Source organism: Helicobacter sp. MIT 03-1614, assembly GCF_000762925.2.
Lineage (GTDB): Bacteria > Campylobacterota > Campylobacteria > Campylobacterales > Helicobacteraceae > Helicobacter_C > Helicobacter_C hepaticus.
In genome coordinates, this window is record NZ_JRMS02000001.1 from 115343 (window position 1) to 173013 (window position 57671).

Genomic DNA, 57671 nt, shown 5'->3' on the forward strand with positions numbered 1-57671 from the left:
GTCAGAGGTGGGAATACGCACTTATATCACGTAATGATGAAATTTTCCCACCAGAAGCAAATAAACAATATTGGCTCTCTCAATCTCCCCAAAATACACAGATTCTATGGAGTAATGAGCCACATTTTGTTTTCTTTAACTTTACCTCGTGGGAAGAATTATGCCACCTACAAAAATACTAAAATCTTCTTCGCACGATTTTAATCTTATCTCTTTTCATAAAACCCGAGACACTTATAATGACAATAGTCCTATACAACGCGCTATGAGATTTCATCTTTTAAACTTGGTTTTGGGCACAAATCGCAAAAGCTTTGATTCTATCTTTGAATTTGGTGCAGGAACAGGTGAGCTTACAGCTCTTATAAGCAAATCATTTGATTTTCAACACTATATAACAAATGATTTTTACCCTTATGATATGGCTGGAGCATTGCACGATGAGAGAATCTTGCACCTTGCCTTTGATATGGCACAACTTTGCACTCATTCTCTTGTAAAAAAACAATTTGAACTTATCATCTCTAATGCCTGTTTGCAATGGCTTGATTGCACCTCTACGCTCACTAATTTAAAATCTATGATTACTTGTGGTGGCATATTGGCATTAAGTAGTTTTGGACAAGATAATATGCACGAAATACGCGAAATTACAGGGGTTGGTTTGAAATATGAAAGCTTAGATACGATACGCGCATTACTAGAAAAAGACTTTGAAATCCTTGTCTTAGAATCTACGCATCATCGTCTGCATTTTGATAGCGCCCTTGAAGTCTTTAGGCATCTCAAACTAAGTGGTGTAAATGCCTTTGGTATAAACAAACCCTTTCATCTCACAAAGACTATGCTTAAAAACTACACTCAACGATTTAATAATACACTCACTTATGAACCTGTATATATCCTTGCGCTTAAGCATTAATATGTGATTGAAGCAAAAGCAATACTGCTCCTTGCTCAAGTATGAGTTGCTCAAGAGGCTCTTTTACCCCTGCTTTTTTGGTATGAATATGCCAAATGCCGCTTTGATATACGCCTATAATTTTTACATTCTCTCGCATTTGTAGCTCATATTGCTTTGTGCCTACACTTTTGCCTACATCAGATTCTATAATAGGCACTTTGCTTAAATCTAATTGTTCATTGATTTTAAAAATATGGTTGCGATTCCATAATAATTTATCAAGGAGCCGACTTGAAGCATCTTGCTCTGGACGCACGACCAAATCCACACCCAAACGATTTAAAATAATGCCGTGTGAGCGATTGACAGCTTTGGCAATGATAAATTTATTCTTCAATTCTTGGAGAGCAATCACGCTCAAAATGCTAGATTCTATATTTTCTCCTATGCTAATAATAACAACATCAAGCTCCTTAACACCAGCTTCACGCAATGCTTCTTTATTTGTCGCATCAAGGATATAAACCTCATCACTTAAATCCTTAAATTCTCTAATATGCTCCTCACTATCATCACATACAATAACATTTTCATTATTTCGTATAAGCCCTTTGGCAACATATTGCCCAAATTTCCCTAATCCAATAACTGCATAACTTGTTTTCATTCGTGCTCCTAAAATTGATATCTTCTAAATAATCACGCGCTCCTCTTGTAAAGTAATATAACTCTGCTTACGTTTGCCCACAAATGCCAGCCAAAAAGCTAAAATACCTACTTTTCCCATTAGCATAAGCCCAATAATCACTATTTGCGAGAGTGGGGAGAAATTCGCACTTAAGCTTAATGTGCCACCATTGCCCGCAGACACGCCTGTAGTTGCGAAAGCTGATGAAACCTCAAACATAATAAGCATAAAACGCGTATCCTCTTGCAAAGCAGCAATAATGAAATTTGCCAAAGTGATACAAATCATAGCAATAATACCTACACCAATGGCTTTTTTTACACTTTTTTCCATAATCCTACGTTTAAATAATCGTGGTTGTGTATCATAAAAAAGCGCGGCACAAAAAGCAAGAAGTGTTGCGAGAGTGGTTACTTTAATGCCTCCTGCTGTGCCACCGGGAGCCCCTCCTATAATCATAAGCAAAGAAGAGAAAAACATTGTAGAATCTTTCAATCCTCCCAAATCAATGCTATTAAATCCAGAGGTGCGATAATTTACCGACATAAAAAAACTTGAGAGTATTTTGTCAAAAAACTCAAAATTACCCATACTCTTTGGATTGTGATATTCAAGCACAAATATAAAGCCAAATCCCAAAGTTAAAAGCACAAATGTATAACTTACAACGATCTTACTATGCAAACTCAAGCGAATTGTGTGCAGATTTGATAATGGTTTATTGCGCATAAAAGCTAGACAAATATTCCAAAATACGTATAAACGCGACTTTATAAAGGTATGGAGTTCAATAAGCACAATATAACCCATTCCTCCAGCAATAATAAGCAAACATATCACACTATTAACAAACACGCTTTGGCGATAAGCCATAAGATTAGTGCTAAAAATAGAGAATCCTGCATTATTAAAAGCCGAAATAGCGTGAAATATACCTGCCCACAAAGCAGTGAAAACGCTAAAATCTTGCACAAAATAAAAATAAATAAAAAGCGCCAAAGCACCAAAGGATTCAATTAAAATTACAAAAAACAAGACTTTTTTTAAAAAACTCATCATACCATCATAGGAAGGATAATTAAGTGATTCTTTTATCATATTGCGTTCCCTATTTGAAAGTCGCTTTCGAAGGAATACATACACGATACCAAGCATACTCATATATCCCAATCCGCCAAGCCAAATAAGAGCTAAAATCACAGCTTGTCCAAAAGGTGTAAAATCAAGTGCCGTATCTTTTATAATAAGCCCTGTGCAAGTAAAAGCTGAAGTGCTCGTAAAAAGGGCTTCTATAAAACTAAGAGAAGAGGAGTGCATACAAGGTAAAAACAAAAGCAAAGCTCCAAGTATGATAATCCCCACATAGCCTATGATGAGAATTTGCATACTCTTTAGGTTTGTCATTCTTACTCCTTAGATTCTATGCCCTCCTTTTATAAAGTATTTTATACTATAAACAATTTTAATGTTGCAAGTTCATTGCAAGTGGGAGTTTTATTTAGTTTCTCTCCTTATCTACCAATTTATTTGCACCAATCCACGGCATCATTGCGCGGAGTCTGCCACCGACTTGCTCAATTTTATGATTTGCTAGATTTTTTCGCTCTGCATTCATTCTCGCATATCCTGCTTTACGCTCCAATATAAAATCTTTAGCAAATCGCCCTTCTTGAATATCTTTTAGAATCTGCTTCATTGCTTTTTTAGATTCTTCATTAATCACACGCGGACCACTTACCATATCGCCATATTCTGCGGTATTTGAGATAGAATAGCGCATATTTGCCAAGCCACCCTCATAAATCAAATCCACAATTAGCTTTAGTTCGTGCAAACACTCAAAATACGCCATTTCTTCAGGATAGCCTGCCTCAACCAAAGTTTCAAATCCAGCTTTAACAAGGCTCGTTACACCACCGCAAAGCACAGCTTGCTCACCAAATAAATCTGTCTCTGTCTCATCTTTAAAAGTCGTTTCAATAATGCCACTGCGCCCTCCTCCAATCGCACTTGCATAACTTAGTGCAATCGCTTTGGCATCTCCTCTGCTTGTATCTTGCTCTACAGCAATTAAATCAGGGATTCCGCCACCTTTTACAAATTCACTACGAACGGTATGACCTGGGGCTTTTGGTGCAACCATAATCACACCTACACCCTTTGGAGCTTTGATTTGCCCAAAATGGATATTGAATCCGTGCCCAAATGCAATAATTTTATCTTCACTTAAAGAGGGTAAAATATCTTTGGCAAACACATCAGCTTGCAATTCATCAGGGATTAATATCATAATCACATCAGCAACTTTTGTTGCCTCACTCACTTCAAGCACCTTAAAACCCTTTGCTTCAGCTTTTACCCAGCTAGAGCCACCGCGATACAATCCGATAATTACCTCAACGCCAGAATCTCGTAAGTTTTCTGCGTGAGCGTGCCCTTGTGAACCAAAGCCAATCACTGCAACTTTTTTCTTTTGAATAAGTCCTAAATCACAATCTTTGTCGTAATACACTTTTAATGCCATTATACATTTCCTTTCTAGCAGTTTAGCCGCTATTTTAAATTAAAGGCTCAATTATAGTTAAAACAAACTTAGTTATAATTAAGCCACCAAGTCAAAGGCTTAAAGGAAGTAAATATGCAACACTCTCACTCACCACAAGAAGGCATAAAAAAATCTCCAAAATCCACTTTGCTCCAACCAATACAAGTAGAATTTGTTTCTGATACAATTATTCACTTGCTCCAAAGTGTTGATGAGGAGCTAAAAAATGCTTTTTTAAATATTAAGCAAAGTCTTCAAAACCACGATTCAACTATGCTTAAACGCATACTTGCAGATATTTCAGCCCAAGATAAAACACTTTTTATTATTAAAGCTTTCACGCTTTATCATATGTTGCTTAATATTATTGAAGAACTTAATTTAAGCAATAATGCTATGCTTAATCACCTCCCTAAAACTCTAAAAGAGCTTAATCAGGAAGGTTATGACAAAAATGATACACTAGAGATTTTGCAACATTTACGCTTTTATCCCGTTTTCACTGCTCACCCTACAGAATCTCGCCGCCGCACATTCCTTGAAGCACATCACCAAATGAGTGAAAACATCAAAAATATATTTGCCCATAATGATGCAAATGCTAAATCTCAGCTTCTCTATAGGCTTCATTTATTATGGCACACACATTTAGTGCGAAGCGAAAAAATGGAGATTCTCTTTGAACTTGATAACTTACTCTATATTATTGAAAGCTCTATTCTTAAATCTGCAACGCAAGTGCTAGGCGATATAAAATCTACACTTGGCAAGGCATTAGAAAGCTCTCCCATCATACTAGGAAGTTGGATAGGTGGTGATAGAGATGGTAATCCATATGTGAGCAATGAAGTAATGACAAAAACAATGAAAATTGCACATAAAGCGATTATTGAAATCTATATTCGCACAAGTGAAAAGCTTATTCGTGAGCTTTCTATGTCAATGGATTTTATTCAGCCCAGCAAACGCCTTATACAATCACTCCAAAATGATAGTTCTGAACTTTTGAATAACGAAGCAAAACTTTTTGCTAAAGAACCTTTCCGCGCAAAACTCTACCTCATCAAAAAAAAGCTTCAAAATCGGCTTATTGCAATTAATACTACCGATAGTATTGATTTTACTTATAAAGATTCTAATGAGCTTTTAGAAGATATTGATATGATGATAGAATCCCTAGATGATATATCTGCACGTGGATTGGTAGAATTTAGACATTTAGTGTTACTTGGAGGTTTTCATCTTTTGCGCCTTGATTTTAGAGAACATAGAGATGTAGTTTTAGGCACTATAAGCGAAATTTTTTGTCTTATAGGGTTTTGTGATAGTGATTTTAAAGACTTAAATGAAAACAAAAAGATTGAGATTTTAAACTATGCGTTAAGTGCTAAAAAATATGATTTAAATACAATTATTGAGCAACTCTCTGAATCCTCTAAGCGACTTGTAGGAGCATTTTTAAGAATCCAATGGGCAAAAAAACATATTTCAAAACATATTTTACAAAGCTTTATTATCTCTATGAGCACTCAAGCGAGCGATTTACTCTGCGTATTGTGGTTCGCTAAACAAAGTGGTTTATGGAAACCGGGCAAGAAAAAAGAGGGCAAAAAAGGCAAAGCGAGTGTTTCTATTACACCACTTTTTGAAACCATTGATGATTTACAGCGTGCCCAAAGCATTATCCAAACCCTCTATGCCAATACTCATTATCAACAATATCTTTTTGACCATAATAGCACCCAAGAAATTATGGTAGGCTATTCAGATTCAAGCAAAGATGGCGGTATTTTTACGAGCAATTATAATCTCTACCGCGCTATTAGCAATCTTACCAAACTCCAAACGCAACTTGATATTCGCATTAGTTTCTTTCACGGACGAGGAGGGAGCGTTAGTCGTGGTGGAGGAAGCCTTGAAGAAGCGCTACTTTGTTCTGCGCCTCAAAGCGTGCATAGCTTTCTTAAAACTACAGAGCAAGGCGAAATGATAAGTGCTAAATACCTCAATAGCCATATTGCAACCAAAAACTTTTCAAGCACCTTGAGTGCTCTGCTCAAAAAAGGAGTATATGATTCTTATGGCACAGAAAAATATAAAAACAATCCACAGACAATGGCATTGCTTGAAAATGTTTCTAATGCCTCCTGTGCAACTTATCGCGCACTTGTATATGAAAACAAAGGCTTTTTAGAGTATTTTAAAAACGCTACACCTATAAAATTTATACAAAACCTTAATCTAGGCTCTCGCCCAAGCAAACGCAAAGATACACAAAAAATTGAAGATTTGCGGGCAATTCCTTGGGTATTTGCTTGGACACAAAATCGCGCTATTATTTCCGCTTGGTATGGATTAGGAAGTGGATTAGCAAATGTAGATAAAAATCAATTACGAGATTGTTATGAGCAATCACTCTTTTTCAAAACAACTATTGATAATATCTCTCAAGCCTTGCTTAAAGTGGATTTAGATATCGCTTCATTATACAACCAATTTGTCAAAGATAAAAAAGTGCTTGAGGATATTTGGGAGCATATTTATACACAATATCATCTCACAATGGAGTATTTGCTGCATTTGCGTGGGGAAAGTGTACTTTTGGATTCTGAAGGTGCTATTAGAGAATCTATCCTATTGCGTAAGCCTTACCTAAGTGTGCTTAACCTCACCCAAATTGAACTGATTAAAAAATATGAAAGCTGCAAATATCCTAAAGGACAAGAACGTATTCTTGAACAAATCCACGCGACTATTGTGGGTATCGCACAAGGTATTCGCAATACAGGGTGAAAATGTTTGGTAAATTAGAAACAAGTTGGAATCCGTGGCACGGCTGCTTTAGAGTAAGTGAGGGTTGCAAAAATTGCTTTATTTATAGTATGGATTCTATCCATAAACGAGATACAAAACATATTTGTCTTAATAAAAATTTTGAATATCCTCTCAAAAAGCGTAGAAATGGTGAGTATCATATACTTGATAATACATTAGTATATACTTGTTTTAGTAGCGATTTTTTACTTCCACAAGCTGATGAATGGAGAAAAAGAGCGTGGGAAATAATGCAGCAACGCAAAAATGTGCATTTTGTCTTTTTCACTAAAAGAATTGAACGTTTATATGAGAATCTCCCCAAAGATTGGGGGGAAGGATATGAAAATGTGAGTATTGGCGTGAGTGTAGAAAATCAAAAACGAGCTCATCAAAGAATCTCACTTTTGTGTGCTCTGCCTATTAAGCATCGTTGGGTGATTTGCGCACCATTATTAGAGGAGATTCATATAGAATCTTATTTACAAGATATAGATCTTATCTCTGTGGGAGGAGAAAGCGGATATAAAGCAAGAGTATGTGATTATAAATGGGTGTTGAGTTTGAGAAAACAAGCCTATGATGCGGGTATAAAATTTCATTTTCATCAAACAGGTGCAATGTTTTTAAAAGATAACAAACTTTATAAGATTCCAAAAAACTTACAGAGAATCCAAGCCAAGAAAGCAAATATTGATATAATGTAAGATTATGCAGGAAGCAAATGCTCTATTTGAGAAAGGTTTAAGCCAACAAAATAAGGGAGTTTATAGAATCTGTGTAGATTCTATAAACTCAAAAAGCAAGGGGGATTACATCATTCCACCCATACCGCCCATTCCACCCATATCTGGCATTGCTGGAGCTGGTTTATCTTCTTTGATTTCATTGATTGTTGCTTCAGTTGTTAAAAGCAGACTTGAAACTGATACTGCATTTTGTAACGCCACACGTGTAACTTTGAGTGGGTCAATAATGCCCTCTTTAAACATATCTACATATTCACCTGTAGTCGCATTGAACCCAAAGCCATCTTTAGAATTTTTCTCTACCTCATTTACAACCACACCTGCATCGTATCCTGCATTTGTCGCAATTTGTGCAAGAGGAGCTTTAATTGCGCGTTTGATAATATCATAACCAATTGCTTCATCACCTTCAAGCTTAAGTTTAACTTTTTGTGAAGCACGAATAAGGGCAGAACCACCGCCAATAACGATTCCCTCATCAACTGCTGCTTTTGTTGCAGAAAGCGCATCATCTACGCGGTCTTTTTTCTCTTTCATCTCTACTTCACTTGCTGCACCAACCTTAATAACTGCTACACCACCGCTTAATTTTGCCAATCTCTCTTGGAGCTTTTCTCTATCATAATCGCTTGTAGTGTTTTCAATTTCAGTTTTGATTTGCGCGATTCTATCTTTAACATCTTTTGTTTTGCCCTTACCATCAACGATTGTTGTATTATCTTTATCAATCACGATACGAGCTGCACTTCCTAAATCTGCAAGTGTTGCTGCTTCAAGTGTTTTGCCAAGCTCTTCGCTAATAACTTGTCCACCTGTGAGAATAGCGATATCTTGAAGCATTGCTTTGCGTCTATCGCCAAATCCAGGTGCCTTAACAGCAGAAACATTAAGCACTCCACGCAATTTATTCACAACCAATGTTGTCAAAGCCTCACCCTCAATATCTTCAGCAATGATTAAAAGCGGTTTGCCACTTTGCATAGTTGCCTCAAGCAATGGCAAAATCTCTTTCATATTTGAAATTTTCTTATCTGTCAAAAGCACATAAGCATTTTCAAGCTGTGCTGTCATTTTATCAGTATTTGTTACAAAATACGCAGAAAGATAGCCTCTATCAAATTGCATACCCTCAACTACACTTAGCTCATCATTAATACCTTTTGCTTCCTCAACGGTAATAACACCATCTTTACCAACTTTTTCCATTGCTTCAGCAATTAATGCTCCGATGTTTTCATCAGAGTTTGCCGAAATAGTTGCAACTTGTGCAATATCACTTTTGCCACCAATTTTTTTACTTGATTTTTTAAGCTCTTCAATAATTGCTGCACTTGCTTTATCCATACCACGTTTTACTTCAATAGGATTCGCACCTGCAGTAATATTTCTTAATCCTTCCTTATAAATGCTATAAGCAAGAACGGTTGCTGTTGTTGTCCCATCTCCTGCTGCATCAGCAGTTTTGCTTGCCACTTCTTTTACAAGCTGTGCACCCATATTTGCAATAGGGTCTGCAAGCTCAATTTCTTTTGCCACAGATACACCATCTTTTGTAATCGTAGGTGCTCCATAACTTTTTTGAATGAGCACATTTCGCCCTTTTGGTCCCATTGTAACTTTTACTGCATCACTTAATTGCTTAATGCCCTCATAGAGCTTATTCCTTGCCGAATCTGAAAAGTTAATTTCTTTGCTTGCCATTTTTTACTCCTTTAATGTTTAAGATTCTAAAATTTATTTTTCAATAACGCCCAAAATATCATCTAGCTCTAGGACAATAAACTCCTTTGAATCTAGCTTGATTTCTGCACCCTTATATTTACCAAATACGACTTTATCATTTTCTTTCAATATTTTGTCGTCTTTGATTTTAGCACTTACTGCCTTTACTATACCCATAAGAGGTTTTTCTTTAGCATTATCAGGAATAATAATACCCGAACTTGTTTTAGTATCTTCTTCCACGCGTTCTACGAGAACTCTCTCTCCCAAAGGTCTAAACTTCATAATCAACTCCTTTATAAATAATTAATCAAAAATTTTAGCACTTAATTTTTGAAGTGCGAAATTTTATATTTTTTTGTTAAACAAGTCAATACTTTATATTTAAATATTGAATAAAATTTAGTGTAAATGACTAAAGTTATATATAATAGATTATATAAAGTTTGTCAAAATTCACTCATTCACATTCACTAAAAAGCAAAATAAATATCAGATTCAAAGGTTTATTTTTATACAATCTACACTTCAAAACACAATCTTACATATTCAAGGCATACACAAATATTATGATTAGCAAGCACTCGCTTGAAACACTCAAGCAAAATATTGATATTGTTGATGTTATTGGCTCATATATAGAACTAAGAAAATCAGGGAGCAACTATATGGCTTGTTGTCCCTTTCATAATGAAAAAACACCAAGCTTTATCATTAGTCCCACAAAAGGATTCTATCATTGCTATGGCTGCGGTGTGGGCGGTGATGCAATTAAATTTCTTATGGAATATGAAAAACTAAGTTTTGTAGAAAGCGTGGAAAAAATTGCAACAATGACAAACTTTGCTCTTGAATACGAAAATACTTATGAAAAAAAACCCGATTCTATTGTGCTTGATGAAATAATGCGATTTTACCAAAAACAGCTCCTTTCGCATAAACCTTCGCTTGAATATCTCGCCTCTCGTCAAGTAGCAAATGCAAGTATTGAAAAATTCCGTTTGGGCTATTGTGGAGCAAGTTTTGAGACGATTAATTTCCTTAATGCTAAAATTCTTAATAAACAAGAAGCGCTTGAATTTGGGATTATTGGCAAAGATAATGGGCGTGAATATGCACGATTTAATGACCGCATCATCTTTCCTATACATTCTCCTAATGGAAAAGTCGTAGGTTTTGGCGGACGCACGATGAGCAACGCAAATGCTAAATATATCAACTCTCCCCAAAGCAAAATATTTAATAAATCAAAGCTTCTTTATGGCTATTATCTCGCCAAAGATAGAATCTATAAGCAAAAAAAAATCATCGTATGTGAAGGTTACCTTGATGTGATTATGCTTCATCAAGCAGGTTTTGATTATGCGGTGGCAACACTTGGCACAGCCCTTACCAAAGAGCATTTACCTCTTTTACGCAAAGGTGAGCCAAAAGTAATTTTAAGCTATGATGGTGATAAAGCAGGGATAAACGCAGCATTCAAAGCAGCGAAGATTTTATCGGAAGCGAGCATTGAGGGCGGTGTAGTTATCTTTGAAAATGGTGCAGACCCAGCTGATATGGTAGCACATAAACAAATTAATGAATTAAGTGAGCTATTCTCTCACCCCATTTCTTTTGTTGAATTTGTCCTTACGCACATTGCCCGCAGTTATGAGCTTGAAAACCCATTACAAAAAGAAAAGGCTCTTGCCGAATCTACTCAATTCCTGCACACTCTAAGTCCTCTTTTACAAGAAGAATACAAACCACTACTTGCACGATTGCTCTCTTTGCCTACACGACTTATTCATACTCAACATAATAAAGCCCATTCAAATCAAACAATCTTTAATGCGTCTATGCAAGATTTTGCAGAATCTGTGCTCATTAAAAGTTTTCTCGAAAAACCAAACTTGATTGATTTTGCCATTGAATATATTGATATATCACTCTTTAAATATAAAAAAATAGAATTTGGGCTTGTTACAAACCAATGCTACGATGATCCACGATTACTTGCAATATCACTCAATGACAATATAAAACCACTTCCTGATTTACCTTCTCTTAAAGAACATTTGCGATTATTCATCACTCAAGCATATAGTCAGCTTTTAGGACAAATTCCTCATTCAAATGAGATGAGTTTGAGACGCAAAAGCGAAATTATCAAAGAATTAAAAACAAAAATCTTAACACTTAAAAAAGGAGAATTACTGCCCTATGTTAGCATTAGCACTTTTTAGCGGAGGTTGCGATAGCCTCATTTCTATGAAACTACTCAAAGACCAAGGCATTGATGTAATTGCTCTGCATTTTAACATCGGTTTTGGCAGCAATAAAGATAAATTAGCATATTTCCAAAATGCAACTGCACAAATTGATGTAAAATTGCAGATTTTAGATATCCAACAACAATTTTTTAACGATGTGCTTTTTAAACCAAAATATGGTTATGGCAAATATTTCAATCCCTGCATCGACTGCCACGCAAATATGTTTGCTAATGCTTTTGATTATCTTTTGCAAGTGGGGGCGGATTTTGTGGTGAGCGGAGAAGTGCTCGGACAGCGTCCCAAAAGCCAGCGTAAAGAAGCCCTTGACCAAGTAAAAAAACTTGTGCGACACATCGGAGAAGAAAGCAAATTTGATTCTATCCTTTCAAGAGATGGTAGCAATCCTAACAAACCACAATTTCTTGATGAATTGCTCCTGCGCCCTATGAGTGCAAAACTACTTGAGCCAAGCTTCCCTGAAAAAATGGGTTGGGTTAATAGAGAACATTTGCTTGATGTGAGTGGAAGAGGGCGCACAAGACAGCTTGAAATGATAAAAGAATATGGGTTTAAATATTTTGAAAAACCAGGTGGCGGTTGTTTGCTTACACAAGATTCTGTGGCACTCAAAATCAAAGACCTTATCTCCCATCGTCAAATGCACTTTGAAGATATAGAAATGGTAAAAGTAGGACGTTACCTTGTATTAGAAAATGGTGCGCGTTGTGTCATTGCTCGTAATGAAGAGGAAAACATTAAACTAAGTAAGCCAAATCCAAATATGGAACAAATTACATTACTTGATTGCGTAGGACCGCTTGGCATTGTAGAATCTAGTGCTTCTATGGAAGATAAAATACTTGCAGGACGCATTGCTTTAAGCTATGGCAAAACAAATATTAATCAATGCTATCATGTCCAAATCGGTGCGCAAACACATTCCCTCTCACCACTTGAACGCGATAAGGCACAGAGCTATTTACTTTTAACATAAGATTCTATAAATTAAAGAGCAATTTTACACTTTAAGAATCTTTAAATTTTAATTTACTAAAATACTGCAATTTTTCTGAGGAACATTTATGAAATATGGTGTTGTCTTATTTATAAGTTTTGTTGCTTTATGCAATGTCGGCTGTATGTTTAAAGGAAGTCTTGCCCATATGGCTTCTAGCTCCATAGGTTGCGCACCTTCAGAGATTACTATTAAAAAGAATAGATATGGATTCGTCAATGAAACATATAGTTATGTAGCTGAATGTAGAGGGAGAACTTATTATTGCACAACAAGCGAGAATGTCTGGGGAGGAAATACTTCAAATACAAAATGCGCACAATCAGCGCAATAATTAATTAAATGCTAAGTCAAATTTAAGTGAGTAATTGCTACCTATCTGCCTCTAAATCTTTAAAAGTTTAAAAAATCTTTATCTCTTATTGCAAACATAATGATTTTTGCTATACTTAAGGGTATTAAATCTATACCGAAAGGATACATTATGAAAATTACATACACTCTCACAGACGAATCTCCAGCACTTGCAACCTACTCTTTTTTGCCTATTGCAAAGGCATTTTTACGGCACGCCAACATTGAAGTGGCAACCTCTGATATTTCCCTATCAGCACGCATTTTGGCTCAATTTCCCGAACGTCTAAAACAAGAACAGCAAGTAGAGGATGCTTTAAGCATTTTAGGGGATCTCGTAAAAACAAAAGAAGCTAATCTCATCAAAACTCCCAATATTTCTGCTTCAATCCCTCAACTCAAAGCAGCAATAAAAGAATTGCAAGGCAAGGGCTATGATGTGCCAAATTTCCCTGATGAGCCACAAAATGACACAGAAAAAGCCATTAAAGAAAAATACCAAAAGGTGCTAGGCTCGGCAGTTAATCCTGTGCTTAGACAAGGTAATTCCGATAGACGCTCTACAAAAGCTGTGAAATCTTATGCGCAAAAAAATCCTTATCGTGTCGTACCTTTTAGTGCGGATTCTAAAAGCTACGTTAGCTATATGAAAGAAGGTGATTTCTTTGATAATGAAAAGGCAGTATTAATCCCATCTGCTACAACCGCAAAAATTATCTTTAGAGATTCTAGTGGAGAAAAAGTGCTTAAAGAGGGCTTGAAATTAGAACAAAATGAGATTTTAGACGCGACATTTATGGACGCGCAAAAGCTTTCACGCTTTTATGAAGAGCAAATTACATCGTGTAAAAACAAAGGTATTCTTTTCTCACTCCATTTAAAAGCAACAATGATGAAAGTAAGTGATCCTGTGCTCTTTGGCTATGCAGTTAAGGCATATTTTAAAGAAATTTTTGAATCTTTTGGTGATGAACTCGCACGACTTGGGGTCAATGCTAACAATGGCGTAAGTGAGCTCCTTAGCAAGATAGAATCTTCTCCTAAAAAAGCAGAGATTCTAAGCAAATACACTGAAATCCTGGAAAAAAGTGCAAAAATCTCAATGGTAAATTCTGATAAAGGTATTACGAATTTGCACGTGCCAAGTGATGTAATTGTTGATGCTTCTATGCCCGCTATGCTTAAAAATGGGGCAAGATTATGGGATAAAGAGGGTAAAGAATGCGATGCAAACGCTGTGATACCAGATAAAACTTATGCGACAATCTATGAAGCTGTGATTGAAGATTTGCATAAAAATGGCACACTCAATCCAGCGACACTTGGCAGCGTCTCTAATGTCGGGCTTATGGCAAGAAAAGCTCAAGAATATGGCTCACACGATAAAACTTTCATAGCACCAAATGATGGCGAATTTGTAATTGTGGATGCTAATGGTTCTGTGCTGCTCTCTCACAAAGTGCGCAAAAACGACATTTATCGTGCAAATCAAGCAAAGTTTGATGCGGTGCAAAATTGGATTGATTTAGGCATTGAGCGTGCTGATATTACAGGTGATAAGGCAATTTTTTGGCTAGATGCTAAGCGCGCAAGCAATAAAATTATGATTGATTTAGTGCAAAAACGATTAAAAGAAAAAGGCAAAAACATAGAGATTCTAGCCCCAAAAGAAGCGTGTTTAGAATCTTTACGCCTTATTCGTGCAGGTAAAAATGCCATTTCTATTACTGGCAATGTATTGCGGGATTATCTTACCGATTTATTCCCTATTTTGGAGCTTGGCACAAGTGCAAAAATGCTATCAGTCGTGCCTATGCTTAATGGAGGAGCAATGTTTGAAACAGGTGCTGGCGGAAGCGCACCTAAACAAGTAGAACAGCTTGTAGGTGAAAATCATTTGCGTTGGGATAGTTTGGGTGAATTTTTAGCACTTCAAGCAAGTTTAGAATTCTACGCACAAAAGCAAAATAATGCTAAAGCTAAAGTCTTGGCAGATGCACTTGATAGTGCAACTTCGCAGTGGCTAGATAATAACAAAGCTCCCTCTCGCAAGGTTGGCGAAGATGACAACCGCACAAGCCATTTTTATTTAAGTATGTATTTTACAAGGGCTTTGGCAAATCAAAGTGCAGATACTAGCATTGCCGCATTTTTTAAACCAATCGCAGATGAACTAGAATCTAAGCAAGATTCTATACGAGCAGAGTTTAATAATGCTCAAGGCAAAGCGGTAGATTTGGGTGGATATTATAAGTTTGACGATAATAAAGCAGAATCTATTATGCGCCCAAGCAAAAGCTTTAATACAATAATAGAGCAAATTGCAAGAGGATAACCCTTTAAATAGCAAAGTCCTTATGAGCTAAAGATAGTTAGAATCGTTACACCTATAGCTAGTTTTAGATTCTAAACTCTCTTTAATATGGGCTTTGGTAATAGTAAAGGTAAAAGAAGGAAGAGAGAGGGAGAGGTAAGACATCATCAATCCTTTATGTTAAGTGTAAAGGGGGAGGTGGTCTAGAATTATAAAAAGTTCCCCCTGATTGAAAGTTTGTATTTGAATCTTTGTTTGCACTAAAATTCTTGTAATATTCTAATTGAACAAGTTGGCGCAAAAGAGACAAAAGGTACCCAAGATTTTTGTAATTCCCAGACTAATACATCAATACCCTCTTTATTTTTTCTAACTTGTTTAATGCTTTCCCGATATGAACTTGAATCCTCTAATCCCTCAACAATAATTCTTTTTTCTTCATCAAGCAATATGATTTCATTGCCAGCTGTTGCATAGCCCATTATAAGCATAGGATAAAAAACTTTGTAAGACCAATCATAACCCAATGATACAGAAAGAGAATTGTTAGGATTATTATATACTAAATTTCCTGCCTTAAAATCATAAACTTGTCCTTGATTTTTGTTATTTACTATAAGATATTTATCATCTAAAGAAAAATAAACCTCTGTGCATTTTTTATCTTTGTAATGCTCAAGTTCATATAGGTTGTTGTTTAAATCAAATATACGCAGCTTTCCTCTATCACAAATTCCTAAATGTTGCTTATCATAAGATATATTAAACACTCCATCTTTAGAATGATTATATGCTGTATGTATGATAGTGTTATCTGCCTTATTCTTTATTATTATTGATTTTTTGTTGTCGGTAATTTCATATTGATTTATTTGTATTTTGCCATTTTCATAGTATTGTTTCTTATAATCTATCAAGTCCTTATTGCTCAAAATTTGTTCAGCATTTTTATACGGTTCTTGTTCTATCTTGCTACATTGTCCAAAGCTAAACCGCGATAGCACCTTCATTTTTGCTTTGCTTGTCTCAAAGCTTGTATATATAGGCTTTGTGCAGGAGGTAAGCATCACGCACAAAGGCATAAGATAAAGTAGTGTTAATGTTCTCATTCACACTCTCCTAACTCATAAGGTATAGGCAAGAATGCCATAGCATAATCGTGCCTTTCATCAGTTTCATCTAAGGACAGCAATCAGGTGAGTTATCATTTATGCCCCTAAGCCTTAATATCAAGCAAATGTGTCGGCTCTGTAGCGCAAGTGGGTGTCTCATCTTCTATAAAGGATTCTATTGCATTTTGAGAATCTTGCTCTTTTTTCTTTTCCTTTTCTTCAAATTCACGTTTTTTATCTTGCTTATCATCTGGATTTATAGCTTCAGTTTGAGGAGTAGGAGAGACTTCCTGCACAGCTTTAAGTTTATCTACAAATTCTTGCATATTTGCGTTAAGTGCAACATCAACTTTTTGCATATTATTTGCATACTGAATTGAGCCAACCTGCGAGTTTTGATTGATATAAGTAACATTACCAATAGGACTAACTGCCATTGTTTCCTCCTTAATGCACATTAGACAAATCGTCAGTTTTGTTAAACCACAAGTTTTTTATCTTTATTTAAAGTTAGCAATTATTGTGCCACAAAATACTTTTGATTTCATATCTTAACATTTGGCATAATTGACATATAATATCATTTTTTATAAGGATAAAGAATGAATGCCCAACAATATTTCATCATTGCGCAGAAACATTTTCTTTTTCTCTTGTGCCTTGTGTGCACAATCGCTTTTTATGGCTGTATCCAATCTCAACAAGAGAAGGCACAAAAACAAGCTATAGAAGGTTATATGCAGGGTTTATTTGGGGGAGATTTAAATAAATTTGTGCAATATTCAAGCTATGGCTACGCACTAGATTCTATGAATCAACGTAATCTTGCTAATTTGTTTGTAAGCGCAGAAAGCACAAGAGCAAAAATAAATGGTGGTTATAAAAATGTAGAAATACTCTCCATTACACAACCCCCAATCTCACAAGAGCAAGATTCACAAGTGCAGATTCAAAAATCCTATGATGATTCTCAATACAATGATACCAACAGAGACAATAAACCTATGCCAACTGCTAGGGCAAATGTGCGTGTAGTTTTTGGCAAAGGCACACTTACATCTGATATAGAACTTGTCAATTATGAGGCAAATAAATGGATTATCAACACTATGCTAACTTTAAAATAATATACACTCATAAAATCACATTTTTGGAGGGCGAAAATATCGCAATAGTCCAAATGCTATTGTTGCACACAAAAGAACAATAATAATGCCACTAAATGCCTCAAAATAACCAAATGGTTGGCTCAAATCCCACACGTGAAATCCTAAAATATCAAAACCCATTTATAACCTTTTATTTATATCTCATTTTTACGCTTCTCAAGCTATTTCTTAGCTTGAGCTATCACCGATGTGCATCTTTTGCATAATTTACCTTCACTTTCCTCTACAATAAATTGCCAACATCGCTCACAACGACCATTTTGTGCTCTATAAATAACAAATTCCTCTTTATCTTCAAGCATAAATCGTGCTAATTCCTCCTTGTCTTTACACTCCTTCCCACATACACCAGAGACAATAAGCCATCTATCAAGCAAAGCAAATTCTTTCTCTTGCGGACTTTGAAGTAATACCTCAAGCGAAGATTTAACAATCTTTTGTTTTTTGAGATTATCTAAGGATTCGGTAAATTTCTCACGCACACGCAAAAGTCGCGTAAAATCCTCATTTATTTCAAGATTATATCCTTGTGCACAGCTTAACTTTGGCAAATCAAAAATGGATTCATATTCTCCTTTCAAAGCTGCACTTGAATGTCTAAAAGCCTCATCTGCAGTATAAGTAAGCACAGGCGCGATAAAATGCAGCACTCGCCTTAAAATCATTACTAATGCACTTTGTATAGCACGACGGCGTAGGGAAGATACATCATCACAATAGAGTATATCCTTACACAAATCCAAATAAATACCGCTTAGCTCATTAATCAAAAAGCTCATTACTACCTGAAAAGCCTTAGCAAACTCATATTCATCAAAGTATTCATACGCCTCATCAAAAACTCTATCGCACACACTTAGAATCCATCTATCAATCACGTCAAGTTCATCTTTTTCCACCATATCTTGGCTATTTTGTGAGGCATTTGCAAGGAGAAATCGGATAGTATTGCGGATTTTGCGATATTGCTCACCTACTTGTTTAAGAATCTCATCGCTAATATTTTGGTCGCTCTGATAATGACTAAGTGCCACCCACAGACGCAGAATCTCACTTCCTTGAGTTTTGATAATTTCACTTGGAGAGATAACATTCCCTTTGCTTTTACTCATTTTCTCACCATTTCTATCAAAGGTAAAGCCGTGCGTAAGAATCTGTTTATAAGGTGCTCTCTTAGCTATTGCACAAGAAAGCAAAAGTGAACTTTGAAACCATCCCCTATGCTGGTCGCTTCCTTCAAGATACATATCTGCCGGGTGAGAGCCCGCATCATAGTTATTTCCTGCACCCTTATATTCATTCTCAAGCACCGCGCTCCAAGTGCTCCCGCTATCAAACCATACATCAAGTATATGTTTGCTCTTTGTGAGATTCTCTGCTAAATGCTTATGACTTGGAGGCAGAAGGTCTTTTATCTCATAGCTCCACCACGCATCACAGCCCTCTTTTTCAAAAATACAAGCAATATGCTCAAGCACCGCCTCATCAAGCAAAGCAACATTCGTTATCTTATCAATCAAAAATGCAATAGGCACACCCCAATCTCTTTGTCGAGAGATACACCAATCAGGGCGATTTTCAATCATTGAATAGATTCTATTTTTTCCATTTTGTGGATAGAATCTCACCTTGTCTAACTCTTCCAAAGCCAACTCTTTAAGCGTTTTATCTTGATAAAATGGCTTATCAAGCAAGATAAACCATTGCGCAGTAGCTCGGTAAATCACAGGTTTATGCGAACGCCAACAATGTGGATAACTATGGGTAATCACATCTTGTTTTAAAAGTGCTTTCCCCAAAATCTTAAAAATACTCTCGTGTGTATCAAAAATATTCTTACCCACAAACTCATTAGCAAATTCTTTAGGCACAAGCCCCATAGATTCTATAAGAGGGCTAAAATTCCCCCTATCATCAACAGGCATAATAACTTCAAGTCCATATTTAAGTCCTATATAATAATCATCTTCACCGTGTCCTGGCGCAGTATGCACTGCTCCTGTGCCATCATTTATGCTTACGTGCTCTCCCAAAACAATAAGAGAAGTTCTTCCATTAAGAGGATTTATGGCTTCAAGGCGCTCAAATTCTTGTGCTTTAAACTCACGCTTACTTATACCAATGTCTATATTTTCACATACTTTTTCAAGCAATGCTTTTGCCACAATATAACCCTTATCGGTGAGCACATAAGATTCACTAGGATTAAGTGCGATACCTACATTCGCAGGAAGTGTCCAAGGCGTAGTTGTCCAAATAATCACTTTACCTTGTGAAATTCCAAGTGATTGCAAGGCAGAATCCGATAAGGTAAAAGCGACAAAAATAGAATCTGATTGCTTATCTTGATATTCTACTTCCGCATCAGCTAATGCCGTCTCACACGCCCAACTCCAATAAATAGGCTTGGAGCGTTCAGCAAGCAAACCTTCTTTCACAAGCTCTATCAAAGAGCGATAAATTTGTGCCTCAAAAGCAAAGTCCATTGTTTTATACGGATTCTCAAAATCCCCCAAAACTCCTAATGCCTGAAATTCATCAGATTGAATCTGTATAAATTTTTGAGCGTGATTGCGGCAGAGTTCGCGCAATTTTGTTTTATTCAAGTTATCTTTTTTTGCCTTGCCAATCTTTTGCTCCACTTGTTGCTCAATAGGCAATCCGTGGCAATCCCAACCCGGTGTATAACGGATATTTTCTCCCTTAAAGTAATGATATTTCACAATAATATCTTTGAGAATCTTATTGAGTGCGTGCCCTATATGTAAATGTCCATTTGCATACGGGGGTCCATCGTGCAAACAAAAGTTTTTAGCACCACTATGAGCATTTTTAAGTTTAGAATAAAGCTTCTCATCGCGCCATTTTGCATAAGTATGTGGCTCATTAGCAGGGAGATTCCCCCTCATTGGGAAACTTGTATCAGGCAAAATTAAAGTCTCTTTGTAGTCCATTACTACTCCCTATTCAAAAATTAAAACAATGGCAGGATTGTAGCAAAAAATCCTAATTTTTAAACGCTTTGTGCTAGAATCCTTAGACTTTGACTTAACTTAAAGGAAATAAAAATGCAATTTATAAGTTTTGTGCCCTATATTTGTGATTTCTCTAGAGAATCTCCGCCTTTTTCTCTCTATGCACAACCTCATCAAATTGGTATTCTCCAAGAACAAAAAGTTTATCCACTTTCAACGCTTATACAAAGCGATATTCCTCATATTTACACAGATATGAATACTTTTATCTGTCTTCATACTCCAGATATGCTTAATACGATACAAACAAATATAAAAAATACTCACGCTTTTTCTCTTGCAGATATTACACTCCTAGCTCCTATTCCAAAGCCAAAACAAGATGTAATTTGTTTAGGCATTAATTACCTTGAACACGCCAAAGAATCTGCAGCCTATAAAAATGAGATTTTTGACCAAAAGCGCGAAAATGCTGTCTATTTTAGCAAACGTGTGAATTATGCTACACCTCATAATGCACCTATTCCCTTGCACAGCAACCTCACTCAAAAGCTTGATTATGAAGTAGAGCTTGGAGTAGTCCTTGGTTCTCATCTTTATAAACCTAAAAATATGCAAGAAGTTATGGATTCTATCTTTGGCTATACTATCATCAATGATATTTCTTCAAGAGATATTCAGCAAAAGCACAAACAATGGTATATGGGAAAAAGTCTTGAGGGAAGTTTGCCTATGGGACCTTGTATTGTAAGTGCCAAAAGCATTGATGCGCAAAATCTTGCTATCAAAAGCTATGTCAATGGCGAACTAAGACAAGATTCTCATACTTCATTGATGATTTGTAATATCACTGCTGCACTCTATGAGTTATCACATTATTGTATGCTCCAAGCAGCTAGCATTATCTCTATGGGGACTCCAAGCGGCGTTGGTATGGGGTTTAATCCACCAAGATTCTTAAGCAATAATGATGAGATAGTTTGCGAAATACAACACATTGGCTCATTACGCAATGTCGTTATAGATTATTAACTCAAAAGTTCTCTTACCATTTTACGCACAAATGGGGCATTATGCGTAAGATTTAGTTCTTTAGCGGCTCTGTGTGAGCAAATCTTTAATGCCATAATCTCCTCACTGCTTAGAACATTTAGAGAATCTGCTAAAGATTTTATAGCAAAGTCTTTGGCAACAACGATATTGTTATATTTATCACCAAATCCTTGTAATTGTTCTATCGGAGGTATAAGCACTGCTAAACGCGATTGGATATATTCAAAAAATTTATTAGGCAAAGTGGCGAGGAGATTATGGTTATGCAACGGAATATAAAGTAAGCCTATGTCATAATTGTTTCCAAAAGGCACAATCTGCTCCAATTTCACAGGTGGTAGTATTCTTACTGCTTTGCCTTGCTCTTGCAACTGCGCAATGCGAGATTGTATTTTTGCACGAAATGCATTCTCTCCACCTGTAAAAATAAAATCAATGCAAAATCGTTCATCAAGATATTGGCACATTTCAATGACTTTATCAATATCGCGATTGCGATTTAACGCTCCGTGATAGAGAATCTTTATTTTATGTGCATTTATAGGCGTTGGCTCAAGTGGATAATATGTTGGAAGCGACATCAAAAGATGAACCTGTAATCCAAAATGCTCCTTATACAACTCACAAAATCGTGGCGACACGCTTAAAAGTAAATCTGCTTGAGATGCAAAGTAAGTGCAAAGATAAGTATTAAAGCGCTTAAAAAGCAATCGCCAACGCAATGAACTTGTATTTTGCAAAGGATAAAATTCTCTTGCATCAAAAATTACCTTTGTATCACTCTTTTTGCCACATTTATGCCCACTCTTTTCTAACCCAGCAAAAAGCACAGGCAAAAGCAGCAAATCGTGGCAAATCACGACATCATAGCTTTCCTTACATAAATGTTCTATAATCGCCAAACGATTTGGAATAAAACTAAGTTTATCCCATCGCCTTAAAGCTACATTAATCCATAACTTTAACTCACCCCACACATTGCGTTTTTTATAAGTGGGATAGCTAAAGCTTTTAAGGTTATACGACCCCCCCCCCGCCGTTTTGCACCACTACGGGTGGCATTGGCGTGCCATTTTCATTATCAATACCCATCACGCTTACATCATAATCATCTTTTAGCACCTCAATCATTCGCATAGGACGAGGACAAGTATTAATATTTGCTGCTGCAAGAATCAAAATGCGTGGCTTTGCCTCTGCTTTACGTGCCTTATGTTCGCACAATATCTCTTCCTTCTCGTATTTTAGGGATTTATAGTCTCTATCGCTTGGTTTATAAGCTCTTTGATACGCGATTGCTTCTCTGGCTCCAAAGAATGAAAAAGTGTTCTTGCATATTCACTACTCATTCGTTCAAGCTTATTCTCACCAATAATATCTAATGCACTTGTTTGATAAAATAAATCTTTTTGCATAGGATTTGCACCTGCTTTGAGTAATGCCTCTACTGCATTGACTAGCCCATATTTGACCGCGTCATTTAGAGGTGGATACCTTTCATCTTTGATATCTGCGCCTGATTGTATTAAAAGCACTGCGAGATTCCCCCTCTCTAGCTCTAATGCTGAAAAGAGTGCATTTATGTTATCCCCCTCACGTACAAAATCTTGTGCATTGACATCACCCCCAGATTTTATAAGCAATTCTAAAAGCGGTATGCGGGCTTTATCTTCCTCTTTTGTGCGCTCTTTTTTATCTTCAATAGATAAAAGTCCTTTGCTTTCACCCTCTACAAGCGCAATAATAGGCGTAGTTCCATTATCTTGTGCGCGTAAATTTACATCTGCTCCGTGTTCAAGCAACAATTTTGAGATATGATAATAATTGTTTGTAGCCGCCTCAAGGAGTGGCGTTGTATAATATCCTATAACATTTGGATTTGCTCCAAGCTCTAATAGTATAGCTACTAACTCATCATAGCCAAATTTTGCAGCAAGAAGCAATGCACTCTGTCCTTCATACGCATATATATCTTTAGAAACTTCTTGTTCCTCTTTTAAAACTTCATCAATGTTATCACTCTGCAAAAGCTCTGCTATACACTTTATACCCACTTTGCCATTATATGTGCGCACTACCTCTACCAAACGAGGATTAGCAATGCGGCTTATCTCCTGCTCACTCAAATTATTTACGCTCTCATCAAAGCTTTTAGAATCTAGTGCGCCCTTGCTTTTTAAGTATTCCTCTATCTCCTCACTTGAACCAAGTGCCACGCGCAACACACTATCGCCTTGTGCATTTTTCGCATTTACATTAGCCCCAGCTTCTACAAGAGTTTTAACCTTATCAAATATACAACCCTCTGCTCCACAAAAAAGCGCGTAAAATAATGCACTCTGTCCTTGCTTATCTGTAGCATTCACATCTGCACCTTGTGCAAGAAGATATTTCACCTCATCATCACTCCCATAGGCTGCAAAAAACATAAGCAAGGTCTCTCCATTGGAATCTTTAGCATTGACATCATATTTTTCTAACCATTTTTGAGGACTTTGTGAGCGCAAACTTCTTTCTTCATTGATAAAAGTTTCTTTGGATTGATTTTGTGATTCTTTGGTTTGGCTCACATTTTCTTGTTGCACTTCTTGATTTTTCTCTTGCAGGTTTTGCTTTATCTCATTTTCTTCATTACCACACCCTACAAATGCACTTATCATACATAGCAATATAAGCCATTTTTTCATTCCCACTCCTTTTTTATTTCATTTTGAATTTAAATATTACCAAAATTTTAACAGAATTTGCTCTAAAATCACTCGAAAATAATAGAGGTTGATAAAACAAAATTGTTTTAAAAGGTGTTTTTGTGATGATTTCATACCAAAGCAAATTAGAAAGCAATTGCTTCTTTAAATGCTTGCACTCCTTTTATTTCTCTAAACTCATCACTTGCAGCCCTTCCATAAGCTATTACAGCTCTAAGAGATGCTATTTTTTGTGTTTGTTTTTTTGTAAATAATTCAACTAAAGCTTTTCCCTTTTGAATGTAATCTTCTTCAGAAAATGCAATAAGGGGTAAATGGGATTCTATAAGAATAGTATGGGTTTTCTCACACTCCTCTTTGCCCTTAAGCGAACCATCGCGATGAGGGAGAGTTGCCCATTGTGCTATCCATTTCTCTAAATGCTGCGTGCGCTCCTCTTTGCTTTGTTTGCTCATCACAAGGCTTAAGCCACCTTTTGCCACATATTCAATACGACTTTCACCTTGCTCAAGCGGAAAACTATCAAACCATATATCAATGATATGCCCATAAATAGTGCTATCAATATAGCCTGTGAAATATATGCGCTCTAAAAATATCTTACCTTTTGCCTTGTCTGCAAAACAATCCATAATGCACTCACGGATAAGTGAGCTATTACCTCCTCCACAAGCTAGATAAATACTTTTAGGAAAGCAAAGCATAATCTCAATCACACAACGCCAATATTCGCGCGATTGCAATTTTACTAAACGCCCGATACTTCCTAGAATTACAGCATCTTGTGGAAATTTTAGACGAATAGAATCTATTTGCTGTTTAGATTCTAAAGTAAGAGGTGGATTATAGAATCTCTCCTGCATTTTCACAGGCACACCATAAAATTCATAACCTTCATGAACAATGCGTGGCTTGTTTTGGCAAATATGCGTCATTTTAACATCAATACAAGACAAATCATATACAAAATTGCCGTGAGAATAATAAATTTGTAAAGGAGCACTTCTTGATGCAAGAAGAAAATCACTTATACCATAGCCATTATTTGGGCTTATAAGTATTGAGATATTATCGCGATGAAATGCCTCTTTAAGCGCAAGTGCTTTTTGAAAATGAGAATTGTAGAATCCTTTTGCATTAAAAGGTGAGACAACATCAACAACACTTATGCCAATCTCTTCATAAGAGCGGACAATGCGCTCATCATTTGCGCTTTTTTCAATAAGATTCATTGTATAAACTTTTATTTCGTATTTTTGTAAAAATGCTTCATCGCGCATCAAATTACTTAAAAGGCTATATTCAACCTTATAGGGAGAATTTGCCACAAGCCTATCGCGCAAAATTCCAATGCGGATTTTATCACTTTGTTGTTTTTTGGAAACACCATAAATACCTTGATTTTTGGCAAATTCCTCGTAATATTGCACACTTACCCTATCAATTTCATCACAGAATCTGCGCCATTGCTCTTGGTGATGAAAATTATTGCCACAGAAATGATATATGAAAAACTGCATATACATTGCCTCATCAATGCTTTCTATATCACCCTTTTTAAGAAGCACATAAAATATTTCTTTCCACAATGGATATAATTCAAGCCACAAATGATGATTAAAAAAATGTGAAACATTCCAAAAACAATGCAATTGCCAGTTTAGAATACTTCTTTTTCTGATAGTAGAATGAGCAAAATAAGTTTGTGGCTCAAGCTGTATTTGAAGTGCGGATAACAATAAGCGCATATCTACACCAAGTGCCTCAAAACGCTCCACAATAAAGCTTGTATGTTCAAGCGAAGAAGGAATATTGATATCTATGAGAATCACAAGTGAAATATATTCGCATATTATATCTTCAAAATTGTGCATTGTGCTTAGTGCTTTTGAAAGTATATAAAGTTCAATGAGCAAAAGGTTTTCAACATCGCTTATTCCATTGGCAAAAAGGCTTTCCTCTGCCATTTTATTAAAAATTGCAAAACGTGTATCAACCTCAAAGCGTGTCTTTGCCAAAGAATCAACAAAAAGTAAAATGTTAAAATATTCTACTCCACAAATATGCCCTTGAGAAAGGAAATTATAGATTTTTTCTCTCATAAGGGAGATTATATCCATAAGGATTTTTTCACCTTCTTGATGAGATTGAATCAGGATTATATCATCACGTTTTAAGCCATAAAGCTCTCTCATAAGAGAATCAACTTGTGCTTTGCTTGTAGCAGTATTCAAGGCATTAATAAAAATATGCAAAAACGCCAAGATTTGCTCTGTAGTTTGGGTAGAAAATTGTTGAAAAGAAGTTGTAGGCTCTGACCAAGCAGAATCTAATTGCACAAAAGAGTTAGGGTTGCTTTTCTTCATTTTCGGAAACTTGGGTAGTAGGCTGTGGGATATTTTCAATTTGAAGCGACTCTTCTGGGGCATCTTGTATGCTTAGTTGAGGGATTTCTCTGTCAATAATCCATACATAAGATAGCTCTCCTACACTCGCGTATGGCTTCACATCAACACTCAAATAACCATAATTTTCTTGCACATCTTCAACTATACCCACAGGTATGTTTTCCAAAAATATACCATCAAGTCCGCTTGTAAAAACCTTGTCTCCCTTATGGATTTCAATCCAATCAGAAATATAATCCACAAGTAATTTGCCATTATGGGAGCCAGATACGATACCCATTGCTTTGTTCTCGCCAATATATACATCATAATGGCAATTTTCATTGCCATTTAAGAATCCTTCAATACGCCCATTTTGATAAACTGCCACACCAAGTGCTACATTATCTTTTACAATCCCAAAGATTCTATCCTCTAAGTTCCCGTTTTGATGATAACGACTTAAATCAGTATTGAGCCATACTCTATCACGTTGCCCTAAGGTTGCGAATGAAATAATGCGTGCAGGATGAATTTCACTTGTAGCATAGGTAATGCCACCCATACCAATGAGCTTACGTAGCTTATCTCTATCATCTTGAAGAGACTGAATCTCAAGTTTAAGCTTGTCATAATCTTGCATTTTTGCGCTAAGCGATTCTATCTTCGTAGCTTGGTCAATATATTTGTTATAAGTATTTACTATACCCTCTTTGGAATCTAAAAAAAATATCTTAGCATAATCACTTACAGAAAGCATCTTAACTTGAATGGATTTATCAACTTCCATTAAGACTAAGATACAAATGAAAAAGATAATCCCAAAAATAAGGAATTTATATCTCATATTTTTCTCTAATCAAAAGCAAGCTGATTGAGCAAATCCAAATCTTCCATTGCTTTACCCGTGCCCTTTGCTACACAAAGCAGCGGCTCTTCACCTACATACACAGGCAAACGAACAATATCAGAAAGATATTTATCAAGCCCTTGTATCAATGCGCCACCGCCAGTAAGCACTATACCATTTTCAACAATATCTCCTGCTAAATCAGGTGGCATAGATTCTAACACACTTTTAAGCGCGTTGCTGATTTCACGAAGCTGCTCTTTCATTGCTTCACGCGCATCTTCACTTGTAAGCTCAATGGTATTAAGCAATCCGCTCACTTGGTCGCGCCCCCGCACTTGCATAACAAGGGGTTTTTCCATCGGTGAAGCTGAACCAATCTGAATCTTAATTTCCTCACCTGTGCGCTCGCCAATTAAAAGATTAAACTTCTTTCTTACATAATCTACTATTGCTGTATCGAGCTTATCACCAGCGACTCTGATTGATTTGCTAATAACTAAACCTCCTAAAGAAATCACGCCAATCTCTGTTGTGCCACCACCAATATCAATAACAAGATTACCTTTAGATTCTTGAATCTCAAGCCCTGCTCCAATAGCCGCTGCCATAGGTTCTTCTATTAAAAATACTTCTCTAGCGCCTGCACTCATTGCAGATTCTTTAACTGCCTTTTTTTCTACTCCTGTCAAACCATAGGGCACACATACCATAATCCGAGGGCGAATAAGTGCCTTGCGTTTATGTGCTTTCTCGATAAAATAACGAATCATTCTCTCTGTCATATCAAAATCTGCTATAACACCATCTTTCATTGGACGAATTGCTTGTATACCATCAGGAGTTTTTCCTAGCATATCCTTTGCTTCTTTCCCCACAGCAAGAATCTTCCCTGTGCTGAATCTATCAGCTTGCACTGCCACTACGGAAGGCTCATTGATGATGATACCCTCTCCTTTAACCAAAACCAAAGTATTTGCTGTCCCTAAATCAATCGCAATATCTTTGGAAAAAGTCCCAATGAGTCTATCCACCAACATAAAAGCTCCTTAAAAAATATTACAAAATAATTTGTGCATTATACATTCTAATCCTTTGCTAAACCTTTTGTTTTATGTTAAATTAAGCTCTTTTTTGCATATTTCTCTTTTTTTTAACGCGAAGAGGACTTTGCTTGTCCATAATACATTCTTTAGAAATGGTAATTTCATAACCTGCAAGCTCTGGTAAATCATACATTAAATCAATCATTGCTCCCTCCATAATAGACCTTAAGCCTCTAGCACCTGTTTTTCTTGCAATAGCAAGTTCGGCAATCGACTCAATAGCATCTTTTTCAAAATGTAATGTTGCACCATCAATTTCAAAAATTTTTTGGTATTGTTTTATAAGTGCATTTTTAGGTTTTGTGAGAATCTCCACCATTGCTTCTTTGCTAATTGGAGAAAGTGTTGTAATCATATGGAGTCTGCCGATAAGCTCTGGAATCAACCCATAGCTAATAAGATCATCAGGTTCTACATATTTGAGTAAAGCATCTTCTTCGCTTTTACCTTTTTTCTCTCCGTGAAATCCAAGCACATTTCCACCCAAACGTCTTTTAATAATATCGCCCAACCCATCAAATGCACCGCCGCATACAAATAAAATATCGCTTGTATTAATTTGCACAAATTCTTGATTAGGGTGCTTTCTTCCACCTTTTGGAGGAATATTTACCACACTACCCTCAATAATTTTAAGTAATGCTTGTTGCACACCTTCTCCTGATACATCACGTGTAATAGAACGATTTTCAGAGAGACGCGAAATTTTGTCAATCTCATCAATAAATACAATACCTTTCTCTGCTTTTTTGACATCACCATCTGCAGCTTGAAGAAGTCGAGTAAGGATATTTTCTACATCTTCACCCACATACCCTGCCTCTGTAAGACTTGTCGCATCAGAAATAGCAATGGGAATGTCTAAAAAACGTGCTAAAGTCTGTGCCATTAATGTTTTTCCGCTACCTGTTGGACCAATGAGTAAAATATTTGATTTAGAGAGCTCTACATCATCTTGTAAAATTGGATTTGGCATTTCTTCTTCAGAAAGACTGTTTGCTTTGATACGTTTATAATGATTATATACTGAGACTGAGAACACACGTTTTGCTTCATCTTGTCCTATCACATATTCATCAAGTTTGGCTTTAAGTTCTTTTGGTGATGGCGTTTTAATGTCTATTGCTTCTTGATCTTGTTGTGGATTTTTATTCAAATAACCTGTCAAAATTTCACTTCCAACAATCAAACAATAATTACAAATATATACATCTGGAGTAATCCCTGAATTAATGATAGGATTATCTAAACTTTCTTCTTTATTGCAAAAACTACATCTTTTTTTTATTTCATTCACTTTGCACTCCTTTAAAGGGGATACCACGTGTAGTTGAAAGGATAAATTCACAAATATAGCGGATAGTGTTATTTGGATTCTTATCAAGTTGAGATTGAGCAAGTTCCCGAATGGGCGCACTGCGCGAAAAAAGAATCTTATACACACGATTTATTTCGTCAATTTCTTCACGTGTAAAAAGTTTTCGCATACGATGTTTATTTAATCCTCTAATATAAGCCCTATTGCCTTCTGCCAAGCAATATGGAGGCATATCCTGTGTTAAAACAGAGCCTCCTGCTATCATACAACCATCTCCGACTTTGACAAATTGATGCACGGGTGTCAATCCCCCGATATTAACATAATCACCAAGCTCTACGTGCCCACCAAGCGTAGCATTATTTGCAAGAATACAATCATTTCCTACAATGCAATCGTGTGCTATATGGACATAAGCCATAAATAAATTTCTATCGCCTATTATCGTTTTTCCTCTTCCTCCTGCAGTGCCGGGATTAAGTGTAGTAAATTCACGAATCAAATTATCATCTCCGATGATAAGCTCTGTCTTTTCTCCCGCATATTTTAAGTCTTGTGGTGGCACACCAACAGCAGCATTATTAAAAACCTTGTTGCGCTTACCTAGAGTTGTGCAACCACTTATATGCACATAATTGCCTATGATACATTCATCACCAATGATAGTATTCTCATCAATAATGCAAAATTCGCCAATTTGGACATTTTTTCCTATTTTTGCGCCTTCTTTAACAATACTTGTTTTTCCTATCATATATATTCCTTAAGATTCTTTAGCTTCAGTAATCATAGCTTTAAGTTCAGCTTCACTTACAAGTTTATCCTCAACAAAAGCATTTGCTCCAAGTTGCCATATACTTCCTTTGTGTTTTAAAACCTTGAGCTCATATACAAGCCTATCACCTGGGACGACAGGGATACGAAACTTAACATTATCTATCGTCATAAAATATACAATTTTATTTTTTGCCTCTGCAACATTATCACCAAACATACTTACAAATGCTAAAAGACCGCCGGCTTGCGCCATTCCTTCAATCTGCATTACACCCGGATAAATAGGTTTGTTTGGAAAATGCCCCAAAAATACCTCTTCATTAATTGTTACATTTTTATATGCTTTGATATAACCATTTGGTTCACTATCACTTGTATTTTGCACAAGCTCCATAACTCTATCAACAAGTAACATCGGATAACGATGTGGTAAAATTTGACGAATTTTCTCCACATTCATTATGGGTTTATCCCCTTGTATCTTATTTGTATCCATTCTCTTACTCCTTATAACAAATGTGATATTCTACCAAAAAATTTTAATATGGAGTGATAGCAAAAATACTACTTTCTTGAAAATGTGCATTAATAAAAACTTTTAGACTATGTTTGATTTTTTTATCAAGGATAATAATAGGATTGATACTATCTGCACCACACAATGCCGTGCGCAATGCTATTTCATATTCATAACAAGGCGCATTATACACCATTTCTTGCACATTTGCATACTGCGTTTTTAATAAAATATTTGCATCATCTATGCTTAAAAATATACTTTCATCACGTTTAGCATAGCCCACCTCAACACATTGAAGTCTATAATCTTTATCATATACAGAGCGCTTGATATAGGTAATATTTGAAGTCTTTATCATATTCTTACTACGTGAATGTGTAATAACATACGAACTTATTACTTTCCCTTCATCAATACATATACTTCGTAAATTACGCCAAATAATTTTTGATTGTTTATAAAGCGCATACTCCCTTCCTTCTTTCTCACATTTATCCCGTAAATCAAAAACAGCTTTGCGCTGCTCATTACTCGCAGGTAAAATTTGCTTCCCAATATTGCTCATCAATTCAAGAGGAAGTTGCCCTTGAGATTCTCTTTGCTTACTTAAAGCAAATTGGCACCCACAATATGTTTGTTTATAAAGCCTATCCTTATTTGCTAATTCACTTTGTGCTTGCGTACCTCCATTGCTCCTCACATCAACCTTGATAAAACACAAGCCATAATGTTGCGCGATTTGGTTACCTTGAGTAAAAAGAATCTGCTGCTCTTTGAGAGGACTAGAAAGTAAAGTTGAGGTAAAAGATTCTATTGACATTGTATGCGCCATTTGTGCAGTTTTTTCTAATCGCATATCAAAACATTTTACACATCGCTCTCCTTTTTCTGGCTCTTCTTCAAGTCCTTTAACACTTTCAAACCATTCTTGACTTTCATATTCTTCTTCTATAAGCTCTACTCCTAACATTTTACAACTTCGCCTGACATCAAGAAGCCGCAAATCATATTCGCTTTTTGGGTGAATATTTGGATTGTAAAAATACCCTATCATCGTTGTATCAGGATAAATTTTTTGAATCTCACTAAGAAAATAGTGACTATCTACTGAGCAACATATATGCACAAGCATATTTTTCTTTTTTTCTATATGTATGCTTTCACTCATTTTTATTGTCCGCAAAATACCAAAAAGAAACGATACCTATGACTACAACCGCTGCCAAAAATACTGCTAAAATAATATCAAGATTCATTGTATATGCTTCTCCTTTCTTAGATTTTTTATGTCAATGTTTCACAAGAAACATTTTCTGCTTTAACTTTTTCACGTAACTGCCCACACGCAGCACTAATATCAATACCCCTAGACTCTCGTATAGTGCAAAGTAATCCCCGCTTTATTAAAAAATCAGCAAATGCTTTTACATCGTTCATTTCCGGTCGCTTAAATGTGCTTCCTTCGTGTGGATTAAACAAAATCAAATTTACTTTTGCTTTAATACCATTAAGGAGTTGAAGCAATTTTTTTGCACTTTTTAAGTCATCATTCACACCTTTAATCATAAGATATTCAAACATTACTTTCTTGCGCGTATCTATGGGAAATGCCCTTACCTCAGTGAGAATATCAGATATATTATAGGCTTTATTCATAGGTATAAGTTGAGAACGCAACTTATCATCTACTGCGTGGAGCGAAATAGCAAGCTGCACACCTAAATTAAGCTTGCCTAATTGTTTGATTTTAGGTGCGATACCACTCGTAGAAATCGTTTGTCGCCGAGCAGAAATACTTAATCCTTCGGATTCTGAGAGAATCTCGATTGCACGTGTTACATTTTCAATATTATCAAGGGGTTCACCCATTCCCATATAAACAATATTCACTCTTTTATGGGGTGCCATTTGATTATCTTTTTTCATAATTACAACTTGCTCAACTATTTCACTTGCGTGGAGATTCCGCACAAATCCACCCTTTGCAGTAAAACAAAATGCACAACCCACCTTACAACCAATTTGACTTGAGAGACACATTGTCCACTTTTCACTCTCTACCACTTCGCCTTTGTGTCCCAATTTTTTATCACGCATTTGAATCAGCACAGATTCAAAACAATGTCCATCATAAGTTTCAAAGAGATATTTTTTACTTCCATCAATGCTATGCTCTACCCGTATAGGATAAATTTGAGAAAGTGCAAAATGCTCACGTATGTAATTTTGCATAGTCTTTGAAATATTATCCATACGCATTGCATCGTTCTCATAGCGATGATAAAGCCAGTGATAAATTTGTTTCGCACGAAATGCAGGAGAAAGAATGGATTTAAGCTCATTAAGCTTATAACCATAAAGGCTTGGTTGTTGGAATGGAAAATCTATGTTCATATCAATCTCTTATTTTAACTTTTATGATTCTGCACCAAATCTTTGCTAAGGATACAAGAAATATCTTGAATTAAAGGGAGTTGTTCAGTGAGTTTTCGCTTAACCTGTTGATGATTGCTCATAAATTCATCGTGCGCATAAGTATGGCAATAATTACTTACGCAAAATATACCCACACACGGAATCTGAAAATACTGCGCTACCCTCATTACAGCAAAAAACTCCATATTCTCAAGTAAGATTCCTGCTTGAGCCAAACACATTGCTAATTGCTCATCAGTAGTAACATAATTAGAGCTATTGATAACAGCTTGTTTATAGTTTGCTTTGTGCTTAAATGTTTCATATGAAACTAATTCTTTCAATACTCCACTCTCAATGCGATTATCAATAGGTGTATAAGATTTATCCTGCAAAAATGAAAGTTCTACCTGCGTAGCACTATCGGATATATACATATCAAATATATTTATACTTTTATCATACGCTCCAGCACTTCCTATAAAAATAACACAATGCACATATTCTCTTGAACATATTTGAGAAAGTCCTATTGCACTCTCTACCAAACCCACACCGATAGATTTTGCAAAAGCAAAACTCTCACTATATCCAGCGCATACAATCATTCTCTACCTCGCAACAAAACTTTCTTTTGTGGTATTAATACTTTGTATTTATTGTCCAAATCTAATCCTTACATCCAATTTTCTATTGCCTCTTTTAAATTCTTACAGGCACACCTTTATCTTGCAAATAAGTCTTTAGCATTTTTATTTCAATTTCTTTATAATGAAACACACTCGCAGCTAAAGCTGCATCAGCTCCGTGCACAAATACATCAGCAAAATCTTCCATACTCCCAGCTCCTCCACTTGCAATAATTGGCACATTTATAGATTTAACTGCTTCTATCATTGCCTTGTCATAACCACCTTTGGTGCCATCAGTATCTATACTTGTAAGGAGAATCTCTCCTGCACCTCTTGCACACGCTTCATTTATCCACTCTAACATATCCTTACCACTATCTACGCGCCCACCATTAATATAAACATTCCAAGAATTTTGGGATACCTTTTTCACATCAACCGCTACCACTATACATTGTGAACCAAATCGCTTTGCACTTTCATCAATAAGCTGTGGATTTCTAATTGCCGCACTATTAATGCTAATTTTATCACAACCTGCATTTAATAATGCAGACATATCCTCTAGTGATCTTATCCCTCCTCCTACGCTAAAAGGAATAAAAACCTCTTTTGCAATATTTTTTACAACCTCTATCATTATGCCGCGCTGCTCATAGCTTGCAGTAATATCAAGAAGCACTATTTCATCAGCACCTTCATCATTATAGCGCCGAGCAATTTCTACTGGGTCGCCCGCATCTTGTAATCCAATAAAATTCACTCCTTTTACTACGCGCCCACCATTAATATCAAGGCACGGGATAATCCTTTTGGCAAGGCTCATTATTGCTCCTTTTATTCCTGATTCTATAAATTTACTCTTATTTTGAGATTTCTCTAAGAATCTTATCTATGTGTAAATATGTAGATTTTATATATATCATAACCAAATACTCCTTATAAAAACAAAATATTTGCATAGTTTTGGTTATAATATCAGTCAAAATAAAGGTAAAGAAGTGGAAGAGTATCGGAGCAAAAAGCGTTTCGGGCAAAATTTCTTGCAAGATTCTCACTTCTTGCATAAAATTATCCAATCCATTCCCGATATTCCTATTCAATGTATAGAAATCGGGGTCGGCTTGGGTGATTTGACACAAGAGCTATTAAAAATAGAATCCTTGATAGCCTATGAAGTCGATTTAGACTTATGTTCTTTACTTAACAAAAAATTTTCTAACCAAATCCAGAGTGGGCGATTAAATATTATATATAAAGATATTTTAAATCTCCCTTCACAACAAGCTTGGTTACATACTCACGAATATAAGGTCGTCTCTAATCTTCCTTATTATATTGCGACACACATTATATTACGACTTTTGCGTGATAGATTCTGTCGTGCTTTTCTTGTGATGACACAAAAGGAAGTTGCACAAAAATTTTGCGCCACCACTGGGCAAAAAGAATTTTGTGCCTTGAGCGTTTTAGTTGAAAGTTTCGGTAAAGCGAAAATGCTTTTTGAAGTGCCAAAAGAGGCTTTTTCTCCTATGCCTAAAGTAACCTCATCTGTTTTTGTGATACATAAATACTCTCAACAAAACCAAATTGAGGACTCTTTCCTCTGTGATTTAGAATCTTTTTTAAAAATTGCATTTTATGCTCCGCGCAAAACGCTTTTCAAAAATCTTTCACAAGTTTTTGATAAAAAACTACTTGAAGAAGTTTTTGAAAACGAAAATATAAAATCTAATGCACGAGCTCACGAAGTAAAGACAAAAAGTTTTCACCACATTTTACAATTTTTAAAAAAAAGGAATGACAATGGAAAACAAACACTCACAAGAACAACAAAACAACGACCAAGTTAGTAAATTTAAATCATTTACAGATAGATTTAAAAAAAAGACGCCAGAAGAACAAGCTAATGATATGCTTTCTGATATATCTGCTCACGATTCTCAAAGTGCAAATGAACATCTCTCTCAAGATACTAAAACTCATCAAAAAGACATACGTAGAGAAAATCGCTATAAACCAAAATCTCACACAGCAGAAAAAAATTATAATGAACACACACCAAAAACGCATTATGATAATCAAAAACCATTTGAAAAACGCAGATGGCAAGGCAAGAATCCACAAACTACTCATCAAAACAAAGTTCATTCTGATGAGAGCAAAAATGGTATTCGCGAAGTAAAAGATATAAATGAAAAAGATAATCTTGGACTTCACAAAGACCTTAAACGAGGTGTGGAAGCAAATACACGAATCCAACGTCAAAGCCTCAATCCTCACAATAAACTTAATCTTAATACAAAAGCAAGCGTGCGCATTACACCACTTGGTGGGCTAGGTGAAATTGGAGGCAATATTACTATCATTGAAACACCAGATTCTGCCATTGTTATTGATGTGGGTATGAGCTTTCCTAATGAAGATATGCACGGCGTAGATATTCTTGTGCCCGATTTTAGCTACCTCTTTGCTATTAAGGATAAAATTGCAGGTGTTGTTATTACCCACGCACACGAAGACCATATCGGTGCAGTACCCTATCTTTTTAAACTTTTGCAATTTCCTATTTATGGCACACCCTTGCCACTTGGTATGATAGGAAGCAAGTTTGATGAACACGGCTTAAAAAAATACCGCTCATTTTTTAAAATTGTTGAAAAGCGCAAACCCATTAAAATCGGAGCATTTGAAGTTGAATGGATTAATATCACACATTCTGTAATTGATGCCTCTGCATTAGCTATTCGCACAGATGCAGGAGTGATTATCCACACAGGTGATTTTAAAATTGACCACACACCCATTGATAATCTCCCCACAGATTTGCACCGACTTGCACATTATGGAGAGGAGGGCGTAATGCTCTTACTGAGCGATTCCACTAATTCCCATCGTAGTGGCACAACACCAAGCGAAGCTAGTGTGGGACCAACTTTTGAAGCACTCTTTAAACAAGCTCAAGGGCGTGTAATTATGAGTACCTTTTCTTCAAATATTCATCGTGTATATCAAGCAATCCATTATGGACTAAAATACAATCGTAAAGTTGCCGTTATTGGACGTTCTATGGAAAAAAATCTTGAAATTGCACGTGAACTTGGATACATTGACTTACCACAAAATATTTTTATTGAAGCACACGAAGTAGAAAAATATCCCGATGAAGAGGTGCTTATCGTTACTACTGGTTCTCAAGGTGAAACTATGAGCGCGCTTTATCGTATGGCGACAGATGAACATAGACATATCAAAATCAAACCAAGTGATATGATTATTATCTCTGCTAAAGCTATTCCGGGCAATGAGGGTTCTGTCTCTGCTGTACTTAATTATCTAATGAAAGCAGGAGCAAATATAGCATACCAAGATTTTAGCGAAATCCACGTAAGTGGGCACGCTGCTCAAGAGGAACAAAAACTTATGTTGCGGCTTATTAAACCAAAATTCTTTCTTCCTGTGCACGGGGAATATAATCATATCGCTAAACATAAACAAACAGCTATTGCTTGTGGAGTATTAGAGAAAAACATCTATCTTATGGAAGATGGTGACCAAATTGAAGTGAATCCTAATTACCTTAAAAAAGTTAGGAGTGTCAAAAATGGTAAAACTTTCATTGATAATCAAATTAATCGCCAGATTGAAAATGATGTCGTACTTGACCGCCAAGCTTTAGCACACGATGGCATCGTAATCATTTCTGCGCGTATAAGTAAAGAACGAAAGATACTAGAAACCAAAATATCAAGCTATGGACTGGTGGCAGATAAAGAAGATAAGGGCTTTGAAAAAGAAATGAATGAAACACTTGAATTTCTTGTAAAAAATTTCAAAACGGAAGGTTTTAATGCAAAAAATCTTGAAAATGAAGTGCATAATGTATTTAAAAGACATATTTTTAAGAAAGTCAAAAAATACCCTACAATTGTGCCGATGATTTATGTATTATAAGTGAGCCAAACTATGAAATTAGATTATGCATTAGTTGCCAAAGAAGTGCTTGAAATAGAATCTACTAGCTTACTTCAAGCAACCAAAAGGCTTAATGGAAAAATATTAGAATCTATTGTAGAATGTATTATCAATTCTCAAGGAAAAGTAGTTGTATGTGGCGTTGGGAAAAGTGGGCTTATTGGTGCAAAAATCTCTGCAACACTCTCTAGCACAGGCACTCCTAGTGTATTTATGCACCCCACAGAGGCAATGCACGGTGATTTAGGATTGCTACAAAAAAATGACATTGTCCTTGCGATCAGTTATAGTGGCAAAAGCGAAGAATTGCTTAATATCCTCCCTCATATTAAACGGCTAGGCAATCCTATTATCACTATGAGCAAAGATATAAATTCTCCTCTTTCGCGTATGGGAGATTATTTTTTAGATATTAGTATCCAAAAAGAAGCGTGCCCGCTCAATATTGCACCCACAAGCTCTACTACTCTTACTCTTGCACTTGGCGATGCTTTGGCTGTATGTTTAATGAAACGGCGTGATTTTAAAGCTAATAATTTTGCTTCATTTCACCCAGGCGGAGCTTTGGGCAAACAGCTTTTTGTGAAGCTAAAAGACCTTATGCAAATAGAAAATTTGCCACTTATTTCACCTGATTTGCCGCTCTCTCAAGCCATTATTATAATGAGTCAAAAACGATTAGGAAGTGCAATAATTACGCAAAATGATGCATTATGGGGTATTTTAAGTGATGGAGATTTGCGCCGAGCGATGATGAATAAAGACTTTGATTTGAATGCGCCTGTAAGTATCTATGCCACGCGCAATCCTAAAACTTGTGATAATCCTGACATTCTCGCATTTGATGCGCTCAAGTTTATGGAAGAAAATAAAATACAACTCCTTATTATTACAAATAAGCAAAATCATATACAAGGTGTTATACACTTGCATACGCTTATTGCTGCTGGGATTAAATGACATAATATACAAAATAAAAGGAGTAAATAAATATGTTTGAAAAAATAGATGAAATTTTTAAAAATATAGAGGACATTCGTGATGATATTAATATCTTGCTCAATATTGCCAAAATTTCACTTATTGATTATATTATGATTAAACGTGGTTCGCAGGATATGCCAGAACATCTTACTTTTACTATGCTTGCGCAAATTGACGAGCAAATTGAAAAACTCAAAGCCCAAATTGATGCACTCAATAAACTTAAACGCGAACTTCTCATATTTTAATTGCTCCTTTCATATTCTCTCTAAATATAAAATATTTTTTCGTGGATTCTAGCTGATTTTTGACGCTTCACATTTATATCACACTCTTTAGATACTATTTGAAAATATCTCTATCAAATTCTTATACAAAAGGATTTTCAATGAAACTTCATCGCAAATTATGGATGCAAATCCATTTGTATTTAAGCCTTTTTTTCTTACCTGCGGCATTAATTTATGCGATTACAGGAGTGTTTTATATCTTTGAAATTCGTCAAAATTCAGGGGCAAACATTATAGAAATTAAACTAGATTCTATGCCACAAAAGGGAGATGAAAAGGAGTTTATAATAACTACCCTACAGGAACATCAGCTCAAAGTGCCTAAAGACACGACCTTACACTCAATGAAAGGCAATCTCACTATGGGCGATATCAAATATGGAGTTAGTCTAGTCAAAGATAAAAATGACACACCTATAATCCGCACAATAGATAGGGGTTTGTATGGAATCTTAATGCTTATGCACAAAAGCACAGGAACAAAATATGAGCTAGGGGGATTTAAATTCTCTTTCTTTGATTTTATTGCTATTGGTTTTGGCATTTCAATGCTACTTTTTTATCTCTCTGGCTTAATTATTACTTCATTTTGTAAAGGCAAACGCAAGGCAGCCTTTGGCGTTTTAGGTGCAGGATTTATTATCACCACACTTGCGGTGTATTTAAGCATTTAATATAAAAGCTAAGCTTTATACTTATTGCAACCAATTTTTTTAAAATAATGGCTTATCCATTTCAGGTGGAATAGGCAGATTCATTGCCTTAAGGACACTTGGAGCGATGTTATTCAATCCTCCATTCTCAATTTTACTCACTCCCTCAATCATACCAAAACACCATACTTGTCCAACGGTATGATTTGTGAGCATATTACCTTTTTCATCTTTCATTTCTTCGCAATTTCCGTGATCACTCGTGATAAAAAGAGCATAATGGTGTTTTTGAGCAGATTCTACAATCCTACCTAATTCCTTATCCACCGCTTCTACTGCTTTAATTGCTGCTTCAAGATTCCCTGTATGCCCGACCATATCACCATTTGCAAAATTTACCACCACAAAATCATATCCTTGCTCTACAGCTTTTATTACTGCATCACCCACTGCAGAAGCATTCATTTGAGGCTGTAAATCATAAGTTTTGACATTAGGGGAAGGGATAAGCACTCGTTCCTCTCCTATAAAAGCTTCCTCGCGCCCTCCATTAAGGAAAAATGTAACGTGAGCATATTTTTCAGTTTCAGCGGTATGAAACTGCTTTAAACGATGTGAAGAAATTACTTCGGCGAGAGTATTTTGCACATTTTGCTTGGGAAAAAGAATAGGGTAGGGGAATGTTGCGTCATATTCTGTCATTGTAGCAATATGAAGCTTTACATATCGCTCCCGCTTAAACTCTTTAAATTGTGGATTCCCTAAGCAATCAACAATTTCACGTGCCCTATCAGATCGAAAATTCACAAACACAAAGCTTTCATCATCATTCATCCCTTGAAACCCTCCAAAACTCACAGGAGTAAGAAATTCATCAAAAATTCCTTCATCATATTGAGATTGAATATACTCTTTAGGAGAAAGATTTGTAGGATTTTTGCCAAGTGCTATACTTTCATATGCCTTTTGCACTCTATCCCATCTTTTATCTCTATCCATCGCATAAAAACGCCCAGATACACTTGCTATACTTACATTATCTTCGCAAATAGACTCTATATCTGCAAGATAATTAAGCGCACTTTTAGGCAAAACATCGCGTCCATCAGTAATAAGATGTAAATACACCCTTTTACCTTGAGTACTTAGAATCTGTGCAAGCGCCTTTAAATGCACAATATGAGAATGCACCCCGCCATCACTTAGTAATCCACACAAATGCACAACTGCACTCTGCTGCGTAACCTCAACCAAAGCAGGATTATCTTTTATCTCATCATACTCAATCGCACGCGAGATTCTAACCAAATCTTGATATAATACTCGCCCGGAACCAATGCACATATGCCCTACTTCAGAATTTCCCATTTGTCCTTGAGGTAATCCCACGCTCAAACCAAAAGTATCAATCATACCATAGGGCACATTTTTGAATAAATAATCATAGGTAGGCTTTTTAGCGTGATAAAAGGCGTTATATTGCGTTTTATCACTATATCCTATGCCATCAGTAATCACAAGAATTGTTTTCATAATATGCTCCTCATTTTAATCTTTCATATTAACTAATTGTAGCTAAAATCCAAAACCTTTCATTAACTAATTAACTCCCTTAAAAGTTAAGGGGAAAAGGAATCTGTATGCTGTATTGGCTTTATCAATATTATGGAGTTAATATTTTTTCCTATATAACCTTTCGGGCAGGAGTAGCATTTTTTGTTGCCTTTGGTTTGAGCGTGTTTTTTATGCCTTATTTTATCAAGTGGGCAAAAGCTAAAAAAGCCAACCAACCAATATCAACCTATGTTGCAGCACACGAAGGTAAAAAAAATACTCCCACTATGGGTGGAATTGTTTTTATTATAAGTATGATTTGTGCCTCTTTGCTCTGTGGCAATCTTTTCAATCCTTATGTGCTACTTGGACTATTTTGTATCTCTTGCTTTGCTTTGATTGGGGCAAGAGATGACTATATGAAAATCTCTGCTAAAAATAATGCTGGTATGAGTGCAAAAATGAAATTTTTTCTCCTTTTTATTGTTTCTCTTATCATCACATCTATCCTTCTTTACATCGGACATAATACAAATTTTTACATTCCTTTTATGAAATATCCACTCTTTGATATGGGAGCTTTTAAAATAATGGATATTTCAGTACTTGCGCTAGGATTTTGGGTGCTTGTATTTCTTGCTACAAGCAATGCTGTAAATATTACCGATGGACTTGATGGGCTTGCTACAATGCCAAGCATTTGCGCGCTTTTTTCCCTTTCTGCCTTTGTATATGTCGCTGGACACGCTGGATTCTCTAGCTACCTGTTATATCCTAAAGTTGTGGATAGCGGAGAACTAGTGATTCTTTCTGTGGCGCTTATTGGCGCACTTTTTGGATTTTTGTGGTATAACTGCCACCCTGCACAAGTATTTATGGGCGATAGTGGTAGCCTCGCGCTTGGAGCATTTATTGCCTTTATGGCTATTGTATCAAATAATGAAATTCTCTTATTGCTCATCGGCATTATCTTTGTCATTGAAGCCCTCTCTGTTATTTTGCAAGTAGGCAGCTATAAATACAGAAAAAAGCGTATCTTCGCAATGGCACCCATTCATCATCACTTTGAAGTTCAAGGTTGGGCAGAAAATAAAATCATTGTCCGATTTTGGATTATTGCAATTTTAGCAAATATCATCGCACTTTTAAGCCTTAAAATTCGTTAAGGAAAAATAATGCATATAAGTATTTTTGGCTATGGCGTTACAACAACGCCCCTTGTAAGCTTTCTCAACCAGCAAGGGCACACTCTTCACATTTATGATGATAAATTTACTCAAGCTCATAATGATGATTTTGGCAATACATTGCTTCCTTCAAATGATTTTATTCCAGAACATAGCGATAAAGAGATTCTTAGTCCAGGTATCCCCCCCTCTCACCCATTAGTATGCAAAGCCCAACACCTCATTAGCGAATATGACTATTTTTACAAGCTTTTGCAAAATGATGTGAATACTCACAAAAAAGATATGCCTTTTATGATATGGATTAGTGGCACAAATGGTAAAACCACCACTACAGAAATGACAACACTTTTGCTTGAGCCATTCAATGCACAAAGTGGGGGCAATATCGGCACACCTCTTGCTATGCTTTATACAAACAATCCAAAAGTATGGGTGCTTGAGACAAGCTCTTTTAGCTTACATTATACGCACGATGCCTATCCTAAAATCTACGCCTTATTGCCCGTCAAAGAAGACCATATCAGTTGGCACGGAAGCTTTGAAAATTATATTGATGATAAGCTTAGTCCGCTTAAGCGTATGGATTCTTACACTTACGCAATTATTCCCAGTGAATTTGAACATCATAATTTTATAAAAGATTTTAAAGGCACACTTATTAGCTACGAATCTACGCAGGATTTAGCCCAAAAATGTAGCATTTCTCTTCAAGATATTAACTTCAAAGAGCCATTTTTACTTGATGCCATCATAGCTCTTAGTATCGCTAAGCTTGCCTTTAAAGCCGATGATATTGCACGATTGAATACCTTTCAAATAGGAGCACATAGAATCGCTGAATTTTATGATAAATTCAATCGTTTGTGGGTTGATGATAGCAAAGGCACGAATGTTGATGCAACCATTCAGGCTATCGCACGATACATACATACACATATTATTATCATACTAGGTGGCGATGACAAAGGAGCAAATCTCACACCACTCTTTGAGTTTATGAAAGATAAAGATATTGAAATTATAAGCATTGGCGCGAATGAAGAACGCTTATGTTCTTTTGCTCAAGAATATCATATCCCCATTACACCTTGTAAAGACATCTATAAAGCTATGGATTGCATAAAGAAAAAACGCGATACGAATGCCAAAGATGTTGTGCTTCTCTCTCCTGCCGCTGCAAGCTTAGATCAATTTAGCTCTTATAAACAAAGAGGAGAGATTTTTACACAATTAGCTCTCCAAATGTAATAAATTATTTATTTGCTTATTCTTTGAGGCTGCTCATATCAATCACATAGCGGAATTTCGCCTTGCCGCTTGTAAGATTCTCATACGCCTCATTGATTTGCTCCACAGAAATAACCTCTGTCTCGGGATAGATTTTGTGTTTGAGCGAAAAATCAAGCATTTCTTGTGTCTCTTTCATTCCGCCAATGAGTGAGCCATAGACTTTTTTACCCGCAGCAAATACAAGTCTCGTTAAATCAATGCTAAGCTTCTCATCTGCAGGTGGTAAGCCTACAATCGCCATTTCTCCGCCAAATTTCAACAACTCCGCATAGGCATTCACATCATACGCGGTTGGAATCGTAGAAATGATAAAATCAAATCGTTCGCTCACACCCTTTGTATCAGTATAAAGTGCCTTTGCACCAAGCTCTAATGCCTCTTTTTCTTTATTTTTATTACGCGCAAACACGCTCACTTCCGCACCCATTTTGATTGCGTATTTGAGTGCCATTACACCAAGCCCACCAAATCCAGCTACCGCGACTTTATCGCCTGCCTTGACATTGCTAAATTTAATCGGCGAATAGGTGGTGATTCCTGCGCAAAGCAAGGGAGCAACTTTTTCTAACGGCGCATCTTGTGGGACATTGACCGCAAATTTTTCACTCACTACAATATTATTTGAATACCCGCCATAAGTTGGCTCGTTATCGTGGAAGCAATCGTGGCAATCATAAGTAAAGACGCATTTGCCATTTTCACAAAACTGCTCTTGGCTTCTTTTGCACGCCTCACACTCACCGCAAGAATTGACCATACAGCCTACCCCTGCGTAATCGCCAACTTTAAATTTGCTTACCTTGCTTCCTACTGCCACGACTTTACCCGCAATCTCGTGTCCGGGCACCATTGGAAAAATTCCCTTATGCCATTCCTCACGCGCGCTATGAATATCGCTATGGCAGATTCCAGCATATAGAATCTCAATCAAAATGTCAGTTTCTCCCAAAGCGTGGCGCGAAAAACTAAAGGGCTTAAAAGTATCACTTTTATGTGCGACTGCATAGCCTTTGGCAGTGATTCTCTGCCCACTTTGTGCTTGTGTCAAATTCTCTTTTAATAGCATAAATACTCCTTAAATGACTAAAATTGAAAATGTAATTATAAATCCTGATACCTAGTGTTTGTCAAGAGGCAATGCACATAATATAATAATGAAAAATATCAACAAAGTATTGAGGAGGAGGTATTGCGCATTGTTGATTTTATATTTATTATTTGTGTGAAGTTTTTACCAAAAATGCAAAAATTATACAAACGCTAGTAATTTGCTATTCCTCCTTAGTAAATATGCTCATCTTTTCATCAAGCACTTCGCTCTCCACATCTAAAAATGTCAAAACACTATGAAAGATATGAAAGTGTGTTGCTTCATTCAAATCTTTAATCCTACTAGCATTAGAACTCCACACAAAAAATGGTATTTCATATTGCTCCTTTGGCGCAAATGCTAATGGTATCCCGTGCATATATACACCATTTTCACCCAAGCTCTCGCCGTGATCACTTACATAAATCATTGTGCTGTCGTATTTATCAAGTTTGCTTAACTGACTAATGACTGAGTGCAATAAAAAATCAGTATAGAGGATTGTATTATCATACGCATTGATAATTTCACTCTGTAAGCAGCCCTTTGGTTCGACACTTTTACACACAGGCTTAAACACTTCAAACTGAGGAGGGTATTTCTTATAATATGTTGGTCCGTGGCTCGTGCTTGTATGAATGACGATAAGCACTTTAGGCGATTTTGCTAACTCAATGTCTTCAATTAGTCCCGCCACAAGTGTAGACTCATAGCTATCATCAAGATGAGTATATTTCTCTGCAAGTTGCGAATATCGCATAATATTTTCACTCGGTAGGTGAAGCGGAGGCTCACCCCAATTTGTCGAACGCCACATCACATCTACCCCAGTGTGTGCAAGATAGTTTGGCAATATCTCATACAGATTCGTGCTATCCTTGTATGAAAGCATATTTTTCACAGATGCACTCGTATATGTCGTGCTTGATTTTGCATAAAAATGTCGAAGTCCTGACACTTCTAAAAGGAGAGGGTTGGTATTGCGTGAGTAACCATAGAATGAGAAGTTTTTTGCACGCGCAGATTCACCAATCACTAGCACGACTACAGATTTTTTGTCATTTGTAATGCGTGCATCAGGGAGTGGAATCTCTTTTTTATTTTTTGCTAACTCCCCTTGAAAATACCGCACTGAGTTACCTATATATGACCAAGGCATAATAAGTGCGCCAAGTTGTTTAGAGTATTTATCAAACCACAATAGATTCTGAAAATTAACTCCAGTAAGCACAATAAGCGCGAAAAATATCAAGCCTAAGCTCTTAGCAAGTGATTTGCGTGTAGGTCTTGCCACCTTTTCAAAGAGTAGAAAACACGCTGGGAGAATACCGAGTATAATTATAAATAGTGCCATTTTCAAAGATAGAAATTCTCCTGCTTCTGCTGGGTTTGTATTAAAGAGATTGCCCATCATCGTTTTATCTAAAAACACTCCATATACAGAGACAAAATACACCGCTATGGCGTTTGTGATTGAGGTAATTGCGAACCATATTTTAGTGAGCTTGAAAGAGATGAGTGCTAATAAGAGTGGCATAAGTGTAGTAAGTGCGAACAAAAATAGCACGAGTGAGACAAATAGCACAATTGCATTTAGTGAATCTAAAGCGAGATTTGTCCGCACGAATCCTAAAAAAGGAAAATGGAAAAATGCTACTTGAAGTGCGGAGATGATGAAAATAAAGACGATAGGTTGACTCGGGGGGGGGGGGGGTGGAGGGGTGGAGGGGTGGAGTGGCACATTGTAAATCCAATCTTTGAGCGCTAGTAAAATATTTATGTAGCATCATAAATAAGCAGCCTGACGCACAAATAAGTGCAAGATAAAATACCGCAAGATTATGCTTACTGATATTTTGAATCGCCATCACCACAGCAACTGCGCCCAAAGTAGCGAAAATAAGCAAACCAAAATGTGAATCTAGCCAAGCAAAAATACGCGTCTTACTAGCCACAAGCACACCAAAGACTCCGCACACACACCCAAGGGACGCACCCACAAGGACATCTAGCGGATAGTGTGCTCCCACGCCCACGCGTGAAAGCCCCACAAATATACCTAAGAGAGTGATACTTATGATAAAAGGCAAACGCCATTTGCGAGTGCTTGGCATAAAAGCAAAAAGTAGCACAGAAAGTATCGTGAATATAGCAATCGAATGCCCTGATGGTAGGCTATTTGTGCCTGCTAGTCGCTCACCAATGATATTAAAAGTATTGTCAAAAGCACGTGCTGGACGTGGCATTGCATAGATTGTCTTGAATAATGTAGAAAGCACAAGAGAAAGCAAGGAGCCTGCGATGAGTGCTTCCCAAAGCTTAGGTGCGATGAGGAACCCTAACAAGAGTGCGAATGCTACACTCGCATCACCGAGTTGGGTAAGATTGTGTGCGAGAGATGGGACATTGGACCAAAGCGAATTGATGGCTAAGAAAATATCCTTTTGAATCTGTGGATATACCTCCGGCTCACTCCAACCAAAGATTCTTAACATACCAACAATAAGGCAAAAAATGCCTATTGTGACACCTAAATGCCATAAATTCACTTTGGCAAAATTCATACTAACTTGTTTATTCATAGCTGTGATTATACACAAATTATCAATGAATTTGTGTAGTTTTATTGTCATTTGTCTTTGGTGCAATTTGATCATTAAATTCTATAAGAATCTAAATGCCCTTGCTTAGATTCTAACCTAGACCTTCAGCAAGCTAGAAAATATATTTATCTTGTATCTTTGCTTCAAGAGCTAAAATTCTGCTGCTTCATAGCTATGCTTGGCACATAAAAAACTTTGGTTTTTTCATAAATATCGGGATAAGTTCTGAAGTATAGGCAAGTATTCTTTACCCTTGCAAATCTTTCTTTTGCCTTTAGAGTCCTCCATAGTATCTAGCAAGTAGTTTTCACAAAAATATATCAATTTTTGGCTTTGACTTGATTTTATTATAATTTTTAATTATAATAATTTTTAGTTACTATAATTAAAAATGATAATAAGGAGAAAATTATGAAAATGCAAAAACGAGATTCCAAAACCCCTTTAAAGCAAGATGTAAGCAATGAATCTTGTGATATTTACGAAAATATTGGTTTTCTTGCTACACAACTTAGAGAAAAACTCTCTACAGAATTTGATAGGCGTATAGCTCCACTTGGTATCATACACCACAAACAAGCAGGGATTTTATGGGTATGCTCACAAAATCCACACTCCCAAATCAGTTTGTGCAATTTTGCTTCAAGTGATAAAAATTATGTGCGTATGTATATTGATGACTTAGAATTTAAAGGCTTAGTAGAGCGCAAACAAAATCCAGCAAATAGACGCGAAAATCTTATCACCCTTACACCTAGTGGCAAAGAATACGCTAAAAAAACATACCAAATAATGAAGGAGGTGCATAATGACTTACTCTTAGAGCATCTAAGTAAAGAAGAGATGCAAGAGCTTCGCAAGATATTATATAAGGCAGTCATAGGACTTGAAAACAAAAAGCAAAAGCTGAAAGGATAATTATGTTACACACAAAAGCACGACACAAAGGATTTGGACAAAGAGGCACTTTAGAGAAAATATTTCATAGCCTCATATGCGCTCTATTGCTTATGACCACACAAGCTTATAGTGCAACCCATCAAGGCAATCTTTCATTAAGCGAAGATTCTCATATTGGCTTTAAAGCAACAAAATTTGGTTTCGTATCAATTGATGGGGTTTTTAAAGACTTTAGTGGCAATTTAAAGCTTGATACCACAAATAATATCATTAACCTAAGCGGTGAGGTCAAAATAGCCTCTGTTTTTACTGATAATAAAAAACGAGACACACATTTATTAGAATCTGATTTCTTAGATGTCAAGGCTTATCCAACAAGTCGCTTTATGATGACAAAATATGAAAGACTTGAAGAACAAAAAGATGATAAGCATATCAAGGGTAAAGTGTATGGAGAGCTAAATTTGCACGGCGTAACTTTGCCACTTGTGCTTGATTCTATGCTTAATATAAACACACTTGAACTCACACTAAAAGGAGAGATTAATATTAAAGACTTTGGTATTGAGGGCTCAAAAATGAATAGTGATAGAATAGAGCTACATATCAAAACTTTTTGGAAATAACGCACATTTATTAATGAATAATTATATTACTAATAGCTTCTTAGGTAGGGTTAGATTTTGGAGTTAGACTCTAGCCCTACCTAACTAAGTATTTTGTACTTTCGCTTATTATACTACATAAGCAGATTTGAGATTTACATTTGATTAAGCCAAGTTTTAAACGCATTGAGGTATAATGCGCATTTCTTTTTGTGGCTCGATAGCTCAGTCGGTAGAGCAGGAGACTGAAAATCTCCGTGTCGGTGGTTCGATTCCGCCTCGAGCCACCATACATTACCTCTAGTATCTGTATTTATTTACAAATCATAAAATAGAACAAACATTTATTTCTTAAAGGATATATAATGGCTTATCGCTTTCAAGGTTTTCTCTATGGCATATTATTTCTTGCTTTTTTTAGTTTGCTTTCACTCTTTATTTCTGCCACGCTTACACCATTTCTCTCTCCACTCATTATTGGTATTTTGCTCGGGGCTGCACTCTCTCCGTTTTATCCCAAACTCAATCAACATTATGATATACAAGCAGGGATTACTTTTGGTGCGAAAAAGCTCTTGCGTCTTGGCATTATTCTCTATGGTTCATATATCACACTCGGCGAAATTGCTACACTTGGGCTTAATGGATTCCTTATTTCTTTATTTATTGTTGCTGGAGTATTTATTGCAGCAATTTTTATCGGTAAAATGCTCAAACTTGATAATGAAATCAGCTTACTTGTAGGCATTGGAAGTGCAGTATGTGGTGCTGCGGCAATCCTAGCTTTAGAATCCACCCTCAAAACTCACCCGAGTAAAAGCTCTGTGGCTCTTGGTTTTATTGTCATTTTTGGACTTATTGGTATGATACTCTTACCTGCAATATATTATGCCAATATACTCCCCTTAAATGACTATCAGTGGGGTATTTTCATCGGTGCAAGCTTGCACGAAGTAGCAAATGTCGTAGGTGCTGCGGCAATCTCACCAGAATCTCAAAATGTAGCTATTATCGTTAAAATGACGCGTGTCGTGCTACTTGTGCCACTTTTGCTTATTATCTCCTATATTATTTTTAAGCTCAATCAAAAACGTGTTCAAAATGATACAAATATTCCAAATGGCGACACACACGCAAAACAAAATGCACTTTATATTCCTTATTTTGCTTTTGGATTTTTAGGCGTAATTGTGCTTAATTCTTTTATTGATTTTCCACCAGTGGTGCTAGAATCCACACAATTTGCTTCTAAAATTTGCCTTGTTTTTGCAATGGTAGCGCTAGGTTTGCAAATTGATTGGCAAAAATTTATCTCTTTTGGAGCAAAGACATTTGCCCTTGCATTAATTTTATTTATTATCCTTATGTTTGGCACTTATGGGTTAGTTTATATTATGTTTTAGGAGGTATTATGATAGAAAATATTGATAGTAAGCGTTTTTATGAAGTGATTAAGCAAGGTTGTGTAGTAGTGGATTTTAGTGCACCTTGGTGTCCAGACTGCCGAGCTATTGACCCTATGCTTGAGGTGCTTGCCCAAGAGTTTGCAGGGAAAATAACCATATTCAAGGTAAGTTTTGATACACAAACACACCTTAAAGATGAACTCAATATTCGCAAGATTCCCACACTCATTTTTTACAAAGATGGAAAAGAGGTAGGAGAGCGCCTCATTGAGCCGCACTCTATAGAAAGTATTAGAAGTGCATTTAACACACTCTTATAATTTCTCCCATAGTGCCAATTATATTTTAAACCTACCCTCAAAATAGGCGTAAAAATACTTCATACAATCTTTATTTTAGAAACAAGTTAAATAATTCAATATACAATAATAGTTTTTGAATCTAACTCTTAAGAGGAATAAGCCCGATGATTACCAATAATACACGAATATACTTAAAGTTTCTTTTATTTTTATGGCTGATAGCTATTATTATGCGCGTTGGCTTTGTGCTTTGGCAATGGGAAAGTCTAGCTGGTTTTTCTTGGGCTGAATTAGGAAAGGCTTTTTATATCGGTGTTCGCTTTGATGGTCGTATAGCTGCCCTAATGTCTCTACCTCTGCTTATATGTCTTTTTACACCCTTTATATCAAAATCTTTTAATAAAGTGCGTCCATTTTTAGTGGCATTTTATACAATTGTATTTATTTTTTATGTTCTAATTTATATCGTTGATTTTGCCCATTATGCGTATTTACAATCGCGCCTTAATTTTGCAGCCATCGGATTACTAGAAGATACCAAAGAAGCTTTAGGAATGATTTGGCAAACATATCCTGTTATAAAACTCTTGGTGCTTCTTGGTGTTATTGTTGCTATACTTACCTTTGGAAGCAAAATGATTTTAAATAAGTGGGTTTATAGCGTAAATACTATTTCAAGTAAAATAACATCAGGAGTGGCTACCTTGCTTGTAGTTCTTATTTTAATTTATGGGCAATATGGCATAATTTATTATCCATTGCGGTGGAGCGAAGCCTTTTTCTCAGGATACAATCAAATTACTGCCTTAGGACTTAATCCCATTCAGAATCTTGCAGACACGCGTCCGAAAAATTCCTATATAGATAATACAAAACAAGCCCGCGAAGCTTATCCTACTGCTGTGGAATACTTAGGCGTGCAAAACCCTAATACAAATTCTATGAGTTATGACCGCTTTTCAAAAACTACTGGTGAGGCTAAACCAAACATTGTTATCATTGTTATTGAATCTATGAGCACTCATAAAAGCTCACTTATGTTTGATGAAATAGATACCACGCGCTTTCTTTCTCAACTCGCCAAGGAATCGCTATATTTTCCTAATTATTACGCTTCAGCTCGCACCACCGCAAGAGCAATGTTTTCTATCATAACGGGCATACCCGATGTGAATGAATATTTTAAGACCAGCTCTCGCGACCCTTATACAATGGATCAACATCTTGTATGGAATGACTTTGAGGGATATACAAAGCTTTATATGCTCGGTGGTAATGCAAATTGGGCAAATATACGCGGCGTGTTGAGCAATAATGTCTCTGGGCTTCAAATATACGAAGAGGGATATTGGAAATCTCCTAGAATGGACGTATGGGGAGTTTCAGACAAAGACCTTTTGCAGGAAGCTAACACACTCCTTGAATCACAAAAAGCTCCTTTTATAAGCCTCATTCAGCTTGCAAGCTTCCACGCGCCTTTTACCGTCCCTGAAGGCATACCTGATTTTGATTACACCATACCTGATAATGAATTTTTAAAAAAATATGGTTTCGAAGAAAATAGAGCAGAATATCTCTCTATGAAATATTGTGATTATGCGCTCAAAAAATTCTTTGAGACTGCCAAAAAATCATCATATTATGACAATACAATTTTTATCATCACAGGCGACCACGGAATGTCGCAAATTTCACCATCAGTTGATAAAACTTATTCAAATTTGCTTCTGCACGAATTTCAAGTGCCACTTATTATCCACTCTCCAAAATTCTTTCCTCAAGGCAAAATAATGCCTCAAGCAGGAGGGCATATTGATATATTTCCAACAGCAGCTGGTTTAGCTGGAGTTAAAATCCACAACACCACTATGGGAAGAGATTTACTAGATAGCAGTTTTGGGGAAGAACGCTTTACCTTTATCCGCCGCTGGAATAGACCACCATTACTTATAAGCAATGAATACTGCTACTCTAATGAATACGAGCAAGCAGGAGGAGGTGCGCTCTATAAACGCACTCCCAAAGATTCTACAAATAAAGATTCTACTCATTGGCAGCTTGTAGGAGAAGAAGATTCTAAACTTTATGCAAAACTTAAAAAAATCAATGCGGATTTATGGGAAACAGCAATATATATGCTCTATCACAATACCAAAGCACACGCCAATGAAGCTACAAAAGCCCTTGAAAATGCACAAGAGCATTAACTTAAACTTATAGCCTCCCCATAAAGCCTATAAGATTCACAAGTGCGCGTTTGAGCCAAAATGGTAAAATAGTATAGAATCTTGCTGCATACGCTAAAGAGTGTGGAAATGCGTAGAAACTTTTGCCTTTCTTAATCGCATAATACATCTTTTTACTTGCCTGTTCAACACTCATTTGTGGAATAGAATGGTGAATATAATCTGTCAGTGGCGTTTTAATAAACCCCGGACAAATAGTTGTAATATGCACATCTTTTTGCGCCACGCTCAAACTTTCTCCCAAACTTTTAACAAAACTCTTTGAAGCACTATAACTTGGTGCATTTGGCAATGAAAGAAGTGCTGCAATAGATGCCATAAGCACTATTTGTCCTCTCTTTTTATCTTTTAATTCTTGCTTACGGAATGCTTCAAGTGCGTAAAATGCAATATAGGCTACACCCATAACATTTGTATGACAAATTTCAAAATGTTTTTTTACACTCTCTTTTTCTCCCATCGCAACCCCTGCATTTATAATAAGCACATCAAGGCGAGAGACAAATATTTCTTCACACCAAAGTTTGCACGACTTTTCATCGCTTACATCAAAACAAGAAATTTCTACTTGTGCTTGAGGATTTGCAGCTAAAATATATGCTCTACTCTCTTCTAATCGCTCCTTATTGCGTCCTGCAATATATAAATGAGTTGCCTCATTTGCAAAACAAATTGCTAATGCTCTACCTATACCACTGCTCGCTCCTGTAATTGCCACACGAAAAGTATTCATTTCTTATCCTCTCAAAATCAATAAAAATTGACTATTATAGCAAATATGCTACAATCGCTTTTTGCACTTTAGCATTTAATTTTCAAGGGATAAGATGATAAATATTGCTATTAATGGCTTTGGACGCATTGGCAGAAGTATTATGCGCGTAGCCTTGCAACATAAATACAAAGAACACATAAGCATTGTTGCCATTAATGATATTAACGATTGGGAGATTCTAAGCTATCTGCTTGAAAATGACACCACCCATCGCACACTTCCCTTTGAAGTTTCGCACACCTCTAATACTCTTATACTTAAAAATAATCACAACACTTATCCACCTATTCGCACTTTTAATCATAGCAATCCTAAAGAACTTGATTTTGCTGCGTGTGGGGCTGATATTGTTATTGAATCAAGTGGGCAATTTTTAGATTCTAAGCAGCTTACACATCATTGTGAAAAAGGTATAAAAAGAGTTATTCTCTCTGCTACACCAACCGATAATATGCCAACCTTTGCACTTGGAGTTAATCATACCCTCTATGCCAAAGAATCTATTATCTCTAATGCCTCTTGCACTGCAAATGCTCTAGCACCGCTTTGCAAGATTATTGATGAATGTTTTGGTATTGAAGTAGTGAGTTTTTGCATTATGCACAGCTATACAAATGAACAATCTCTCCTTGATAGCGTTTATCCCACAAATAAACGCCGCTCACGAGCTGCTGCTCAAAATATTATCCCCACTCATACAGGTGCAACACGCACACTTATGCGAATCCTCCCAGAACTTGAGGGAAAAATAGATGGACATAGTGTGCGTGTGCCCATTTCAAATGTTTTGCTTATTGACATAACCTTTAATCTTTCGCGTCAAACGACTATCACGGAACTTAATAATGCACTTATAAATGCAAGTAAAACCTCAATGAAAGGAATTATTGGCATTGATTCCAAACAAGGCGTAAGCAGTGATTTTATAGGGAATCCTCATAGTGTTATATTTGCACCGGATTTAAGCTATATCGTTAATGGCAATATGGCTCGTGTTATGGCGTGGTGTGATAATGAATGGGGATACGCTAATCGTTTGCTTGATATGGCACAATTTATTAGCTCTTAAATTAATTTATGTATGATTTTAGCTCCTTTATTCAACATCTTGATAAAACCAATCAATCGCGTCTAAAAAAACTTAAAATAAACAATCTCCTTACTCTTATCATTACTCACGCTCCCAAATCTTATATTGACACCACGCTTACTCCTACTCTTACTCCTCATAGCAATGTCCTTATCAAAGTGCATATACACGATACAAAAACGCTCGGTTTTGGCAAAAACGCTCGTTTAAGCATTTACGCTACGATGAGTGATTTTAATCAGCCCCTTGAAATGATTATCTTCCACCCAAAGCCTTTTCACAAAAAGATTTTTAGTGAAGATTCTATTCAATATGTATTAGGCAAACTTGAAACCTATAACCAGCGCTACACTCTAATTCAACCAAAATCTATTAAGCACATTAACACCATTACACCACATTTTAAAACTACCCTGCTTAGCGATAAAGCAATGCAGGAATTAACTCAAGCTACTATCAATATAGATAATCTCCTCTCTTGTGGTATTCCTCAAGAGATTGCTCAAAAAATATATGAAATTTTTACACCCTCATCGCATTTTATGCTCGCTTTTAAAAAACACAACGCATTGCCCCAAGAACATATGAATGCGCTTAAATTTATTGAAATTTATCATTATTTGCACTTACTCTCACGCAAAAAGATACATTTCAAAGCCAAATATCGCTGCAATAACGATATCACGCCTTTTATAGAATCTTTGCCTTTTTCCCTCACGAGCGGACAATGCTCCGCCATAAAAGATATAAGCTTAGATTTAGATTCCCAAATTGCAGCAAGGCGGCTTATTATGGGTGATGTGGGCTGTGGCAAAACAATAGTAATCCTCTGTGCTGTAATGATGACATATCCACACACAAGCATTCTTATGGCACCCACTACAATTCTTGCTACCCAACTTTATGAAGAAGCAAAACGACTGCTTCCACCATTTATCAAAATACATCTTATTACTGCTAAAACGCGTCAAGATTTACAAGAAGCACATTTTATCATAGGCACGCAAGCCTTGCTATATCGTGAGATTACATTAGAAAATGTAGCCCTTGTAATGAGCGATGAACAGCATCGCTTTGGGACAAATCAACGCTATGGGTTAGAAAAAATAGGACAAGACGCCCATAAAAATGCTCGTCCTCATATTTTGCAATTTTCAGCCACTCCTATTCCACGAACTCTTGCGATGATTAATGCACAATTTATCGACTTAAGTGTCATTCAAGACTTACCTTTCAAAAAAGATATAAGCACTTCCATTGTAGATAAAAGCACCTTTAAAACTTTACTTTCTGCCTTACAAAATGAAATCAATCAAGGACATCAGGCAATCATTATCTATCCTCTTGTAGAAGAAAGTGAGCATCTTGATTATCTTTCTTTAAATGAGGGATTAAGCTTTTGGCAAAAGCATTTTAATAGCGTGCATTACACTTCAGGTAAAGATAAAAACAAACAAAATGTTATAGATGATTTTGCGCACAATGGCTCTTTACTCCTTGCTACTACACTTGTTGAGGTGGGAATCTCCCTGCCAAAAGTCTCTACTATTGTCATTGTTGCACCCGAACGACTAGGATTAGCCACATTGCACCAGTTGCGTGGGCGCGTAAGCCGAAACGGATTAAAAGGATACTGCTATCTTTATACGCATCAACCGCAAAATGAACGATTAAAAGCTTTTTGTAGCACCCTTAACGGATTTGACATTGCTGAACTTGATTTAAAATATCGCAATAGTGGAGATTTATTAAGTGGAGAGCGACAAAGTGGCGATGAATTTATATATTTTGATATGGGAAGCGATGAAAATATCATTAAAGAAGCAAAAATGCTTATTCAACAACAAAATGCACAAAAAGGGCGATTAACCTAGAAAAATTGCCCTTTGTCTTTTTTATTACACCTTAAAATGTGTCATATTCTTTTTTAAGGCATCAGAGATATTTTTAAGCTCACCAATAGCCTTATTGGTATTTTCAAGTGAATTTCTTGTCTCCTGAGATAATGTAGAAATACTCTGCATATCGTGCAAAATACTCTGCATTGTATCTTCTTGTTGAACTGAAGAAGATGCTACCACTTGAGCTTTTTGGAGAGAATCTTGAGCTTGACTTTGGATTTCTTCTAATGTATGCACAGAATCTAAAATGAGCTTTTGTCCCTTATCAATTTGTGGCACAATGGCTTCAATAGAATTCACAGAAACACCTATACTCTCTTGAATAAGTGTTATCATATTAGCGATTTCCGCCGTAGTAGAAGCTGTGCGCTCTGCGAGTTTTCGCACCTCATCTGCAACAACAGCAAATCCTCTTCCGTGTTCTCCTGCACG

At 36.3% G+C, this 57671-nt stretch carries 50 protein-coding genes, 1 tRNA gene and 2 pseudogenes (2 of these 53 running past the window's edge); 25 read left to right on the forward strand and 28 right to left on the reverse strand.

All coding sequences use genetic code 11. The annotated features are described in order from the left end of the window. Both LS66_RS00620 and bioC read left to right on the forward strand, forming a co-directional pair. Positions 1–182, forward strand: partial view of a pimeloyl-ACP methyl esterase BioG family protein gene (locus LS66_RS00620; protein WP_034365446.1) — the end only. The gene continues 514 nt to the left of window position 1, outside the view; only the last 182 of its 696 coding nucleotides appear in the window; the start codon falls outside the window, past its left edge; the stop codon is at positions 180–182. Beyond that, a complete protein-coding gene (bioC, locus tag LS66_RS00625; RefSeq protein WP_052057290.1) occupies positions 161–922 on the forward strand; it encodes a malonyl-ACP O-methyltransferase BioC in 762 nt (253 codons plus the stop codon). The genes LS66_RS00620 and bioC overlap by 22 nt, the downstream gene beginning before the upstream one ends. Here the strand turns inward: bioC and LS66_RS00630 are convergent. The 3 genes from LS66_RS00630 to ilvC all read right to left on the reverse strand — a co-directional run bounded on the left by LS66_RS00630 (position 912) and on the right by ilvC (position 4116). Then, the gene (locus LS66_RS00630; RefSeq protein WP_011116046.1) at positions 912–1571 is read right to left on the reverse strand and encodes a TrkA family potassium uptake protein; all 660 of its coding nucleotides are present in this window, start codon (positions 1569–1571) and stop codon (positions 912–914) included. The two genes, bioC and LS66_RS00630, sit on opposite strands and share 11 nt — an antisense overlap. Before the next feature lie 24 nt (positions 1572–1595). Next, entirely contained in the window at positions 1596–2996 is a 1401-nt protein-coding gene (locus LS66_RS00635) for a potassium transporter TrkG (RefSeq protein ID WP_034365443.1), read from the reverse strand. A 94-nt stretch (positions 2997–3090) separates the two neighbouring features. Then, positions 3091–4116, reverse strand: coding sequence for a ketol-acid reductoisomerase (gene ilvC / locus LS66_RS00640; RefSeq protein ID WP_011116044.1), 1026 nt, complete (start codon positions 4114–4116; stop codon positions 3091–3093). Between the two features lie 114 nt (positions 4117–4230). Between ilvC and LS66_RS00645 the strand changes: the two genes are divergently transcribed. Continuing rightward, positions 4231–6930 (forward strand): phosphoenolpyruvate carboxylase, encoded by a 2700-nt coding sequence (locus LS66_RS00645; protein ID WP_081947928.1) that lies wholly within the window; start codon positions 4231–4233, stop codon positions 6928–6930. Between the two features lie 2 nt (positions 6931–6932). Next, entirely contained in the window at positions 6933–7658 is a 726-nt protein-coding gene (locus LS66_RS00650) for a DUF5131 family protein (RefSeq protein ID WP_011116042.1), read from the forward strand. A 105-nt stretch (positions 7659–7763) separates the two neighbouring features. Here LS66_RS00650 and groL read toward each other — a convergent pair whose 3' ends face one another. Continuing rightward, a complete protein-coding gene (gene groL / locus LS66_RS00655) occupies positions 7764–9401 on the reverse strand; it encodes a chaperonin GroEL (protein WP_011116041.1) in 1638 nt (545 codons plus the stop codon). A gap of 42 nt (positions 9402–9443) precedes the next feature. Beyond that, positions 9444–9707 (reverse strand): annotated as a pseudogene (gene groES, locus LS66_RS00660) (co-chaperone GroES); the annotation flags it as partial. A gap of 284 nt (positions 9708–9991) precedes the next feature. On the opposite strand from groES, the gene dnaG reads away from it, so the two are divergent. From dnaG to LS66_RS00680, 4 genes are all read left to right on the forward strand, one after another. Further along, positions 9992–11650 carry a DNA primase gene (dnaG, locus tag LS66_RS00665; RefSeq protein ID WP_034365438.1) on the forward strand — a complete coding sequence of 553 codons (1659 nt, stop codon included), beginning with the start codon at positions 9992–9994 and terminating at the stop codon, positions 11648–11650. Continuing rightward, positions 11628–12674, forward strand: coding sequence for an argininosuccinate synthase domain-containing protein (locus tag LS66_RS00670; RefSeq protein WP_081947927.1), 1047 nt, complete (start codon positions 11628–11630; stop codon positions 12672–12674). Before dnaG ends, LS66_RS00670 begins: the two co-directional genes overlap by 23 nt. Before the next feature lie 88 nt (positions 12675–12762). After that, the gene (locus LS66_RS00675; protein WP_034365436.1) at positions 12763–13029 is read left to right on the forward strand and encodes a hypothetical protein; all 267 of its coding nucleotides are present in this window, start codon (positions 12763–12765) and stop codon (positions 13027–13029) included. 150 nt (positions 13030–13179) lie between these two features. Beyond that, positions 13180–15384 (forward strand): NADP-dependent isocitrate dehydrogenase, encoded by a 2205-nt coding sequence (locus tag LS66_RS00680; RefSeq protein WP_034365432.1) that lies wholly within the window; start codon positions 13180–13182, stop codon positions 15382–15384. Positions 15385–15623: 239 nt separating this feature from the next. Here the strand turns inward: LS66_RS00680 and LS66_RS00685 are convergent, their stop codons facing one another. Both LS66_RS00685 and LS66_RS00690 read right to left on the reverse strand, forming a co-directional pair. Then, positions 15624–16472 (reverse strand): hypothetical protein, encoded by an 849-nt coding sequence (locus LS66_RS00685; RefSeq protein ID WP_034365429.1) that lies wholly within the window; start codon positions 16470–16472, stop codon positions 15624–15626. Positions 16473–16579: 107 nt separating this feature from the next. Further along, positions 16580–16912, reverse strand: coding sequence for a hypothetical protein (locus LS66_RS00690; protein WP_034365426.1), 333 nt, complete (start codon positions 16910–16912; stop codon positions 16580–16582). A 165-nt stretch (positions 16913–17077) separates the two neighbouring features. Here LS66_RS00690 and LS66_RS00695 point away from each other — a divergent pair, with 165 nt between their 5' ends. Continuing rightward, positions 17078–17602, forward strand: coding sequence for a hypothetical protein (locus LS66_RS00695; protein WP_236096940.1), 525 nt, complete (start codon positions 17078–17080; stop codon positions 17600–17602). Positions 17603–17617: 15 nt separating this feature from the next. On the opposite strand, the gene LS66_RS10175 is transcribed toward LS66_RS00695, so the two are convergent. Together LS66_RS10175 and ileS are read right to left on the reverse strand one after the other, a co-directional pair. Further along, a complete protein-coding gene (locus LS66_RS10175) occupies positions 17618–17764 on the reverse strand; it encodes a hypothetical protein (protein ID WP_162846482.1) in 147 nt (48 codons plus the stop codon). Between the two features lie 41 nt (positions 17765–17805). Further along, entirely contained in the window at positions 17806–20598 is a 2793-nt protein-coding gene (ileS, locus tag LS66_RS00700) for an isoleucine--tRNA ligase (protein ID WP_034365424.1), read from the reverse strand. 114 nt (positions 20599–20712) lie between these two features. On the opposite strand from ileS, the gene LS66_RS00705 reads away from it, so the two are divergent. Further along, complete coding sequence (locus LS66_RS00705) at positions 20713–21651, forward strand: fumarylacetoacetate hydrolase family protein (protein WP_034365422.1); 939 nt, start codon at positions 20713–20715, stop codon at positions 21649–21651. Here the strand turns inward: LS66_RS00705 and LS66_RS00710 are convergent. From LS66_RS00710 to hisF, 13 genes are all read right to left on the reverse strand, one after another. Beyond that, complete coding sequence (locus LS66_RS00710) at positions 21648–22649, reverse strand: glycosyltransferase family 4 protein (RefSeq protein WP_138091784.1); 1002 nt, start codon at positions 22647–22649, stop codon at positions 21648–21650. The two genes, LS66_RS00705 and LS66_RS00710, sit on opposite strands and share 4 nt — an antisense overlap. A gap of 40 nt (positions 22650–22689) precedes the next feature. Next, entirely contained in the window at positions 22690–22896 is a 207-nt protein-coding gene (locus tag LS66_RS00715) for a hypothetical protein (protein ID WP_138091787.1), read from the reverse strand. A 20-nt stretch (positions 22897–22916) separates the two neighbouring features. Beyond that, positions 22917–24359, reverse strand: a complete 1443-nt coding sequence (locus tag LS66_RS00720) for an ankyrin repeat domain-containing protein (protein WP_034365420.1) — start codon at positions 24357–24359, stop codon at positions 22917–22919. 146 nt (positions 24360–24505) lie between these two features. After that, positions 24506–26746, reverse strand: a complete 2241-nt coding sequence (locus LS66_RS00725; RefSeq protein WP_236096941.1) for a hypothetical protein — start codon at positions 26744–26746, stop codon at positions 24506–24508. Continuing rightward, positions 26727–27614: a rod shape-determining protein MreC gene (gene mreC, locus LS66_RS00730; RefSeq protein ID WP_011116025.1), complete on the reverse strand. Its 888-nt coding sequence runs from the start codon at positions 27612–27614 to the stop codon at positions 26727–26729. The genes LS66_RS00725 and mreC overlap by 20 nt, the downstream gene beginning before the upstream one ends. 8 nt (positions 27615–27622) lie before the next feature. Beyond that, a complete protein-coding gene (locus tag LS66_RS00735; protein ID WP_011116024.1) occupies positions 27623–28657 on the reverse strand; it encodes a rod shape-determining protein in 1035 nt (344 codons plus the stop codon). Positions 28658–28739: 82 nt separating this feature from the next. Further along, on the reverse strand, positions 28740–30011 hold the full coding sequence (gene clpX / locus LS66_RS00740; RefSeq protein WP_371414311.1) for an ATP-dependent protease ATP-binding subunit ClpX: 1272 nt from the start codon (positions 30009–30011) through the stop codon (positions 28740–28742). Position 30012: 1 nt separating this feature from the next. Continuing rightward, positions 30013–30801, reverse strand: a complete 789-nt coding sequence (lpxA, locus tag LS66_RS00745; protein ID WP_138091790.1) for an acyl-ACP--UDP-N-acetylglucosamine O-acyltransferase — start codon at positions 30799–30801, stop codon at positions 30013–30015. A gap of 3 nt (positions 30802–30804) precedes the next feature. Next, a complete protein-coding gene (gene fabZ / locus LS66_RS00750) occupies positions 30805–31314 on the reverse strand; it encodes a 3-hydroxyacyl-ACP dehydratase FabZ (RefSeq protein ID WP_011116021.1) in 510 nt (169 codons plus the stop codon). Positions 31315–31357: 43 nt separating this feature from the next. After that, positions 31358–32506, reverse strand: a complete 1149-nt coding sequence (locus LS66_RS00755; RefSeq protein ID WP_081947926.1) for an epoxyqueuosine reductase QueH — start codon at positions 32504–32506, stop codon at positions 31358–31360. Between the two features lie 116 nt (positions 32507–32622). Next, on the reverse strand, positions 32623–33732 hold the full coding sequence (gene rlmN / locus LS66_RS00760) for a 23S rRNA (adenine(2503)-C(2))-methyltransferase RlmN (protein WP_034365412.1): 1110 nt from the start codon (positions 33730–33732) through the stop codon (positions 32623–32625). A 14-nt stretch (positions 33733–33746) separates the two neighbouring features. Continuing rightward, entirely contained in the window at positions 33747–34361 is a 615-nt protein-coding gene (locus LS66_RS00765; protein ID WP_034365409.1) for a purine-nucleoside phosphorylase, read from the reverse strand. Between the two features lie 94 nt (positions 34362–34455). Next, complete coding sequence (gene hisF, locus LS66_RS00770) at positions 34456–35211, reverse strand: imidazole glycerol phosphate synthase subunit HisF (RefSeq protein ID WP_011116016.1); 756 nt, start codon at positions 35209–35211, stop codon at positions 34456–34458. Positions 35212–35386: 175 nt separating this feature from the next. Here hisF and rsmA point away from each other — a divergent pair, with 175 nt between their 5' ends. The 5 genes from rsmA to LS66_RS00795 all read left to right on the forward strand — a co-directional run bounded on the left by rsmA (position 35387) and on the right by LS66_RS00795 (position 40308). Beyond that, a complete protein-coding gene (rsmA, locus tag LS66_RS00775) occupies positions 35387–36238 on the forward strand; it encodes a 16S rRNA (adenine(1518)-N(6)/adenine(1519)-N(6))-dimethyltransferase RsmA (protein WP_011116014.1) in 852 nt (283 codons plus the stop codon). Beyond that, a complete protein-coding gene (locus LS66_RS00780) occupies positions 36186–38339 on the forward strand; it encodes a ribonuclease J (RefSeq protein WP_371414309.1) in 2154 nt (717 codons plus the stop codon). The genes rsmA and LS66_RS00780 overlap by 53 nt, the downstream gene beginning before the upstream one ends. A gap of 12 nt (positions 38340–38351) precedes the next feature. After that, positions 38352–39320 (forward strand): KpsF/GutQ family sugar-phosphate isomerase, encoded by a 969-nt coding sequence (locus LS66_RS00785; protein ID WP_034365405.1) that lies wholly within the window; start codon positions 38352–38354, stop codon positions 39318–39320. A gap of 32 nt (positions 39321–39352) precedes the next feature. Next, positions 39353–39592: a DUF2443 domain-containing protein gene (locus tag LS66_RS00790; RefSeq protein ID WP_011116011.1), complete on the forward strand. Its 240-nt coding sequence runs from the start codon at positions 39353–39355 to the stop codon at positions 39590–39592. Between the two features lie 140 nt (positions 39593–39732). Next, positions 39733–40308, forward strand: coding sequence for a hypothetical protein (locus tag LS66_RS00795; RefSeq protein WP_034365402.1), 576 nt, complete (start codon positions 39733–39735; stop codon positions 40306–40308). Positions 40309–40347: 39 nt separating this feature from the next. On the opposite strand, the gene gpmI is transcribed toward LS66_RS00795, so the two are convergent. Continuing rightward, a complete protein-coding gene (gpmI, locus tag LS66_RS00800) occupies positions 40348–41820 on the reverse strand; it encodes a 2,3-bisphosphoglycerate-independent phosphoglycerate mutase (protein ID WP_011116009.1) in 1473 nt (490 codons plus the stop codon). Positions 41821–41927: 107 nt separating this feature from the next. Between gpmI and mraY the strand changes: the two genes are divergently transcribed. Then, positions 41928–43007, forward strand: a complete 1080-nt coding sequence (gene mraY / locus LS66_RS00805; protein ID WP_011116008.1) for a phospho-N-acetylmuramoyl-pentapeptide-transferase — start codon at positions 41928–41930, stop codon at positions 43005–43007. A gap of 9 nt (positions 43008–43016) precedes the next feature. Then, on the forward strand, positions 43017–44279 hold the full coding sequence (gene murD, locus LS66_RS00810; RefSeq protein ID WP_034365398.1) for a UDP-N-acetylmuramoyl-L-alanine--D-glutamate ligase: 1263 nt from the start codon (positions 43017–43019) through the stop codon (positions 44277–44279). A 16-nt stretch (positions 44280–44295) separates the two neighbouring features. Here the strand turns inward: murD and LS66_RS00815 are convergent, their stop codons facing one another. The 3 genes and pseudogenes from LS66_RS00815 to LS66_RS10375 all read right to left on the reverse strand — a co-directional run. Beyond that, complete coding sequence (locus tag LS66_RS00815; RefSeq protein ID WP_034365395.1) at positions 44296–45387, reverse strand: NAD(P)-dependent alcohol dehydrogenase; 1092 nt, start codon at positions 45385–45387, stop codon at positions 44296–44298. A 205-nt stretch (positions 45388–45592) separates the two neighbouring features. Further along, positions 45593–47035 (reverse strand): sulfatase-like hydrolase/transferase, encoded by a 1443-nt coding sequence (locus LS66_RS00820; protein ID WP_236096942.1) that lies wholly within the window; start codon positions 47033–47035, stop codon positions 45593–45595. A 334-nt stretch (positions 47036–47369) separates the two neighbouring features. Next, positions 47370–48068 (reverse strand): annotated as a pseudogene (locus tag LS66_RS10375) (phosphatase PAP2 family protein); the annotation flags it as partial. 357 nt (positions 48069–48425) lie between these two features. On the opposite strand from LS66_RS10375, the gene LS66_RS00830 reads away from it, so the two are divergent. The 6 genes from LS66_RS00830 to LS66_RS00855 all read left to right on the forward strand — a co-directional run bounded on the left by LS66_RS00830 (position 48426) and on the right by LS66_RS00855 (position 53434). Beyond that, positions 48426–48932, forward strand: a complete 507-nt coding sequence (locus LS66_RS00830) for a MarR family winged helix-turn-helix transcriptional regulator (RefSeq protein ID WP_034367442.1) — start codon at positions 48426–48428, stop codon at positions 48930–48932. A gap of 2 nt (positions 48933–48934) precedes the next feature. Beyond that, positions 48935–49540 carry a YceI family protein gene (locus LS66_RS00835; protein WP_052057462.1) on the forward strand — a complete coding sequence of 202 codons (606 nt, stop codon included), beginning with the start codon at positions 48935–48937 and terminating at the stop codon, positions 49538–49540. A gap of 193 nt (positions 49541–49733) precedes the next feature. Next, a tRNA-Phe gene (locus tag LS66_RS00840) sits at positions 49734–49809 on the forward strand. A gap of 75 nt (positions 49810–49884) precedes the next feature. After that, on the forward strand, positions 49885–50922 hold the full coding sequence (locus LS66_RS00845; protein WP_034367440.1) for a YeiH family protein: 1038 nt from the start codon (positions 49885–49887) through the stop codon (positions 50920–50922). A gap of 8 nt (positions 50923–50930) precedes the next feature. Further along, complete coding sequence (locus LS66_RS00850) at positions 50931–51245, forward strand: co-chaperone YbbN (protein WP_011116000.1); 315 nt, start codon at positions 50931–50933, stop codon at positions 51243–51245. Between the two features lie 146 nt (positions 51246–51391). Next, positions 51392–53434, forward strand: coding sequence for an LTA synthase family protein (locus tag LS66_RS00855; RefSeq protein WP_034367438.1), 2043 nt, complete (start codon positions 51392–51394; stop codon positions 53432–53434). A 7-nt stretch (positions 53435–53441) separates the two neighbouring features. On the opposite strand, the gene LS66_RS00860 is transcribed toward LS66_RS00855, so the two are convergent. Next, entirely contained in the window at positions 53442–54206 is a 765-nt protein-coding gene (locus tag LS66_RS00860) for an SDR family oxidoreductase (RefSeq protein ID WP_011115998.1), read from the reverse strand. A gap of 94 nt (positions 54207–54300) precedes the next feature. On the opposite strand from LS66_RS00860, the gene LS66_RS00865 reads away from it, so the two are divergent. Beyond that, the gene (locus LS66_RS00865; protein ID WP_034367435.1) at positions 54301–55317 is read left to right on the forward strand and encodes a type I glyceraldehyde-3-phosphate dehydrogenase; all 1017 of its coding nucleotides are present in this window, start codon (positions 54301–54303) and stop codon (positions 55315–55317) included. Between the two features lie 8 nt (positions 55318–55325). Then, positions 55326–57212, forward strand: a complete 1887-nt coding sequence (recG, locus tag LS66_RS00870; protein WP_052057460.1) for an ATP-dependent DNA helicase RecG — start codon at positions 55326–55328, stop codon at positions 57210–57212. A gap of 24 nt (positions 57213–57236) precedes the next feature. Here the strand turns inward: recG and LS66_RS00875 are convergent, their stop codons facing one another. Next, positions 57237–57671: the 3' portion of a methyl-accepting chemotaxis protein gene (locus LS66_RS00875; protein ID WP_034367433.1), read on the reverse strand. The gene runs 1236 nt beyond the window's last position; the window shows 435 of its 1671 coding nt (coding positions 1237–1671); the start codon falls outside the window, past its right edge; the stop codon is at positions 57237–57239.

Excerpts from the sequence above, each read along its gene's own strand:
- bioC (WP_052057290.1), top strand. The coding sequence starts at position 161 with ATGCCACCTACAAAAATACTAAAATCTTCTTCGCACGATTTTAATCTT.
- LS66_RS00630 (WP_011116046.1), bottom strand. The coding sequence starts at position 1,571 with ATGAAAACAAGTTATGCAGTTATTGGATTAGGGAAATTTGGGCAATAT.
- LS66_RS00635 (WP_034365443.1), bottom strand. The coding sequence starts at position 2,996 with ATGACAAACCTAAAGAGTATGCAAATTCTCATCATAGGCTATGTGGGG.
- ilvC (WP_011116044.1), bottom strand. The coding sequence starts at position 4,116 with ATGGCATTAAAAGTGTATTACGACAAAGATTGTGATTTAGGACTTATT.
- LS66_RS00645 (WP_081947928.1), top strand. The coding sequence starts at position 4,231 with ATGCAACACTCTCACTCACCACAAGAAGGCATAAAAAAATCTCCAAAA.
- LS66_RS00650 (WP_011116042.1), top strand. The coding sequence starts at position 6,933 with ATGTTTGGTAAATTAGAAACAAGTTGGAATCCGTGGCACGGCTGCTTT.
- groL (WP_011116041.1), bottom strand. The coding sequence starts at position 9,401 with ATGGCAAGCAAAGAAATTAACTTTTCAGATTCGGCAAGGAATAAGCTC.
- dnaG (WP_034365438.1), top strand. The coding sequence starts at position 9,992 with ATGATTAGCAAGCACTCGCTTGAAACACTCAAGCAAAATATTGATATT.
- LS66_RS00670 (WP_081947927.1), top strand. The coding sequence starts at position 11,628 with ATGTTAGCATTAGCACTTTTTAGCGGAGGTTGCGATAGCCTCATTTCT.
- LS66_RS00675 (WP_034365436.1), top strand. The coding sequence starts at position 12,763 with ATGAAATATGGTGTTGTCTTATTTATAAGTTTTGTTGCTTTATGCAAT.
- LS66_RS00680 (WP_034365432.1), top strand. The coding sequence starts at position 13,180 with ATGAAAATTACATACACTCTCACAGACGAATCTCCAGCACTTGCAACC.
- LS66_RS00685 (WP_034365429.1), bottom strand. The coding sequence starts at position 16,472 with ATGAGAACATTAACACTACTTTATCTTATGCCTTTGTGCGTGATGCTT.
- LS66_RS00690 (WP_034365426.1), bottom strand. The coding sequence starts at position 16,912 with ATGGCAGTTAGTCCTATTGGTAATGTTACTTATATCAATCAAAACTCG.
- LS66_RS00695 (WP_236096940.1), top strand. The coding sequence starts at position 17,078 with ATGAATGCCCAACAATATTTCATCATTGCGCAGAAACATTTTCTTTTT.
- LS66_RS10175 (WP_162846482.1), bottom strand. The coding sequence starts at position 17,764 with ATGGGTTTTGATATTTTAGGATTTCACGTGTGGGATTTGAGCCAACCA.
- ileS (WP_034365424.1), bottom strand. The coding sequence starts at position 20,598 with ATGGACTACAAAGAGACTTTAATTTTGCCTGATACAAGTTTCCCAATG.
- LS66_RS00705 (WP_034365422.1), top strand. The coding sequence starts at position 20,713 with ATGCAATTTATAAGTTTTGTGCCCTATATTTGTGATTTCTCTAGAGAA.
- LS66_RS00720 (WP_034365420.1), bottom strand. The coding sequence starts at position 24,359 with ATGAAAAAATGGCTTATATTGCTATGTATGATAAGTGCATTTGTAGGG.
- LS66_RS00725 (WP_236096941.1), bottom strand. The coding sequence starts at position 26,746 with ATGAAGAAAAGCAACCCTAACTCTTTTGTGCAATTAGATTCTGCTTGG.
- mreC (WP_011116025.1), bottom strand. The coding sequence starts at position 27,614 with ATGAGATATAAATTCCTTATTTTTGGGATTATCTTTTTCATTTGTATC.
- LS66_RS00735 (WP_011116024.1), bottom strand. The coding sequence starts at position 28,657 with ATGTTGGTGGATAGACTCATTGGGACTTTTTCCAAAGATATTGCGATT.
- fabZ (WP_011116021.1), bottom strand. The coding sequence starts at position 31,314 with ATGGATACAAATAAGATACAAGGGGATAAACCCATAATGAATGTGGAG.
- LS66_RS00755 (WP_081947926.1), bottom strand. The coding sequence starts at position 32,506 with ATGAGTGAAAGCATACATATAGAAAAAAAGAAAAATATGCTTGTGCAT.
- rlmN (WP_034365412.1), bottom strand. The coding sequence starts at position 33,732 with ATGAACATAGATTTTCCATTCCAACAACCAAGCCTTTATGGTTATAAG.
- LS66_RS00765 (WP_034365409.1), bottom strand. The coding sequence starts at position 34,361 with ATGATTGTATGCGCTGGATATAGTGAGAGTTTTGCTTTTGCAAAATCT.
- hisF (WP_011116016.1), bottom strand. The coding sequence starts at position 35,211 with ATGAGCCTTGCCAAAAGGATTATCCCGTGCCTTGATATTAATGGTGGG.
- LS66_RS00780 (WP_371414309.1), top strand. The coding sequence starts at position 36,186 with ATGACAATGGAAAACAAACACTCACAAGAACAACAAAACAACGACCAA.
- LS66_RS00785 (WP_034365405.1), top strand. The coding sequence starts at position 38,352 with ATGAAATTAGATTATGCATTAGTTGCCAAAGAAGTGCTTGAAATAGAA.
- LS66_RS00790 (WP_011116011.1), top strand. The coding sequence starts at position 39,353 with ATGTTTGAAAAAATAGATGAAATTTTTAAAAATATAGAGGACATTCGT.
- LS66_RS00795 (WP_034365402.1), top strand. The coding sequence starts at position 39,733 with ATGAAACTTCATCGCAAATTATGGATGCAAATCCATTTGTATTTAAGC.
- gpmI (WP_011116009.1), bottom strand. The coding sequence starts at position 41,820 with ATGAAAACAATTCTTGTGATTACTGATGGCATAGGATATAGTGATAAA.
- mraY (WP_011116008.1), top strand. The coding sequence starts at position 41,928 with ATGCTGTATTGGCTTTATCAATATTATGGAGTTAATATTTTTTCCTAT.
- murD (WP_034365398.1), top strand. The coding sequence starts at position 43,017 with ATGCATATAAGTATTTTTGGCTATGGCGTTACAACAACGCCCCTTGTA.
- LS66_RS00815 (WP_034365395.1), bottom strand. The coding sequence starts at position 45,387 with ATGCTATTAAAAGAGAATTTGACACAAGCACAAAGTGGGCAGAGAATC.
- LS66_RS00830 (WP_034367442.1), top strand. The coding sequence starts at position 48,426 with ATGAAAATGCAAAAACGAGATTCCAAAACCCCTTTAAAGCAAGATGTA.
- LS66_RS00835 (WP_052057462.1), top strand. The coding sequence starts at position 48,935 with ATGTTACACACAAAAGCACGACACAAAGGATTTGGACAAAGAGGCACT.
- LS66_RS00845 (WP_034367440.1), top strand. The coding sequence starts at position 49,885 with ATGGCTTATCGCTTTCAAGGTTTTCTCTATGGCATATTATTTCTTGCT.
- LS66_RS00850 (WP_011116000.1), top strand. The coding sequence starts at position 50,931 with ATGATAGAAAATATTGATAGTAAGCGTTTTTATGAAGTGATTAAGCAA.
- LS66_RS00855 (WP_034367438.1), top strand. The coding sequence starts at position 51,392 with ATGATTACCAATAATACACGAATATACTTAAAGTTTCTTTTATTTTTA.
- LS66_RS00860 (WP_011115998.1), bottom strand. The coding sequence starts at position 54,206 with ATGAATACTTTTCGTGTGGCAATTACAGGAGCGAGCAGTGGTATAGGT.
- LS66_RS00865 (WP_034367435.1), top strand. The coding sequence starts at position 54,301 with ATGATAAATATTGCTATTAATGGCTTTGGACGCATTGGCAGAAGTATT.
- recG (WP_052057460.1), top strand. The coding sequence starts at position 55,326 with ATGTATGATTTTAGCTCCTTTATTCAACATCTTGATAAAACCAATCAA.